This window comes from Nesterenkonia sp. K-15-9-6 (assembly GCF_052656005.1).
Map to the genome: position 1 here is coordinate 1 of NZ_JBQYEY010000007.1, position 55,812 is coordinate 55,812.

Here is a 55,812-nt window from a genome sequence, read left to right on the forward strand (position 1 = left end):
CCCACCCCCCAGACCACCCCGGGGACCTAAACCCTTTTCCCCACCCCCCCCCCCTCCCGATGTGGTGACCCCCCCGTGATGGCGTGTGGTGTTGTGGGTACTCGACTCGATCGAGGCGAGTACCCACAACTCCAGACCAACTCAGCGCGGGTGCCGGCGCAGACACCCTCGGTGGCGCAGGGTGTTCTCAGCATCGCCGCAGTTGCTACCGTGCCCTCATGCTCGATCTGTCAACCCTGCTGACCCTGGAGCACGACGGCTGGACCGCCCTGTGCGAGAACCGAGGCGGCGCGTTCTACGGCGAACTGATGACCCCCGAGGGGCGCATGGTCCTGGTCAACGGCATGGTGCTGGGCCGTGACGACGTCGTGCGCTCCCTCGATGCGGCGCCCGCCTGGGACACCTACGAGATCTCAGATGCGGACCTGATCCCGCTGGGCTCAGACTGTGCGGCCCTGGTGTACCGAGCCCGGGCCACCCGCACCGGCGAGCCCCCGTTCATCGCCCTGATGTCCAGCACATACCGCCTCATCGGCGACCACCCCCGGCTGGCGCTGTACCAGCAGACCACGATCACCCACTGACGTTTCCGCCCGAACGCACCAGCTCAACGCCAGGAGGCAGGACCGGCTCAGACGCGCACGGCGCTGCCCTGCCGGGAGACGCCGACCATCTCGTCGCGCTCCACGACCTTCACCCGCTCACGGGTCGTGCCGTCCGGCAGCTCCCCGAACTGCTCGCCCAGGGCACGCTCGTGCTCGTCGAGCTGCAGCCAGCCCTCCCAGGAGGTGGTCTGCACCCCGCGGGACTCCAGGAGCTCGACGACGTCGCCCGCCTCGGCCGCGCCGTCGGCAGCTCCGCGCCCCGGCAGAGAGGGCAGATCCTCCAGCAGGCAGCCCACCGTCTCGAGGGCGTCACCCTTGGTGTGGCCGATCAGCCCGACCGGCCCTCGCTTGATCCAGCCGGTGGTGTAGACCCCCGGCAGCGGCGTCCCGTCCTCTCCGAGGACACGCCCGGCATCATGCGGGATCACGCCGCGGTCGGCGTCGAAGGGGATGTCCGCCAGCGGGGAGCCGAAGTAGCCCACCGCACGGTAGACCGCCTGGACCGGGTACTCCAGGACCTCCCCGGTGCCGCGGACGTTGCCGGTGCCGTCCAGCTCCTGACGCTCCAACCGGATCGCGTCCACGTGCCCCTCACGCTCCCCCTCACCGGAGACGATCTCCACGGGGGAATGCAGGAAGTGCAGGTGCAGCCGACGGGAGGCCGGCTGCCGCTGCGGGTCCTCGTCGCGCTCCTCCTGCTCCACCAGCCAGTTGGTGAGCGTGTTGACCATGGTCTTGACCTGGTTGTTGGACTTGATCGCCTCGTCCGAGGCCTCGTCGAACTCGAAGTCCTCCGCGTGCAGCACGATGTCGACGTCACGGCTGTGGGCCAGCTCGCGCAGCTCCAGCGGGGTGAACTTCACCTGGGCGGGCCCACGACGTCCGAAGACGTGCACATCGGTCACCGGCGAGGCCGCCAGCCCCTGGTAGACGTTGTCCGGGATCTCGGTGGTCAGCAGGTCATCGGCGTGCTTGGACAGCACCCGGGCCACGTCCAGGGCCACGTTGCCGTTGCCGATGACGGCGATCTCCTTCGCCTCCAACGGCCACTCGCGGGGGTAGTCCGGGTGCCCGTCGTACCAGGAGACGAAGTCCGCGGCCCCGAAGGAGCCCTTGAGGTCGATGCCCTCGATGTTCAGGGCGGCGTCATCGATCGCGCCGGTGGAGAAGATGACGGCGTCGTAGTGCTGCTGCAGCTCGGCCAGGGTGATGTCCGTGCCGTAGTCCACGTTGCCGATGAAGCGGATCCCGCCGCGGTCCATGACCTTGTGCAGGGCCTTGATGATGCCCTTGATGCGCGGGTGGTCCGGGGCCACGCCGTAGCGGATCAGCCCGAAGGGCGCCGGGTACCGGTCGAAGAGGTCGATCGCGATGTGCTCGCCCTGCTCGGAGCGGGCGATGATGTCGGCGGCGTAGACCCCGGCGGGGCCGGCGCCGACCACGGCGATGCGATGCGTGATGTCAGTGCTCATAGTGGTGTCAGTCCTTCGATTCGTCAGAGGGAGGTCAGGGCCGCCGCGGCGGGGGCGGCGGGTGTGGCGGTGTCGAGCTGCTGCGGCCAGTCGTCGGCCAGCGTCACCACGGCGCCGACGACGATCACCGCCGGGTTGGCGACCTGGCGCCGGGCCGCCACGTCGGCGACGGCGTGCAGCCGGGACAGGGTCACCCGCTGGTCCTCCATGCCTCCGGATTCGATGATCGCCACCGGTGTGGAGGCGTCGTGCCCGTTGACCATCAGCTGCGTGGCGGTGCGCCGCAAGGTGGAGACGCCCATGAGGATGACGAGGGTGTGCTGCTCGGAGCGCGGGACGACGTCGAGGTCGTCGTGTCCGGTGATCACGGTGAAGCCGCGGGACAGACCCCGGTGCGTCAACGGGATCCCGGCCTCCGCCGGCACCCCCACCGCCGAGGTGATCCCGGGGACCACCTCCACGGTGATGCCGTGGCGTCGGCAGTGCTCGCGCTCCTCGGAGCCGCGGCCGAGCACATAGGGGTCGCCGCCCTTGAGCCGGGCCACGCGCAGTCCGCGGCTCGCCCGGTCCACGAGCAGGGCGTTGATCTCGTCCTGGGTGGCGGTGTGCCGCCCGGGCGTCTTGCCGACGTCGATCACCTCGACGTCCTCGCGCAGCTCGTCGAGCAGCCCACGGGGGCCGAGCCGGTCGGCCACCACGACGTCGGCGGCCATGAGCAGCTCGTGACCCCGGTGGGTGATCAGATCCGGCTGCGCGGGTCCTCCGCCGATGAGGGCGACGTGCCCGGTGCGCGGGGTGGTGTGCTCAGTCATGATTCCAACAGTCCTCTCGTCGTCAGCAGCCGGCGTTCGATGGGGGCGAAGACCAGCAGCTCCACGACCACCCCCACCAGCAGGATGATCAGCACCGCGGTCAGCACCACCGACATGTCGGCCAGCGCCCTCCCCTGGTCCAGCAGCGTGCCCAGCCCGAAGCCCATGGAGCCTCCGGTGGCGATGATCTCGGCGGCCATCAGCGAGCGCCAGGAGAACGCCCACCCCTGGCGAAGTCCGCCCACATAGGAGGGCAGGATGGCCGGCAGCAGGATGCGGGTGGTCATCTGCCAGCGGTTCGCCCCCAGCACCCGTCCCACCCGGTGGTGCTGCGGCGGGACCTGCCGGACACCGGCGATGAGGCCGTTGACCACCGAAGGGATGGCGCCCATGAAGATCACGAAGTACACCGTCGCGTCGGTCAGGCCGAACCAGATGACCGCCGCGGGCACCCAGGCCACCGAGGGCAGCACCTGCAGCCCGGAGATCAGCGGTCCGAAGGCCTGGCGCAGCATCCGCACCTGGGCGATGATCAGCCCGATGGGAGTCGCGATGAGGATGCTCAGCGCGAACCCCGCCAGACCGCGGCCCAGGGACGTGCTGACGGCCTCCCAGAACGCACCGGTCCGCCACAGCTCCCAGGCGGTCCCGGCGACGTCGATCGGCCCGGGCACCATGTCCGTGCGCCGGTGCCCCGTCATCACATAGAGCTGCCAGGCGATGACGACGACGGCGAGCGCGGCCACCGGCAGCAGCACCGACTGAGGATCGAGTCGCCGTCGGGGCGCTCCCCCGGCTGTCTCCAGTGCGTCGAGCCCGCGGGAGAGGTCGGCGACGTCGTCTCCCCGGCCACGGCCTGAGCCGGTCGAGGACGCGTGTCGGAGCAGCTCGACCTGCTCAGGAGCTTGGCGATCCGGGTCGGGGCGCGTGTGCTCCTCAGTGGGTGTCGCCACCATGGCGTCCCACCTCGTTCCGCAGCCGCTCGGTGATCTCGTCGACCAGCACGGCGCGACGGGCTCCCTCACGGTCCTCCTCGGCGACCTCCCATTCCCCGATGATCCGCCCGGGGCGGGAGGACAGCAGCAGCACGCGCTGGCCCAGGTGCACGGCCTCGTCCACCGAGTGGGTGACGAAGACGATGGTGCGCCCGGTGGTCCGCCAGATGCGCAGCAGCTCCTCATGGAGCAGCGACCGGGTGATGGCGTCCAGGGCGCCGAAGGGCTCGTCCATGAGCAGCACGGGCCGCTCCTGGGCCAGGGCTCGGGCGAGCGCCACGCGCTGCCGCATGCCCCCGGAGAGCTCGTGCGGGCGGCGGTGGGCGTGCTCGGAGAGCCGCACCAGATCCAGCAGCTCGGCGGCCCGCTGGCGGCGGACCTTGCGCTGGCGGATCTGGCAGCGCCCCTCGGCCAGTCGCAGGGCGAGCATGATGTTCTGCTCAGCGGTCAGCCACGGGAACAGGGAGGCGTCCTGGAACATGAAGGCCGCCCCGCCCTCCGTGACCTCGATGGCGCCGCCGGTGGGCCGCTCCAGCTGAGCGATCATGCTCAGCAGAGTGGACTTGCCGCACCCGGAGGCGCCCAGCAGGCAGACGAACTCGCCCTCAGCGATGTCGAAGCTGACCTCCGAGAGCACCTCGGGGCCCTCAGCGAAGGACTTGTCCACGGTGTCGAACACCACGGCCTCGTTCATCGGTCCTCCTGTCCGGCGCTCGGGACGCCGTCATCATCGGTCTGCGCGGAGTCATCACTCGGCTCAGAGTCATCACTCGGCTCAGAATCATCAGTCGGCTCAGGTGAGCCGGGCTCCACCGGCGCGGGGACCACGAGCCCGTCGAGGGCGACGTCGTGCCCGGTCCCGGCAGTCACGGAGTCCTCCACCAGCTGGGGGAAGGCCGAGGCCACCGGGTCGGTCGTGAACGTCACGTGGGCCAGTGCCCGGGTGAGCACCGGTTCAGGCAGCTCCAGGCCCACGTCCTCACTCAGCTGCGCATTGAGCGTGCTGTGGACCTCAGCCTCCTCGGAGGTCTGCAGCCAGGCCACCGCCGCGTCGGTGGCCGCGGCGAGGTCCTTGACCGTCTGCGGGTGGGCCTCGGCGTACTCGCGGTTGACCGCCAGCACCGTGGTGGGGAACTCTCCGTCGGGCCAGAGCTCGCGCTCGTCCACCAGCACCTGACCGCCGGCCTGCTCCACCAGCCGGGAGGCCCAGGGCTCGGGCACCCAGGCGGCGTCGACGCGACCCTGCTCGAAGAGCCGCAGCACCTGCGGGTTGTCCGTGGGGGTGATGTCCACCTCATCGGTGAGGCCCTGCTCGTGAAGCCACACACGGGCGGCCACATCCTGGGTGCCGCCCAGCTGCGGCGTCGCCAGCTCGCGTCCCACCAGGTCCTCCGGAGAGTCGATGCCCTCCCGGACGATCAGCTGCACTCCCCCGCTGGCGGCACCGGAGACCACGACCACACTCTCCCCGCCGGACTGCGCGTAGGAGTGGATGGCCGGGTTCGGACCGATGAAGGCGGCGTCCACCGCCCCCGCGGTGAGCGCCTCCAGCGCGGCCGGACCGGCGGTGAAGGTCTCTGCATGGAACGCCGTGCCGTGCAGGTGCTCGGCGAACAGGTCCTCCTGCAGCCCCACCAGGGCCGGTGCGTGGGTGACGTTGGGGAAGTAGCCCAGCCGCAGCTCCTCAGCCCGCTGGTCACCGGCGTAGAGCTCCTCGGCCGAGACTGCCTCGGGCTCATCGTCCTCCTGCGGCCAGGTGGTGGCCAGCACGGCCGTGCTGCCCACCAGCAGGGCCGTGCCGGCCCCGACGACGACGGCGAGCAGCCGGCGCGGGCCGGGGGCCCGGGTGAGCACCCGGCCGTCAGGGGCCGTGGTCTGCTCAGCGGTGATGCGGACGCGGCCCATGGCTCACTCCGCCAACCAGGCGTCGTCGTCCTGGGCCTCGGTGTCCGCAGCGGCGGGCAGGCGCACCATGCCCGCGGCGAGAGTGTCTCCGCTCTCCGGGTGGATCAGCAGCACCGCGCCGGTGCGCTTGGCCACGGCGTAGTCGTCCACAGGCAGGGCACGGGCCAGCCGCACGGTCACGGTGCCGATGTCGTTGAGCACCAGCTGGTCCGCGGGCCGGGAGGTCAGGCTGGCCAGGTCGAGCCGGTCGGTCACCTCGCTGACCAGTGCCTTGACCGTCTCGGTGCCGTGCTTGACCAGCACCCGGGCACCGTCGGTCAGCGCCCCGTCGCCCAGCCAGGCCAGGGACAGGGTCAGCTCGTCGCGCTCGACGGCGGGCGCCTCCGGCGCGGCCAGCAGGTGGCCGCGGGCGACGTCGAACTGGTCCTGGAGCTCCACCACCACGGACTCGGGCGCGGCGGCCCGGTCAGCAGCGTCCACGGTGCCCGTTCCCTCGGCGGCGGCCTCCTCACCGGCGGCACGCGCCTGCAGAGCCGTGCGGTGGACTGCGCTCACCGTGGTGCGGTGGCCGCCGGGCTGGATGAGCACCTCATCTCCGGCCGCCAGCGACCCGGAGACGATCTGCCCGGCGTAGCCGCGGAACTCCGAGTGCGGCCGGATGACGGTCTGCACGGGCAGCCGCAGCGGTTCGGTGCGGCGGCGGGCGTGGTCGGCGTCCGGCAGCTGCTCCAGGATGGGCAGCAGCGCCTCGCCGTCGTACCACGGGGTGTGGGCGGACGGGGCGACCACGTTGTCTCCGCGCAGGGCGGAGACCGGCACCACGATCGGTGCGGTGGCGCCGGAGCCTCCCCCGTCGTCGGCCTGCAGCTCGGCCGCGATGCGGGCGACGTCGGCCTCCACGGTCCGGAAGGCGTCCTCCCGGTAGTCCACCGCGTCGATCTTGTTGACCGCGATGATCACGTGCTCCACCCGCAGCAGGTGGGCGACCGCCAGATGGCGGCGGGTCTGCTCCACCACGCCGTGTCGGACGTCCACCAGCAGCACCACGGCATCCGCGGTGGAGGTGCCGGTGACGGTGTTGCGGGTGTACTGGACGTGCCCGGGGCAGTCGGCCAGCACGAAGCTGCGCCGATCGGTGGCGAAGTAGCGGTAGGCCACATCGATGGTGATCCCCTGCTCCCGTTCGGCGCGCAGGCCGTCGGTCAGCAGGGCGAGGTCGAGCTCCGCGCCGTCGTCGCCGAAGCCCCGTTCCTTGGAGGAGCGGGCGACGGCGTCGAGCTGGTCGGACAGGATGGCCTGGGCGTCGTGGAGGAGGCGGCCCACCAGAGTGGACTTGCCGTCGTCGACGCTGCCGGCGGTGGCCAGCCGGAACAGTGTGGCGGTCATCAGAAGTATCCGTCCTTCTTGCGGTCCTCCATGGCGGCCTCGGAGAGCCTGTCGTCGGCGCGGGTCGCGCCGCGTTCGGTGATGGTGGCGGCGGCCACCTCGTGGAGCACCGCGGTGTTGTCCGCGGCCTCAGAGAGCACCGCCCCGGTGCAGGACATGTCACCGACGGTGCGGTAGCGCACGCGCAGCACCTCGGTGGGCTCCGCCGCGGTGGGTCGGCTGTGCGGACCCACGGCCCGGATCATGCCGTCACGGTGGAAGACCTCGCGGTCGTGGGCGTAGTACAGCGGAGGCAGCTCGATGTCCTCGGCGGCGATGTAGCGCCACACGTCCAGCTCGGTCCAGTTGCTGATCGGAAAGGCCCGCACGTGCTGGCCCGGCCGGTGGCGTCCGTTGTAGAGGTTCCACAGCTCGGGGCGCTGGCTGCGCGGATCCCACTGGCCGAACTCGTCGCGCAGCGAGAGGATGCGTTCCTTGGCCCGGGCCCGGTCCTCGTCCCGCCGGGCGCCGCCGAAGACGGCGTCGAAGCGGCGCTGCGCGATGGTGCGCAGCAGCGGCACCGTCTGCAGCGGGTTGCGGGTGCCGTCGGCGCGTTCGGTGAGCTCGCCGGCGTCGATGAGCTCTTGGACGCTGCCGACCACCAGCTCCAGGCCGAGGCGCTCCACGGTGCGGTCACGGAAGTCCAGGACCTCCTCGAAGTTGTGACCGGTGTCGATGTGCACCACCGGGAAGGGGATCCTCCCGGGCCAGAACGCCTTGGCGGCCAGGTGCAGCATGACCACGGAGTCCTTGCCGCCGGAGAACAGCATGGCCGGCCGATCGAACTCGGCGACGACCTCCCGGATGATGTGGATGGACTCGGCCTCCAGGCGGGCCAGCGCGGACTGGCCGGCGAGGTCGACGACGTCGGCGGCCCGTGGGGCCGCGGCGGTGGCGGTGGTCATCTCAGGCTCCTGTGGCGGTGGTGGTGTGGATGCCGCATTCGACCTTGCCGCTGCCGGCCCAGCGTCCGGAGCGGGGGTCCTCCCCCGGGGCGACCTTCTGGGTGCAGGGTCGGCACCCGATGGACGGATAGCCGTTCTGCAGCAGCAGGTTGACCGGGAGGTCATGGCGGTTCGAGTGGTCGACCAGGTCGTCGAAGGTCCAGGGGGCGACCGGGTTGACCTTGATGAGTCCGTGGAGCTCGTCGAAGGTGACCAGCGGCGTGTCCACGCGGGTGGGCGCCTCATCCCGGCGCACTCCGGTGAACCAGAGCTTGTAGCCGCTCAGCGCCTCCCCGAGAGGCTCCATCTTGCGCATCCGGCAGCAGGCGGCCGGGTCCCTGCCGAACAGGTCCTTGCCGTACTCGGCGTCCTGCTCCGCCACGGTCAGCTTCGGAGTGACGTCGACGACGGTGACGTCGAGACGACGGGCGACCTCATTCCGGGCGGCCAGCGTCTCGGTGAAGTGATAGCCGGTCTCCAGGAACAGCACGTCCACACCGGGCAGCTGCTCCGCGACCAGCGCCGGCAGGACGGCGTCGGCCATGGAGCAGGCGACGGCGACGTCGGCGGTGTCCACATGCCGTGCCGCCCAGCCGATCACCTCCTCGGCGGGGGCGTCCCAGCCGAGCTCCTCGGCGCCGGCGGCGGCCAGGGCGCGCAGCTCCTGGGTGAGGGCGGTGTCGGTCGCGGCGCTCATACCAGCTCGACCTCTCTCTTCTGCAGCTCGGAATCGTCCACCCGGTGGCTCCACTGGGCGAAGGTCTCCCCCGTCTGTCGGCCGTCCAGGTACCGGCGGACCAGCAGCTCCACGTAGTCCACGAGCTCCTCCGCCGTGACCTTCAGCCCTCGCACAGTCCGGCCGAGACCGGCCTCATCGCGGTCCACGAAGGTGAGCCCGCCGCCCAGGTGGACCTGGAAGCCGGGGGTCTTCTCCCCGTCGGCGTCGGGCAGCAGCTGCCCCTTCAGCCCGATGTCCGCGGTCTGGATGCGGGCGCAGGAGTTGGGGCAGCCGTTGATGTGCAGGGTGAGCCGCTCCGGCATCTGCTCGGCGACGTCGGCCAGCCGCTCCTCCAAGGCATCGATGGTCCGGGCCGCCGTGGTCTTGGTCTCCACGATGGCCAGCTTGCAGAATTCGATGCCGGTGCACGCGATGGTGGAGCGCCGGAAGACGCTGGGCCGGGGATCCAGCCCCAGCTCGGCCAAGGCGGCACAGACCGTCTCGACGTCGTCTTCGGCGATGTCGAGGACCACGAGCTTCTGGTGCGGCGTGGTGCGCAGACGGTGGGAGCCGTGACGCTCCAGCAGGTCCGCCAGCTCGATCAGCAGCGTCCCGGAGACCCGACCCACGGTGGGGGTGACGCCGATGTAGCACCGGCCGTCCTTCTGCCGGTGCACGCCGACGTGGTCCCCGGGAGTGTCCGGGGCGGACGGGGCCGGCCCGTCGGTGAGCGTACGGCCCAGGTACTCGTCCTCGATGACCTGGCGGAACCTCTCCGGCCCCCATTCGGCCAGCAGGAACTTCAGCCGGGCCTTGTTGCGCAGGCGACGGAACCCGTAGTCGCGGAAGGTCTGGGTGACGGCATGCCAGACCTCGGCGGCCTCCTCCTGGCGGACGAAGACTCCCAGTCGCTCGGCCAGCCGGGCGTTGGTGGAGAGCCCGCCGCCGACCCACAGGTCGTAGCCGGGGCCATGCTCCGGGTGCACGACGCCCACCAGGGCGAAGTCGTTGATCTCGTGGACCACGTCCTGGCTGGGGTGTCCGGTGATCGCCGACTTGTACTTCCGCGGCAGGTTCGCGAGCTCGGGATCGCCGATGTAGAGCCGAGCGATCTCCTGGATGACAGGGGTGGGGTCGATGATCTCATCGGCGGCGATGCCGGCCACCGGGGAGCCCAGGATCACTCGGGGGGTGTCTCCGCAGGCCTCGGTGGTGCCCAGGCCGACTGCTTCGAGGCGGCGCCAGATCTCCGGGACGTCCTCCACGGCCACCCAGTGCAGCTGGATGTTCTGCCGGTCGGTCACATCGGCGGTGTCCCGGGCGAAGTCTCGGGAGATCTCCCCGATGACACGCAGCTGCTCGGTGGTGAGGGCGCCGCCGTCGATGCGGACCCGCAGCATGAAGAACTTGTCGTCCACCTCTTCGGGCGGCAGCGAGTTGTGGGCCCCGGCCGGCACGCCGGGGCGACGCTGGGTGTAGAGGCCCCACCAGCGAAAGCGGCCGCGGAGGTCGTCCGGGTCGATCGAGTCGAAGCCCTGCTTCGAGTAGATCGTCTCGATGCGCTCCCGGACGTTCAGCCCGTTGTCGGCCTGCTTGAACTCTTCATTGTGGTTCAGCGGCTCGGTGCCGTCGACCTTCCACTGCCCGTTCGGGCGCTTCTTCGGCCGGCGGGCGGACACGGCGGACACGTCAGTGCTCATGCTCCTCCATCGCTCCTGGCGTTAGCACCCGGCTCTCCCGGGTTGCTGCGGCGTCGTCGAGCCAGATCTCTCAGCCGCTCTGGATGGTTGCTGGTGTGAGCACCACGCTACTGGACGCCAGACGGAAAACGAAGATTCCACGTCATATGTCGTCATCTATGTTCATGTGTTCATATGAGTTGCGCGACGGAGTGAGACCTCCCGCAGACACGCGCCATCGACTCCCCGGCGAGGCCGGGCCCTGCTCCGCGGCTCAGGCCTCGTCGAGGCCCTTCTCCGCCAGCCAGTCGGCGGCGACGTCGGCGGCCGACGCCTGGTCGTCCACACTGACGGCGTTGAGCCCGTTGAGCTCCTCCTGCGTCAGTTCGGCCGTGACCTCCTCGATGAGCGCCGCGGCGTCGTCCCCCACAGAGTCGGAGACCAGCGGGAGGATGTTCTGCGGCAGCACCAGATCCTCCGGGTCCTCCAGCATGACGAGGCCGTTCTCCTCGATGGCTGGATCGGCGGAATAGATGTCGGCCACCTGAACGTCCCCGTCGAGCAGCGCCTGCACGGTCAGCGGCCCACCGGAGTCCTCCACCGGGACCAGGGTGACCTCCACCCCGTAGACCTCCTGCAGACCCTCAGGGCCGTAGGGACGAGTCTCGAACTCCGAGTTCGCCGCGATCCGCAGATCCTCATCCACGTTCGCAAGGTCACCGACGCTGCGCAGCTGATGCTCCTGTGCGAACTCCGCGGTCACCACGAAGCTGTCCTGATCGGTGGCCTCCGCCGGCTCCAGGGCGCTGATCCCCTCCGGGAGGCTCTGCTCCAGTCCGGCGAGGATCTCCTCCAGGTCGGAGGCCTCAGGCTCCGCGTCCACGTACTGCAGCAGGTTCCCGGCATATTCGGGGAACACGTCGATGTCCCCGGCCTCCAGCTCCGGCATGTAGACCTCGCGCTGGCCGATGTCGAACTGCCGGTCCACCTCGTGGCCGCCCGCCTCGAGCCGCTGGGCGTAGAGCTCCGCGATGATGGTGTTCGAGTAGTACTGCTGGGAGCCGACCACCAGCGCGCCGCCCTCGGCGCCGGCGTCGTCGTCTCCCCCGTCCGCCAAGGGATCCTCGGCCCCGCAGGCGCTGAGAGCCAGCGCGGCAAGTCCCAGCAGGGCGGCGGAGACGAGGGCAGGACGGCCGAGACGGCCGGGGGCGGGGCTCGAGCAGGACACGGGGACCATCCTCTCCTGGAGCTCAGTGGATCCCGGGGATCCTCCTGAGAATCCGTAGGGCTGCGATGAACAGGGCGTCGACGAGGATCGCCACGGCGATGACCACGAGGGACGCTCCCAGCATCATGGCATAGTCATGGTTGCGCAGGCCCAGGAACAGCGGCCGCCCCAGTCCCCCGGCCCCCACGTAGGCGGCCAGGGTGGCGGTGGCGATGACCTGCAGGGTTGCCAGACGCACCCCGCCCAGGATCAGCCGCAGCCCCAGCGGCACCTCCACGGTCACCAGCACCTGCCACGGGCTGAGCCCCTGGGCGCGCGCGGCGTCGACCACGCGGCGGTCCACCGCCTCCACCCCCGAATAGGCGCCGGCGATGATCGAGGGCACCGCCAGGACCACGAAGGCGATCATCGGGGCCTTCAGCCCGATCCCCACCGCGAGGCCGGCCAAGGTGATGATCCCCAGGGTCGGCAGAGCACGGGCGGCCCCGGTGGAGAGCACGGCCAGCGCCCGGCCCCGCCCGGTGTGGCCGATGACCAGCCCGGCAGGAAGGGCGATCGCCGTGGACAGCACCAGCGCCAGCAGGGTGTACCAGAGGTGCTCGGCCGTGCGGACTCCGAGACCACCCGGACCCGCCCAGGACTCGGCGCTGAGGACCCACTGCAGCGCCTCCATCAGATGGGTCATGAGCCGGCCCGCCTCGCCTGGGTACGCTGCCAGGGCATCGCCAGCCGGCCCAGGCCCACCAGCAGCAGGTCCACGACGACGGCGAGCAGCACGGTCATGATGATGCCGGCGGCGATGGACGGCACGATGCCACGCTGGAACCCGTCGGTGAACAGGGAGCCGAGGCTCGCCACACCCAGGACCGCGGAGACGCTGACCAGACTGATGGTGCTCACGGAGACCACCCGCAGCCCCGCCAGCAGCGCAGGCCCGGCCAGAGGCAGCTCCACTGTGAGGAAGGCGCCCCAGCGGGACTGCCCGACCGCGACCGCGGCCAGCCGGACGTCCTGGGAGACCGCGCCGAAGGCATCCGCGGCGGAACGGACCATCAGCGCCAGACCGAACAGCGTGAGCGCGACGATCACATTGAGAGCGTCCCGCACCCCGGTCCCGATGAGGATCGGCAGGACGATGAACAGCGGCAGCGACGGAATCGCATAGAGCAGACCCGCCGAGCCCAGGAGAGGCTCACGCAGGCGTCCGAGCCGATCGGCGACACGCCCCAACGGAAGGGCCAGCAGGAACGCCGCTGCGACGGCGGGAAGGCTGAGCAGCAGATGGTCGACCGTCAGGCTCAGGATGCGCGGCAGGTTCGCCAGGGCCCAGTCCATCAGCAACCTTCTGGCGACGGGGCCGCAGGCTCCGTGCCGTCCTCTCCCTCGATCAGCCCGACCGGTCTCCCGGTGTCGTCGACGACCGTCCAGCCGCCGCCGACCCGCGGGGAGGCATGCAGCCGCCGCCGTCCGTCCTGCAGCCCCAGGAATCGGGAGACGAAGGCGTCGGCGGGCTCCTCCACCAGCTCCCGGGGCGTGCCGATCTGGGCCACCTCCCCGCCGCTGCGCAGCACGACGATCTGATCCCCCAGGGCGAGTGCCTCGTCGATGTCATGGGTGACGAAGATGATGGTCTTGCGCAGCTGAACCTGCAGGCGCCTCAACTGGGACTGCAGCTCCACCCGGACCAGCGGGTCCACCGCGCCGAAGGGCTCGTCCATGAGCAGGATGTTGGGGTCGTCGGCCAGGGCGCGCGCCACGCCGACCCGCTGCTGCTGCCCTCCGGAGAGCTGGGCCGGGTATCGACGTGCCAGCTCGGGGGCCAGGTCCACCAACTCCATCAGGTCACGAGCCCGCTCCTGCGCGGCACCCCGGGAGACACCATTGAGACGCGGAACGGTGGCGATGTTGTCCACCACCCGGCGGTGCGGCATGAGCCCGGAGTGCTGCATGACATAGCCGATGCTGCGCCTCAGCTGCACCGGCGGTCGCGAGGACACCGTCTCCCCATCGATGCGGACCTCACCTGAGGTCGGCTCCACCATCCGATTGACCATTCGCAGCAGGGTGGTCTTGCCGCATCCGGAGGACCCCAGCAGCACCGTGGTGGTGTGGGAGGGGACCGTCAGGCTGAAGTCCCGGACCGCCGTCGTGCCGTCCGGGTAGGTCTTGGTGACATGGTCGAACTCGATCATGACGCAGCACCCTCACGCTGGCCCTCGATGTCAGCCGACGCAGCAGACGGAGGATCCGCCCGGTGGACCTCGGCGTGGTCGCCCAGACGCCGGGCCATGACGTCGACCGCCTGCGGTGAGGAGTCGATGCAGACGAACCGGCGGCCGGTCTCCGCAGCGGCGGCCCCCAGCGTGCCCGAGCCCGCAAAGAAGTCCAGCACCCAGTCGCCCGGTCGGGAGGAGGCCTGCACCATGCGGCGTACGAGCCCCACGGGCTTCTGCGTGGGATAGCCGGTCTTCTCCCGACCCGTGGGCGAGACGATGGTGTGCCACCAGACGTCGGTGGGCAGCTTGCCCCGGGCGGCCTTCTCCGGGGTCACCAGGCCCGGAGCCATGTACGGTTCGCGATCGACCTCGGCGGAGTCGAAGTGGTAGCGCTGAGGATCCTTGACATAGACCAGGATCGTCTCGTGCTTGGTCGGCCAGCGCTTCTTCGTCCGGGCACCATAGTCATAGGCCCAGACGATCTCATTGAGGAAGCAGTCGCGGCCGAAGATCGCATCGCACATGACCTTCGCGTAGTGCACCTCGCGATAGTCCAGGTGCAGGTACAGGGTCCCGGTGTCATCCAGCAGACGCCAGGCCTCGAGCAGTCGAGGCTCCAGAAAGTCCCAGTAGTCCGGGAAGGAGTCGTCGTAGGCGGCCAGCAGCTCACGGAAGGTGTCGTAGCTGCGACCGGCGAACCCCACCCGTCCGCCGCCGTCGTGCCGCCGGACGGAGGTCGTGCGGACCGACCGCTGGGCCCGCCCCGTGTTGAAGGGCGGGTCCAGGTAGATCATCGCGAAGGCCCCGTCGGGGAGCCGCCGCAGGTGCTCGAGGTTCTCGCCCTCGAGCACGAGCGACGGACCGTCCACGGCGAAGGTCGTCATCTCCAGGTCCGCACCGGCCCGCGGGAGCTCAGTCCGCGGAGCCTGCCGTCGAGCCGGAGCCCGACCCGGAGCGGCGGCGACGACGACGGCGACGCTGGCCGCCCGAGCCGCCCGAGCCGCCCTCGGCAGAGGAGGCACCGCCGGAGCTCTGCTGACTCTGCTGACTCTGCTGACTCTGCTGGTCCTGCCCGCCTGCGGAGTCCGATCGGCGACGCGACCGCGACCGACCGCCCCGAGAGCCGCCCTCGCCCCGCGAACCCCCCTCGCCCCGAGAGCCGGAGCGGGAGCCGCGACCCTCGCGGGAGCCACCCCGCTCCTTCTTCGCCGAGGGACCTCCGAGGTCCTCGAGACGCTCGTCGCCCAGGCCCGTCTTCGATCGCTTGTGCCGCGGCAGCCGCCCCTTGGTCCCCTTCGGGATGTCGAGGTCGGTGAACAGGTGCGGCGAGGAGGAGTAGGTCTCCACCGGCTCGTCGATGCCGAGGTCCAGCGCGCGGTTGATCAGCTTCCAGCGCGGGACGTCCTCCCAGTCCACGAAGGTCACCGCGGTGCCCTTCTGCCCGGCCCGGCCGGTCCGGCCGATCCGGTGGAGGTAGGTCTTCTCGTCGTCGGGAGCGTTGAGGTTGATGACATGGGTGACGTCGGTGACGTCGATGCCGCGGGCGGCGACATCGGTGGCGACGAGCACGTCGATCTTCTCGTTGCGGAACGCCCGCAGCGCCTGCTCCCGCGCACCCTGGCCCAGGTCACCGTGGATGGCGCCGGCTGCGAAGCCGCGGGCGATGAGCTCGGTGGAGAGCTTGTCGGCCTGCCGCTTGGTGCGGGTGAAGATGATCGTGCGTCCTCGGCCCTCGGCCTGCAGGATGCGGGCCACGACCTCGTCCTTGTCCAGGTGGTGGGCCCGGTAGACGACCTGACGGATGTCCTTCTTGGTGACCCCCTCGTCGGCAGGGTCGGCGGCGCTGATGTGCGTCGGCTTGGTCATGTAGCGCCGCGCCATGGCGACGACCGGACCCGGCATGGTCGCCGAGAACAGCATCGTCTGGCGCACGGCCGGCAGCGCGCCGAGGATCGTCTCCACGTCGGGCAGGAAACCCAGGTCGAGCATCTCGTCGGCCTCGTCCAGGACCACGATGTTGACGTTCTTCAGTTTCAGGTGGCGCTGCCGGTGCAGGTCGATGAGCCGCCCGGGGGTGCCGACGACGATCTCGACGCCGCGCTGCAGCTCCTCGATCTGCGGCTCATAGGCCCGTCCGCCGTAGATGGTGGCGACCCGCACGCCGCGCTTGGCGCCGGCGACCTTGATGTCTTCGGCCACCTGGACGGCGAGCTCACGGGTGGGGGCGACCACCAGCGCCTGCGGGGCGCCCGGGGAGGGCATCTCGTCGAAGCCGGGGTCGTGGGGCGCGGTCACGCGCTGGATGGCGGGTATGCCGAAGCCGAGGGTCTTGCCCGTTCCGGTCTTGGCCTGCCCGATGATGTCATAGCCGCCCAGGGCGATCGGCAGCGTCTCCGCCTGGATGGGGAACGGTGTGATGATCCCCTTCTCAGCGAGCGCCTCGACGATCTCGGGGCGGACGTTGAAGTCGGCGAAGGTCACCGTGGGCTCGGCGGTCTCGCCGCCGTCGACCTGCACGGTGCCTTCGGCCGATTCAGCTGTCTGTTCAGTCATAGATTCTTTCATTCGGCGACTGCGGCGAAGCCGACAGTCTGCTTGGTGTCGGAGCCGATCTCCACATACCCGATGCTGGCGACCGGCACCACGATCTTCTTCTCACGGCGGTCGGTGAGGGTCAGCAGCGGCTTGGCGTTCTCCACCGCGTCAGCCACCGTCTTCTCGACGTCCTCCGCTGAGGCGTCGGTCTCGATGACGATCTCGCGGGAGACGTTCTGGACTCCGATACGAACTTCCATGCCACTCCTTCGGCTCGGCGCGATCTGTGCCGCTCCGATACTACCTACTGTGCCGGCGTGCCGGCGTCGGGCTCCTTGGGGAAGCCCGAGATTCCGCGCCAAGCCAAACGGGACGTCAGCTGCGAGGAGACGTCCAGGTCCGGACGCTCCGAGAGCCGGCTCCAGTGACGGGCCGCCGAGGTGATCATGCCGATGAGCCCGTGCCCCAGCAGGGTGGCCTCCGCCATGGGCTGGCCCGTGTCGTCCGCGATGACCTCCGCGATGGCGGCGGCCACATTGTCATGGAAGCGTTCCATGCGGGTCTCGACGGCCTCATCGTTGTCCATCCCGGAGGTGAACAGCAGCCGATAGGCCTCGTCCTCCCGCGAGATGAACTCGTAGAAGGCCGTCATGGTGGCCGAGACGCGCTCCTTGTTGTCCTCGGTGGACCCCAGCGCCTCCGTGATCATCCGCTCCAGCTGCGCCAGGTGCGTGTCCAGCAGGTCCAGGAAGAGCTCGTGCTTGCCCGGGAAGTGCTGATAGAGCACCGGTTTGGAGACCTGGGCGACGTCGGCGATGTCATCCATCGACGCCGCGTGGTACCCCTTGGCCACGAAGACCTGCAGCGCACAGTCCAGCAGCTGGCGTCGACGCTGCTCGCGCGGCATCCGCTTGGCGCGCTGCGGAGTGCTCGGCTCGGAGGTGGTCGCGTCCTGTGTCATGGACACCCAGTGTACGGAACCGCGCCCTCCCCGCGTGACACCTGTGCCCGTCGACGCGGACGCCCCGCCCGCCCGGCGACGGCGCCGAGCTGAGGGCCGGGACTCACACGCCGGGAAGGCGTCCGTACGCCGGAGAGCCGGTGGCCAGGTCCAGCAGTTCCGCGACCGTGTCCAGGTCGGTGGAGTTCTCTCCGATGAGGTTCGGTTTTCCCGCGCCGTGATAGTCCGAGGAGCCGGTGGTCAGCAGGTCGTGCCGCCGCGCCAGGTCCAGCAGGATGCGTCGGCCGTCGGGCGGATTGTCCCGGTGCCAGACCTCCACGCCGGCCAGTCCGACCTCGATCATCTCCTCCAGCTGATCCATCGACACCGTCCGCCCCCGCGTCGAGGCCATCGAGTGGGCGATCACCGGGACTCCCCCGGCCTCCCGGACCAGCCGGATCGCCGTGGTCGGGTGCATGTTCTCCTGGCTGACGTAGTACGGGGATCCGCGGAACAGGAGCCGATCGAAGGCCTCCTGCCGGTCGGCCACCGCACCGATGGCCACGAGAGCGTCCGCCAGATGAGGCCGCCCCACCGTGGCGCCGTCGGCGACCTGCTCCAGCACATCATCCCAGCTCAAGGGGAAGTCGACGCTGAGGCGCTCGGCCATGCGTTGGGCCCGCGTCACCCGTCCGGTCCGGGCGTCGCGGATGGCCCGGGCGAGGCCTTCGTGGTGCGGATCGTGCAGATAGCTGAGCATGTGGACGCTGATGCGATCATCAGTCAGCGTGGTGATCTCCATGCCGGGGATCAACAGGATCCCGTGCTCCTGGGCGGCACGCATCGCCTCGGCCCAGCCGACCGTGGTGTCATGGTCGGTCAGCGCCAGCCCGTCGAGGCCTGCCCGCGCCGCGGTGGCCACGACGTCTGCCGGGGACTGTGTGCCGTCGGAGCAGTACGAATGCGTGTGGAGGTCGACGCCCATGGACTCACTGTATCCGCCACAGAGGGTGAGTGGCCTCGTCCACGGTGGGAGCGGCCGCCGTTAAGTGGAACACTGGTGTCCATGCTCAGTTCGCAGAATCATGCTTCTTCCACTCGGGCGCCCGGCGAGGCGCCGTCGACGACGGCGGACGAGTCCGCCGACCAGCCGCTCGAGGACCGGGGCTCCAACCGGTCCCAGCGCCCCACCTCCGACGCGTTCCGCGAGTTCATGGCGTCCTCCTGGGCGCCGGCCGAGGACGTCCGACACGACCGTGACGCCGTTGCCGACCACGCGGCACAGCGCCGACGTCGGGTCTCCGAAGCCTTCGCCGGGGAACGGCTGGTCCTTCCGGCGGGACCGCTGAAGGTCCGCTCCAACGACACCGACTACCGCTTCCGCCCGCATTCGGCCTTCGCCCACCTCACCGGGCTGGGGGTCGACCACGAGCCGGATGCGGTCCTGGTGTTCGAGCCCGTGGACGAGGGTGCCGGCGATGACGGCGGCCACCACGAGTGCACGCTGTACTTCAAGCCCATGGCCGGCCGGGACTCCGAGGAGTTCTACGCCGACGCCCGCCACGGCGAGTTCTGGATCGGCCCGCGCCCGGGGCTCGACGAGTTCCGCCAGCGCCTGGGCCTGCGCACCGCCGACCTCTCCGAACTGGAGGTGGCCGTGACCAAGAACGCCGGCGCCGTGGAGATCGGCGGCACCCGGATCCGGCTGCTGCGGGAGGTGGACCTCAACGTCGACGCCCTGGTGGACACCTCCCGCATCAACACCGGCGTGGACCTGGAGGCCTCCGACTCGCTGGACGCCGAGCTCGCCGAGCACCTCTCCGCACTGCGGCTGGTCAAGGACGACTGGGAGGTGGAGCAGCTGCGCACTTCGGTGGCCTCCACGATCGCCGGCTTCCACGACGTCGTCGCCGCACTGCCCCGCGCGGTGGGCCACAGCCGCGGCGAGCGCGTGGTGGAGGGGGCGTTCTTCGCCCGGGCCCGCCTGGAGGGCAACGACCTCGGCTATGACACGATCGCGGCCTCCGGCAACAACGCGACCGTGCTGCACTGGATCCGCAACACCGGCGAGGTGCGCGAGGGCGACCTTCTGCTGCTGGACGCCGGCGTGGAGGCCGACTCCCTCTACACCGCAGACATCACCCGCACCCTGCCGGTGAGCGGCAGCTTCAGCGAGGTGCAGCGGCGGGTCTACGAGGCCGTGCTGGCCGCCGCCGACGCCGCCTTCGAGGTGGTCCGGCCGGGCATCCGCTTCCGCGAGATCCACCAGACCGCCGTGCGCGTGCTCGCCGAGCACCTGGACTCCTGGGGACTGCTGCCGGTGAGTCTCGAGGAGGCCCTGTCCGAGGAGGGTCAGCACCACCGCCGGTGGATGCCGCACGGCACCTCCCACCATCTGGGACTGGACGTGCACGACTGCGCCCAGGCCAAGCGGGAGCTCTACCTGGACGGCGTCCTCGAAGAGGGCATGGTGTTCACCATCGAGCCCGGCCTGTACTTCAAGGCCGAGGACCTCGCGGTGCCCGAGGAGTACCGCGGCATCGGGGTACGGATCGAGGACGACGTGCTGGTCACCGCCGACGGTGCCGAGAACCTCTCGGCCGCGCTCCCCCGGACCGCCGAGGACGTGGAGGCGTGGATGCGCGGGATCTGGGAGCGCTGAGGCCCGCCCTCCGGCGGACACGGGCGGCGGACGATCCCCCCGGCCCCTGTCACGTGAACAGAGCCCCGGGTGCCATGATGAATCGGCACCCGGGGCTCTTATTCGCCCGGGACCGTCTACGCAGGGGCGGTGTCGGCGCGGTCCGTCATGGCCCGTCCGACCGATCCGGGCTGCCTGACTGATCCGGGGGTCATTCTCCGGCACGCACCGCGGCACTGACGCGCGTCACCCAGGGCCCGAGTCGCCGGAAAGTGACTCCTCGATCGAGGACACGAGCTCGCCATGGCTGTTCAGACGCCGTGGGCCGGTCCTATCCTGACGGCACGGACCAGACAGGTCCCGTCGACTTCCCTAGGAGGCTCCCATGAGCATCATCGGCTGGCTCGTCCTCGGTCTCATCGCGGGCGCCATCGCTCGTGCCATCCTGCCCGGCCAGCAGCCCGGAGGGTGGATCGCCGCACTCATCACCGGTGTGCTGGGCGCACTGGTCGGCGGATTCATCGCCTCCGCCATCTTCGGCGTCAACGTCAACGATGCCTTCTTCGACCTCGGCACCTGGCTGTTCGCCATCGGCGGCGGCGTGATCGTGGCGTTCCTCTGGCAGGCCATCACCGGGCGGCGCGGCGCTGAGGCCTGAGGCCCTGTTCGCCGATCACTGACGGTCTGACTCCTGGGGCCGGCCCTCCTGTGCCCCGTCAGCCGCAGAGCGGTCGTCGCCCGGCTGTTCCTGCGCCGGCTGTTCCTGCGCCGGCTGTTCCGGGGAACGCTGCTCCTGCACGGGCTGTTCCGGGGAACGCTGCTCCTGCACGGGCTGCTGGTCCACACGGACGCCGAACCGGGGCCTGCCGTCAGGAAGGTCGTCGTAGCCCGCGCGAGGCTGCGCCGCCGAGGCGCCGCCCTGCTGAGCAGGATCGCTGGTGCCCTCCGGAGCACCCGCGGCCGGGGACGCGACGTCGGCACCCGCCGACGGCTGCTGGCTCACCGGCTGCTGGTTCGGCGACTGCTGGTCCGGCGACTGCTGGTTCGGTGCCAAGGGCTGGGATGTGGGGTCGTCATAGGCGGTCACGCCGCGCACTCCCGCGCCGGGGACGAGCTGCCGCGCCCGGTGGGCCACGGAAAAGTCACAGACGACGTCGAAGGTGGTCGCCACCAGCTGCGACGACGAGGCGAAGTCCCGCCGCCCCTTGCGGATCGCGTAGCTGATCACCCCGACGATCATCCAGATCGCCATGCCCAGCAGGACCGCCAGCAGCAGGTCCGGAAGACCGGACTCCGGGCTGAACAGCACGATGAGCAGTCCGATGAACGCCCCGAACATGGCGCCCTGCGCCGCACCGGCGCCGGCCACCCGCGGATAGGACAGCCGGGTGCGGATGTGCTCGACGGTCCGCAGGTCGTTGCCCACGATGGAGAGCGCCTTGATGTCGAAGCCGTCGGCGGCGGCCAGGTGGTCCACCACCTTTTGGGCATCCTCATAGGACCGGTAACGGCCCAGGAGCTCACCGCGGGGCAGCCCGCTGTTCTGGGGGGATGTCATCGGAGCATTGGTCGCCATGCCACCATTCTGCCCCGTCCCGGACGCGGTCGGTCCTCGTCCGGCTGTGAGTTCGCACAGGGCGCACCTGTGCGGCGCTCAGCGCCCCAGCTGGTGGACGAGCCCGCGCGGGAGGTCATGCGGACCCCACAGCCGTCCCGGATCCCTCACTCCGCGGACGCGCTGCGGCGGATCGTCGGCAAACCACCAGCCGGGCGGTCTCGGCACGGCGTCGGCAGGGAAGTCCGCCGCCGCGGCCACATGGACGGTGATCTGGTCCACCAGTTGGACCATCGTGGCCAGGCATGCCCGCGCGGCACCGGCCTGGATCGTGGTCGTGCGCTCCGTGGCCGCATCCGAGAGGGGCACCAGGTGGTCGTCGTGGGCCATCTGCTGCGGCAGGCAATGGTGGGCGATCCCGTTGCGCGTGGTGCGCCACCGCCGCAGCTCCTCATCCAGGTCACCGGGCGAACCGTCGGCGCCCAGAGCACCCGTGACAAGCCTCGGGCCCTGCGGTGACCGACCTCGCCACCCGGAGAAGACCCTCACCCGCAGCTCCTCCGGCAGCCTCGACCGTGTCAGACCCGCCAGGATCGCGCGCCAGCCATCGTCGCCCTCCGCTGCGAACACCGATCGGCCGTGCGGGGTCCGCGCAGTGCCGGGCCCGTGCCACTGCCGGCCCCGGCCCAGGTGGTGCAGATCCACGAGCTGACGTTCCAGCGCGGAGAAGGCCAGCAGGACGATCATGGGGTTGAGCACGCGGCGAGGCTGATCTCCGCGGACCTCACGCTCATTGTGGATCAGCACCAGGTCCACCGCCTCGGAGAGGCGCTCGATCGCCGAGCGGCAGGACTCTTCGAAGGCCTGCTCCTGGTCACCGCGCAACGGATGCGCCCTGCTCTCCTCCATAGTCGCCCAGTATGCCCGCCCCGAGCCGCCGGGACCATCGGCACGCCTGACGCGACCCGGCCCGCGCCCCTAGACTGGGCGGGTGTCTGATTCCCCCGTCACCGAGCGCATCCGCACCCGACTCTCCGAGGTCCTGGACCCGGAGATCCGGCTGCCGATCACCCAGCTGGGCATGGTCGGCGACATCTCCGTGGACGGCGAAGGTGCCGCGCGGATCCACATCAAGCTGACCATCGAGGGCTGCCCGATGCGCAGCCGCATCGTGGACGACGTCACCGCCGCCGCGGTGCGCGCCGAGGGCGTGACCACGGCCTCCGTCGAGCTGGACGTGATGACCCCGCAGGAGCGCGCCGAGCTCAAGGAGCAGCTGCGCGGCGGCGAGTCCGGACGCATCAACCGGTTCGCCCAACCGGAGAGCCTCACCCGGGTCTACGCGGTGGCGTCGGGCAAAGGCGGGGTCGGCAAGTCCACGGTGACGGTGAACCTGGCCTGTGCCCTGGCCGACCAGGGTCTGAAGGTCGGGCTGATCGACGCCGACATCCACGGCTTCTCGGTGCCGGACCTGATGGGCATCACGGACAGGCCCACCCGCCTGGACGAGATGATCCTGCCACCGGTGGCGCACGGGGTGAAGACCATCTCCATCGGCATGTTCCTGGACGGCAACCAGGCGGTGGCCTGGCGGGGCCCCATGCTCCACCGCGCCGTGGAGCAGTTCCTCACCGACGTGCACTTCGGCGACCTGGACGTCCTGCTGCTGGACCTCCCGCCGGGCACCGGGGACATCGCGATCTCTGTGGCGCAGCTGCTGCCCGGCTCCGAGCTGCTGGTGGTGACCACCCCGCAGGCCGCCGCCTCCTCCATCGCCGAGCGGGCGGGGGCGCTCAGCACCCAGACCGAGCAGAAGGTCGCCGGCGTCGTGGAGAACATGGGACCCATGACGCTGCCGGACGGCAGCACCCTGGACCTGTTCGGCAGCGGCGGCGGGCAGATCGTCGCCGACCGGCTCTCCGACCAGCTGGGGCGAGAGATTCCGCTGCTGGGCAGCGTCCCCCTGGACACGGGCCTGCGCCAGGCCGGCGACGACGGCGCCCCCGCCGTCCTCTCCGCACCCGACTCCCCCGCCGGCACGGCGCTGCGCAGCATCGCCTCCGCGCTCGCCCAGCGGCCCCGGAGCCTGACGGAACGTCGACTGCCGTTCGGCCCGGCCTGAGCCGCCGCCTCCTTCCGCGCCGACAGCGTCGGCTCGTCATCCCTGCTCCGGTGACCCCTCTCGCCTAGGATGGTGCTGTGCATCACAGGACGTCGTGCTGCGCACCTGCACCAGCACCGTAGATCCACGAGGGAGAACACCATGACCCGCACCTATCCTCGAGCCCGGACGGCCGGCGCCGTCCTGGCGGCCTCCGCCCTGCTGCTCACCGCCTGCGGCGACGACGGCGACTCCGCGGCCGAGGGCGGCGAGGACGTCGGCAGCCAGGACGCCGACTTCCTGACGATCGCCACCGGAGGCTCCTCCGGGGTGTACTACCAGATCGGCGCCACGATGGCGGACCTGCTCGCGGACGAGCTCGGCGCCGACACCTCTGTGCAGGCCACCGGCGCCTCGGCGGAGAACATCAACCTGCTCACCGACGGCAACGCCGAGATCGCCTTCACCATGGGGGATGCCACCGTGCAGGCCCTCGAGGGCACCGGTCCGTTCGAGGACGACCCCCGCGATGGTCTGCTCGCGATCATGACGATGTACCCGAACACCGTGCAGCTCATCGCGCGGGACGGCGCGGGCATCGAGTCGGTGGAGGACCTCGCCGGTGCCAATGTGGCCGTCGGTGACGTCGGCTCGGGCGTGGAGCTGAACGCGCAGATGGTCCTGGGCGCCTACGACATGTCCTATGACGACATCAACGAGGACTACCTGTCCTACGCGGAGGCCACCGACCAGATGGCCAACGGACACATCGACGCCCTCTTCGCCACCTCGGGTCTGCCGAACCCGTCGCTGACCGAGCTCGCCACCAACACGGACTTCATCACCGTCCCGATCGACGGGGAAGGCCGGGAGAACCTGCTCAGCGAGTACGAGTTCTTCGGCGAGAGCGTCATCCCGGCGGGCACCTACCAGGACGAGGAGGACGTGGAGACCGTCAGCGTCACCAACCACCTGCTGGCGTCCTCGGAGCTGAGCGAGGAGGCGGTCTACGACATCACCGCCGCCCTGTTCGACAACATCGACCGCATCCACGCCTCCCACGCCGAGGCGGAGAACATCACGCTCGAGACCGCCACCGACGGCCTGGTCGTCCCGCTGCACCCCGGAGCCGCCCAGTACTTCGAGGAGCAGGGTGTGGACACCGGCGCCGAGGACGCGGAGGACGGCGACGCTGATGACGCTGACGACGCAGCTGAGGACGACGCTGAGGACGACGCTGAGGACGAGGGCGACGACGAGTGACCTCGGCTCGGCGCGAGGAGCTCGGTCCGCACCGGGCTCCGTCCGCGCCCCGGCCATGACTCGACGGCGGTTGCTCACCCGAGTCGGTGGGGCGGCCGCCGTCGTCATCGCCGCACCGAGCGTGCTGGCGGCGCTGACCGCCTGCGGCTCGGAGCGTCGGCTCATCTGCCGTCACCAGCGCACGCAGGAGGTCTACGCCTCCTGGCCGGTGGAGACCGGAGCGGTCGTCACCCACTCCTGGGTCCATTCCATCGAGCGCTCCCGGTGGACCGACAGCTATCGCGTCGAGGCCGACGGGCTGCTGCTGGTGCGCACCGAGTTCCAGGAGTACGGCGCCGGCATGCCCCTGGACGAAGGCGTGGTCACCCTGGAGGACGGCAGGGTGGTCATCACCGAGATCGACCGCCCCTTCGAGGCGATCCGCTGGATCCACTCGCACCGGGTGGACTACCGCATCGGCATCGACGAGGACACCGACCTCCTCGACCCCCTGCAGCTTCCCGACAATGAACCCGTAGAACTGAGGCCAGCATGATCAGGGAGAAGAAGACCTCCGACGACGGCGAGACAGGCCCGGAGCGTCCACCGGGCGGTGTCCGGCACGACTCCTCCGCCGACGCGACAGAGCTGCCGATCAGCGCGGACGGCACCCTGGAGGTCATCCCCGACTCGGAGGAGGAGCGCCGCGCCCGCGAGCAGGAGGCCGCGGAGGCCGCCGCGAAGTACGACGCCGAGTCCCGAGTCCGACAGACCCGCTGGCGTCCCCTGGCGCTGCTGATCAGCGCGGTGGCGATCTTCACCGCCGTCTACCACCTCTACACGGCCTACTTCGGCGCGCCGCCCACCCTGATCCACCGGTCGCTGCACGTCAGCCTGATCCTGTTCCTGGTCTTCATGCTCTACCCGCCCTCCCGGAAGGCCCAGGCCGCGTGGTGGCGGATCCCGGATGCCGCCCTGGCGCTGCTCTCGCTGGTGCCCGCCTGGTACATGTGGAGCAACTACGAGCAGATCGTGCTCCAGGCAGGACGGTTCACCACCAGTGACATCGTGGTGGCCACCCTGCTGGTGGTGCTGGTGCTGGAGGCCGCCCGCCGCGTGACCGGCTGGGCACTGCCCATCCTGGCGCTGCTGTTCGTGCTCTTCGGACTCTACGGGCGCGAGCTGCCCGGACTCCTGCGGCACCGCGGCTACGACTGGAACACCCTGGCCGACCAGTTCTACACCACCACCGAGGGGATCTTCGGCACCGCCATCGGCGTCTCCTCGACCTACATCTTCCTGTTCATCCTCTTCGGCGCCTTCCTGGCGAAGTCCGGGATGAGCCAGATGTTCAACGACCTCGCGCTAGCGATCGCCGGACAGGGCCGTGGCGGCCCCGCGAAGGTCGCCACCCTGGCCTCCGGGTTCATGGGCTCGATCAACGGCTCGGCCATCGCCAACGTAGTCTCCACCGGGGCGTTCACCATCCCGCTGATGAAGAAGATCGGCTACAGCCGCAACTTCGCCGGGGCTGTGGAGTCCAGCGCCTCCGTCGGCGGCCAGGTGCTCCCACCGATCATGGGTGCGGCGGCCTTCATCATGGCCGAGACCATCGGCGTCCCCTACACCACCGTGGCCCTGGCGGCCATCGTCCCGGCCCTGCTGTACTACGTCAGCCTGATCGCACAGATCCACCTGCGGGCCACCCGGATGGGGCTGCAGGGCATCGCCAAGGAGAACCTGCCGGATGTGCTGGGCGTCCTCAAGGACCGCGGCCACCTGCTGATCCCGCTGGCGTTCCTGCTCTACATGCTGTTCTTCTCCGGGCGCACCATCCTGTACTCGGCGTTCCTGACCATCCTGGTGACCATCGCCGTGGCCATGCTGCGGCGCACCAGCCGGATGAGTCTGCGGGACGTCCTCCAGGCGTTGGAGGACGGCACCCGGTCGGCCCTCGGCGTCGCGGTGGCCTGCGCCTCGGTGGGCGTGATCGTGGGCGTGGTGACGATCTCCGGATTCGGGGTGACGCTGGCCTCGGCGATCGTGCAACTCTCCGGCGGGGTGCTGTTCTGGACGTTGGTGATGACGATGCTGGCCTGCCTGGTCCTCGGCATGGGACTGCCCTCGATCCCGGCCTACATCGTCACCGCCACCATGGCAGCCCCTGCGCTGACGACGCTCGGGGTGGAGCCCCTGGTGGCCCACCTGTTCGTCTTCTACTTCGGCCTGTTCGCGAACATCACCCCACCGGTGGCGCTGGCGGCCTTCGCCGCCTCTGGCATCAGCGGGGGCAAGCCCATGGCCACCGGCGGGGCGGCCTTCAAGCTGGCCTCTGCCGGCTTCGTGATCCCCTACATGTTCGTCTACAACCCGGACCTGCTGCTGCGCGACGTCGACCTGCTCACCGGAGTGACGGTGGTCGCCTCCGCCCTGGTGGCGGTGCTGCTGCTGGGTGTCGCGCTGGAGGGCCACTTCATGGTGGTCATGGCCTGGTATCTGCGCCTCGTGCTGGCCGTCGGCGCGGTGATGATGCTCTCCGCCGACGTCCTCTACGACGTGATCGGCGTGGCCCTGGTGATCGCCGTGCTGGGGGTGCAGCTGCTCAGGGCCCGCAGCGCCGGCAAGCTGAGCCTGAAGGCCATCTGATCCGTCCGGCGCTCAGCCGGAGCGGCGACGACGCCGGGCGGCGAGGGCGGCCAGCAGGTCCTCCTCCGCCCGGGGCCCGGGCGTCACCCCGCCGGGCAGGCGGAGCATGAAGGTGATGCCCAGCAGCCACCACAGCCCGAACATGATCCAGGGCTGGGGCTCCAGGAACGCCGGCATGCCCGGCAGGTAGAGGATCAGCATCAGCGCGGAGGACGCGACGGCGGCCACGCCGACGGCCGTCCCTGCGGCCTGCGAGCCGCTGCCGACCTTCATGGGCCGAGGCATGTCCGGCTCGCGGCGGCGCAGCACCAGGAACACCAGGGCGACCAGCAGGTAGGTGATCACGATGCTCGGCGACCCGGAGTCCACCAGCCAGACGAGCATCACCTCACCGAAGAACGGGGCGATCACCGAGATCCCGCCGATGAACAGCAGCGCGTTGACCGGGGTGCCGTTGCGGCGGTGCAGCACGGCGAACCATGCAGGCAGCATGCCCGAGTTCGCCATGGCCCAGATGAGCCGGGAGGCGCCGATGAGGAACGCGTTCCAGGAGGTCAGCAGACCCGCGAGGCCTCCGGCCACCACCAGGTTCCCCCAGAACTGGGAGCCCATGAGCACCGCCATGGCGTCGGCGGTCGCGAGATCGAAATCGCCCATCTCAGTGGCCGGCAGCGCCACCGAGGTGGTCAGCACGATCAGGATGTAGAACGCGGCCGCGGCGAGCACCGAGACGACCACCAGGCGGCCGATCTTCCGGGCCGGAAGGTTGACCTCCTCCGCGGACTGCGGGATGACGTCGAAGCCGACGAAGAGGAAGGGCACCATCACCAGCACGGCGATGATGCCGGCCCCGCCCCCGGTGAACAGAGGCTCCGCATGGGAGGGCTCCCCGCCGAAGATCGCGGCGGCCAGCATGACCACGGCCACCACCACCACGAAGATGATCACCGAGGTCTGGAAGAGGCTGGCCGGCTTGATGCCGCGGATGTTCAGCCAGGTCAGCAGCACCGCGGTGCCGGATCCGATGAGCGCCCAAGTCAAGTGCACCTGGGAATCGGCGATCGTCCACAGCGGGATCTGATGCACCTGCGGGAAGATGTAGGCCACCGTACGAGGGATGGCCACCGCCTCGAAGGCGACGACGGTGATGTAGCCACCCACGATGCCCCAGGAGCCGAGCAGCGCCAACCGCGGGTCGAAGCCTCGCAGCAGGTAGTTGTGCTCCCCGCCGGCCAGGGGCATCGCCGAGACCAGCTCGGAATAGACCAGCCCGACCAGTGCCATGATGATCGCGCCGATGACGAAGGCGGTCACAGCGCCGAACGTGCCGGCGCTGTTCAGCCAATCTCCGGTCAGCACGATCCAGCCGAAGCCGATCATCGCGCCGAATCCGAGGAAGAACGTCTCCAGACTTCCCAGGGACTTGATGAATCGTCGTTCCGTCGTCGCCTCACCCATGTGGTCCTCCCGGCCTCGCCTCGTCCAGCGGTGTAACGCCCTCCGCTGAAGGTGTGGACCACACGATAGGCGCGTCAGAGGGACGTGTCCTCAGAGGTTTCGAGTCCGACCTGAGGGAGCGCCGGCGGACCCGGCACCGGCGGAGGGACCACCGGATGACGGACCGTGAGCTGACGGACCCGGCTCAGGTGGCGTCGACGTCGAAGGGCGCCGGCGTCGGGGGCGTGTCGGCCGATCCCGCACCGTCGCCGTCGTCGAGCGAGGCCGAGCCGGTGATTCCGGCGACGGAGGCACCGGCCAGCCCGGCCGCCAGTGCGCCCGAGCTCTTGGCGTCCTTCCCGGCCCCGAAGACCTCCCGGGGGTCTGCGGACTTCTGGTGGTGGGCGGCCCCAGCGGTGCCGGCACGGCGGGCGGCTCCGCCGTCGCGGCCAGACCCGGTCGTGCTGCGGGCTCCTGGCGTCGCGCCGCGGGCTCCTGCGCCGCTGCCCCCGGACCCGCTGCTGCGGGACCCGCTTGCACCGTTCCGGGGGCGCCGAGGCGGCTCCAGACGGGCCGCGTCCCGCACCTCCCCCACGGCGCGCCGGGTGGTGTCGACCTCCTCAGCCAGCGCCTCGCGGATGATCCGCCGGGGGTCGTACTGCCGGGGGTCGTACTTCTTCCAGTCGACGTCGTCGAAGTCGGTCCCGGTCTCCTCCTTGAACTGCTTCTTGGCATCCTCAGCCATGCCCCGGGCCTTGCGGACCCATTCAGCGAGCGTCTGGGCATACTGCGGCAGCCGTTCCGGGCCGAGGATGACCAGAGCGAGCACCACCAGGATGATGAGCTCGTAACCGTTGATACCAAGCACAGACCAAATCTACCGTGAACTCAGTCGTTCCATCGGAACAGCTCGTCCAGGCCCCGGGCCAGACGGTCCCGGGCGGAAGGGTCGGTGGGCAGCATCTGCACCCGAGCCCGGTCGGAGGCCATCACCCAGTCCGCCACCTGCTCCGCCGAGGACTCGGCCAGATTCGAGGTGATCACATACTGCGCGTCGTCCGTCTCCACCGCCGCAGTCCAGCGGTCCCCGGCCCGGGAGACGAAGAGGTCGCAGCCCTCCCCCGTGCCCAGGGTGACCCGATGGTGCTCCACCAGATCCTCGTCCAGGATGGGGGCCAGCTTCTCCCGCAGCGAGGTGAGACCGACGTCCTCTGACTCCGGGCGGGTCTCCGCCACGCTGATGCGGTCCGCTCCGTCGGCCAGCTGCAGCTCCACCGTGCGGACGCCGTCGACCACCCCGGTCTCCAGCCGCTGCGGCTCGAAGCCGAAGCCGAAGTCCACCAGGTGCCCCACGGTCCAGCCGAGCGGCTTGAGGTCGTCCAGGTGGTCCAGTCGCAGCTCGTGGACGGTGGTCGTGGTCAGGGCGCCGGGCAGCTGCGCGGTCCCGTCGGCCTGGACCAGCGGCTCGGAGGCACCGGCCGGGGCCGACGTGGCCGGGGAGCCGACGCCGCCGTCGGCGGGCGCCAGCGCCTCCACGGAGGCCGGGGCGGAGACGGCGCGGCCGCCGAGGACCCATGCCGCGGCGAACACCACGACGGCCCCCATGACGGCGACCATGAGGCACATCACCACCAGCCAGCCGGCTCGGGGCCTGGCTGACCGGTCGTCGCTGAGGTGACGGCGCGTGGCGGACGGGGACATCGGGGACCATTGTGAGAGCAGAGTCTGGGTGCACGCTGTGAATATCCTGAGAAGGCTCGCGGCTCTATAGGATGGGGACGAGCCCGGCGGCGACTCTCGCTCCGGCCCCGAGTCCGGGCCCGCCTCGGCGCTTCCCGCAGAGCCCGAGGTCAGCGCAGGAAGGATCTATGAAAGCCCTCAACAGTCCCCAGACGGCCAAGCACGCCAGCTGGGAGTACGCCGAACAGCATCATGCTGAGGATCACATCCTCGAGGCGGCCCGACGCCGGGGAGAGGACCTCGGCGTCACTCCTGTGAGCGAGGGCGTGGCCGCCACCCTGACGGTGCTCGCCGCCGCCATGGGCGCCCGAGGGCTCGTGGAGGTCGGCACCGGCGTCGGAGTCTCCGGACTGTCGCTGCTGCGCGGAGCCGCGCCGGACGCGGTGCTCACCAGCATCGATCCCGACGCCGATCATCTCCAGGCGGCGCGGACCACGTTCAAGGAATCAGGGGTGCCCTCGGCCCGCACCCGCCTGATCACCGGCCGCGCAGAGGAGGTGCTTCCCCGCCTGACCAGCGGCGGCTACTGCCTCGTGCACCTGGATGCGGACAGCCCGGGGCTCGACGAGTTCGTGGAGCAGGGGGTGCGCCTGCTGCGCCCGGGCGGGCTGCTGGCCGTCAACGACGCCCTCGACCACGACCGGCTGCCACGTCCCGCGGTCCGGGAAGAGTCCACCCGCCGGAGGCGCGCGGTGGAACGCTCAGTGCGCGACGACGAGCGCCTGGTCACCACGATGCTCGGCACCGGGACCGGGCTGCTCGTCGCCGTCAAGCGCTGAGCCGGAAGGCCCTGGACAGGGGGTTCACTCCCCCACGGCGTCGACCAGGCACTCCTTGAGGGCCTGTGCCTCCTCCTCGTTGATCTCCAGCACCAGGCGACCACCACCGTCGATGGGCACCCGCATGATGAGGCTGCGTCCTTCCTGAGCTACCTCCATAGGACCGTCGCCGGTACGCGGTTTCATTGCAGCCATCGAGTGCTTCCCTTCTGGTGTTCCTCTGTGCGGATGTGTGACACATCCGTCTCCATTATCCCCCACATGGGAGGAATGTCACCCGGACGGCCGGTGAACGTCCTGATCAGCGCGACATCTTCGCCTGTCACCCGGGTGTGTCTTCGCCCCTCTCCCTGGAGTCCTGCTCCAGCTGGGCGGTGAGAGCGTCCAGCAGGGCCTCCACCTGGTCCATGCGATATCCGCGCAACGCCGGGTCCAGGCGGAGTCCGCGCAGGTCGTCGGCGGTGAGCGGACGGCCCTCTCGCGCGGCGAGGAGAGACGTGACGTCGTCACCGGGCGGCAGATCGGCAGGCGGCTCCGCTCCTTCGACACGGCCTGTCAGCAGCACGACGACGGCGCCCAGCAGCGCGATCGCGAGCAGGTAGAGCCAGATCACGGGGACACCTCCTCGTCGACGGCGGTCGGCGCGTCGTCTGCAGCCGCGAGCTCGAGCGCGTCATCGTCCGGCTGGAGGATGAGGGTCACGATCGCCAGGAGGATCACGTACACCGCGAAGACCCGGAAGTGACCCCGATAGAGCATGCGCAGCACCAACCACAGGGCTCCGGCCCCGACGACGGCGGAGACCACGAAGGCAACGACATAGGCGTCGACGCCCACCCCGAGCGGGCCCCGATGGTCGAGCAGGCTGAGCGACTGGACGCCCGTGGCGGCGACGATGGTCGGGATGGCCACGAAGAAGCTGTACTGTGCGGCGATCTTGCGGTGCATGCCCAGGGCGAGCGCCATGGCGATGGTCAGCCCGGAGCGGCTCAGCCCGGGGAACAGTGCGGCGGCCTGGGCCAGGCCGATCAGCAGCGCGACCCAGATGGTCATCTGCGCCGCGCCGCGCCAGGTCTCACGCACCGAATCCGTCCACCACAGGATCGCCCCGGTGACCAGCAGCATCAGCGACACCGCCCACGGCGTGGCGAACACTCCGGTGCCGTATTCGCGGACCAGCAGTCCCAGCACGCCGGTCACCCCGGTGGTGACCACGCCGAAGAGCATGAGCTTCAGGTGGATCATGTGGCGCAGGGTGCGACGTCGCGCCCACCACCGCAGCTCCCGGAGGGTTCCGGAGAGCAGGCGCCCCAGAGGACGATGCATCACCACCACCACGGAGACCATCGTCCCCAGGTGGACCACCAGGTTGAACAGGAGCATCTCCGGGGTCTCCGGAGACGGCAGCGGCGAGCCGGTCGCCGCCATCCAGTGCTGGGTCAGCACCAGGTGGGAGGAGGAGCTCACCGGGATGAACATGAACAGCCCCTGGATCACGCCCAGGAGCACGGATTCCCACAGCGTCAACGCGTCACCTTCTGTCGAGAGGGATGCCGGCGGCGGCCAGCAGCCGGGGCAGGACCTCGCCGGAGCGGCCGCGGATCGCGAAGTCCATGACCTCCGTCAGCCCGGTCTCCTCCGGGTTGATCTCGATCAGCGGGACGCCACGCTCCAGGCCCAGCAGGGGCAGCGACGCCGCCGGCTGCACGATGCCGGAGGTGCCCACCACGATCACCAGGTCGCTGGCGCGGATGGCGGCGGTGGCGGCGTCGAAGGCCTCCGCCGGGAGCATCTCCGAGAACCAGACGACGTCGGGGCGCGCGAGCCCCTCCTGGCAGGCCGGACAGCGGGGAGGCTGCTCAGGCTCGGGCGGGACTGTGAACCCGTCGTAGGCCGGGGCGGGAACTTCGACGGGCTCTTGGCAGTCGGCGCAGCGATGGGTGGTGATGCTGCCATGCAGGTGGGCCAGGACGTCCGTGCCGGCACGTTCGTGGAGGTCGTCGACGTTCTGCGTGACCGCCGCCAGCCAACCGCCCTGGTCGGCGAGGTGGCGCTGCCAGGCCGCCAGCGCGCGATGCCCGGGGTTCGGCTCAACCGCGGCGATGAGTGCCTGCCGCCAGCGATACCAGGTCCACACCAGGGCCGGATCCGCCTCGAAGGCGTCCGGGGTGGCCAGCTCCTCGGCGGAGAACCGCTCCCAGAGACCGCGCTGGACCTCCCGAAAGGTGGGCACCCCGGATTCGGCGGACATTCCGGCTCCGCTGAGCGCCACCACCTGGCGCGCCTCACGGACCAGGGTGACGACGTCCTCCGGCACCGATTCGGTCACAGACAGCTCTCGCATGCTGACCACCGTATCCACTGAGCCGCCCGCGCACTAAGCTGAGCATCACCTGGACGCTCATCACGATGCGAGGAGGAGCCATGACACAGCCCCCGACTGGGCAGGGCCCTGAGCCCGTGGACCCGCAGGATGCCCACAACGCCCCGGGACAGCCCCACCCGGCAGACCCCGGACAGCCCGGGCCCGGACAGCCGCAGCAGTCCGCCTACGGCGGGGTGTCGGCCGGTCCTGTGCGGCCGCTCACCCCCGGTGAGGAGCAGGGTTGGGGCGTGGCCCTCCACCTCGGCGGCGTGTTCCTGTCCTGGCTGGTGCCGCTGGTGGTGTGGCTCGTCTTCCGCGAGCGCAGCCGGATGATCGACGACCACGGCAAGGAGGCCCTGAACTTCCAGATCACGCTGTTCATCGCCTATGTGGTCGGCGGCATCCTGACCGTCATCCTCATCGGCGCGCTGATCATCTTCATCGCCTGGGTCTGCGCGATCGTCTTCGGGATCATGGCGGCCATCGCCGCCTACAACAGGCGTCCCTACCGGTATCCGATCAGCATCCGCTTCATCAAATGAGCCGCGCCGGGCACACCCGGGCCGCTCAGCTCTTCCGGTTGTAGATGAGCATGGACAGCGGCCCGAAGACCACCACCAGCACCGCACAGTAGACCAGCACCATGGTCAGGCCGCCGACGTCGTAGGTGCCGTCCATGAGATCCCGGACCGCGGCGACCACGGTGGAGACCGGGTTGATCTCCGCGAAGGCCCGCACGGGGCCCGGCATGGTCTGCGGATCCGCAAAGATGTTCGACACGAAGGTCAGCGGCATCAGGATGAACATGGACACCCCCATGGCGGCCTGCTCGGTGCGCATCAGCAGCGCCACCGTGGTCCACACCCAGGACAGGCAGAAGCTGAAGACCAGCAGCAGCGCGAAGGCCGCGACCGCACCGGTCAGCCCACCGCCGGGGCGGAAGCCCATGATGACGCCCACCACCAGGATGATCACCCCCGCGATGGTGTAGCGCACCTGGTCGCCGAGCAGCGCGCCCACCAGCTGCGCGGGCCGCCAGGTGGGCAGGGAGCGGAAGCGGTCGAAGACGCCCTTGGAGATGTCCCGATTCAGGGTCAGCCCCGTGTACATGGTGATCATCACCAACGTCTGCACGAAGACCCCGGGGATCAGGAACTGCACGTAGGCGTCGACGGCGGACTGCGAGTCGCCTCCCGCCATCGCCTCACCGATGGCCCCGCCGAACACGTAGGTCATCATCACCGTCATCATGATCGGGAAGATCGTGACGTCGAAGAGCTGCTCGGGGACGTGCTTGATCTTCAGCAGCGCGCGCCAGCCATAGGTCATCGAGGCGCTGAAGGCACCGGCCCGCGCGGGGCGGTCCTCCGGGCTGACCAGGATGTGGCGGATCCGCTCGGACTCGTGCAGCGTGGTGGTCGCGTTGATGCTCATCGGATGGTCGCCTCCGCCTGGTCGTCTCGGCCGCCGTCGGTCTCGTCGGCGGCCGCCCCGTCCTCTTCGCCTTCGTGCTCGGCGCGATGCCCAGTCAGCGCCAGGAAGACCTCGTCCAGGCTGGGCTGGCCCAGGGCGAAGGTCTCGACGTCGATATGCGCCTCCTCCAGGGCGCTCAGGGCCGCTGCGGCCCGGGATCGCTCGTTGAGCCGCGCGGTCAGCGCCGTCGGATCAGGCTCCCTGGTGACCTCGGCCTCGATCGTGCGAGCCAGCAGCTCCGCCGCCTGCTCCCGGTCTGCGGGCTCGACCACCCGGACGGTCAGCGCACCGGAACCGACCTGCGCCTTGAGCTGGCCGGGCGTGCCTTCGGCGATCACCTGACCGTGGTCGATGACGGCCAGCCGGTCCGCCAGCTGGTCCGCCTCCTCCAGGTACTGGGTGGTCAGCAGCACAGTGGTGCCGGCCCCCACCAGGGTCCGGATGATGTCCCAGACCTGGTTCCGGGACCGTGGATCGATCCCGGTGGTGGGCTCGTCCAGGAAGATCAGCTCCGGGGTGACCAGCAGGGAGCCCGCGATGTCCAGGCGACGGCGCATGCCGCCGGAGTACTTCTTCACCTGGCGACCCGCCGCCTCGGCGAGCCCGAAGGCCTCCAGGAGCTCGTGGCCCCGGCGCCGCGCGGTCCGGCCGGGGAACCCGAGCAGACGGCCCAGCAGCACGAGGTTCTCGATGCCGGTGAGGTCTTCGTCCAGCGAGGCGAACTGACCCGTCAGGGCGATCTTCTCGCGGATGGTCGCGGGTTCAGCGAAGACGTCATGACCCAGCACGCGGGCTTCGCCGCCGTCGGGACGCAGCAGGGTGGCGAGCATCCGGATCACGGTGGTCTTGCCGGCGCCGTTGGGCCCCAGCACTCCGTAGATGCCCCCACGGGGGATGGAGAGATCGACGCCGTCCACGGCGGTGTTGTCGCCGAATCTCTTGACCAGGCCGCGGGTCTCGACGGCCGGATCCGCTGTCGGCACGCTCATGCGTGCTCCTTTCTCCAGCAGGGTGGTGAGGAGGACCCGGACAGCATACCGTACGCCGTACTCAGATTCCCAGTGCGTCCGGCGTCCCCGGCGCACCGCCCGCAGCCCTGGAGAGAGCTTCCGGCGCGGGATCAGCTGAGCTGCCGTTGGAGGAACCGGTAGATGAAGCTGTTGAGCCGGGCCTGCTGCTCAGGGCTGGCGGCGCCGCCGTGTCCTCCCTCAGTGTTCTCCCAGTACCTCACATCGGCCCCCAGGGATTCCAGAGCTGCCGTCATCTTGCGGGCATGCCCCGGGTGGACCCGGTCGTCCCGCGTGGAGGTGGTCAGCAGGACCGCCGGATATCGACGCCCCTCCTGCAGCAGGTGATAGGGAGAGAAGCCCCGGATGAACTCCCAGTCCTCAGTGTCCGGATCCCCATACTCGGCGCGCCAGGAGGCTCCGGCCAGCAGATGGGAGAATCGCTTCATGTCCAGCAGCGGCACCTGGATGACCACCGCTCCGAACAGCTCGGGATACTGCGTGAGCATATTCCCGGTGAGCAGGCCGCCGTTGGAGCCTCCGCGGCAGGCCAGCTGCGGCACCGTGGTGACGCCGGTGGCCACCAGGTCCTTCGCGACGGCGGCGAAGTCCTCATAGGCGAGATGCCTGTTCTCCCGCAGCGCAGCACGGTGCCAGTCCGGGCCGTACTCGCCGCCGCCGCGGATGTTGGCCACCGCGTAGACTCCGCCCGACTCCAGCCAGGTCTTGCCGACCACCCCCAGATAGCCCGGGGTCATCGAGATCTCGAAGCCGCCGTAGCCGTAGAGCATCGTGGGCCGCGGCGCCGCGCCGGAGCCTTCGGCCAGCAGCTCCTGCGGGCCGATCAGGAAGTAGGGCACCCGCGTGCCGTCATCGCTGGTGGCGAAACGCTGCACCGAGGTCAGGCCGGAGGCGTCGAAGCGTTCCGGAGCGGACTTCAGCGCCTCGTGCGTCTCCTGCCCGCCGTCGAGCAGCCCGGAGAGGTCCCCCAGGTGCAGAGTGGTGGGCTTGAGGTGGTCCTCGGAGGTGATCCAGACCTGCTCGGACTCCTCCGGGTCCACCGCCGCCACGGACAGGGTGCCGGTCAGGTCCTCGAAGACCGGCGACCGGCGCCAGTCGGTGGGGCTCTGCGAGGTGCGGACATGGGCCTCCAGCCGGTGCACCACGTCCTGCATGACGGTCAGCACCAGGCACTGCGGTGTGGCGGTGACGTCCTGCAGCGAGGTGGAGGCGTCCGGGGTGAACAGCGCGGTCAGCTCGGCTCGGCCGGCCATGAAGTCGTCGATGTCGGCGACCACCAGCGAACCGCCGGGGAAGGTCTGCCCCTGCAGGGTCGTCTCGGTGCGGGGCATGAACAGGAAGAGATCGCGATGGATGCTGACCCGCACATCGGTGGGGACCTCCACACGACGCAGGCCGCCGTCGTCGATCAGCAGGGTCTCCCGGTCATAGAAGCCCAGCACGCGCACCGCGATGTCGCGTTCGAACCCTGGGGTGCCGAGGTGTCCGGCAGCGGCCACCATGTGGTCGGGCTCCACGGAGACCACCGTCTCAGCCTCCTGAAGGGGCGTGCCGCGACGCCACCGGCGGCAGGCGCGCGGATACCCGGAGGTGGTGACGGCGTCCTCACCGTGATCGGTGCTGATGTAGACGGTGTCCGCGTCGATCCAGCTCACGGAGCCTTTGCCCTCGGGCTTGGCGAATCCGCCCTCCTCGGGATCCACGAATCGGCGCTCAACAAGGTCGAACTCTCGGGTGACGTCGGCGTCCGAGCCGCCCCGGGACAGCGAGACCAGAGCGTGCCGCCACGGCTCGCCGTCCTGCCGGGGCCGCAGCACGGTGGCGCCGTGCCACACCCAGGTCACGCCTTCGGCGGCGGAGAGCTCGTCGAGGTCGATCAACACGTCCCACTCGGGCTCGTCCGTGCGGTAGGACTCTTCGGTGGTGCGGCGCCAGATACCCTGGGGGTGCTCGGCGTCGGTCCAGAAGTTGTAGAGGTGCGCTCCGCGGCGGGACACCACGGGGATGCGGTCGCTCGCGTCGAGGATCTCGCGGATGTCGGACTGCAGAGCCTCGAAGGTGTCGTCGACCAGCTCCTCCTCGGCGCGGGCGTTGCGCGCCCGCACCCAGGCCAGGGCGTCGTCGCCGGTGACCTCCTCCAACCACAGATGCGGGTCGGCGTCAGGGGCGATGAGCGGCTGCACGGAACGGTTGCCAGAGGTAACTGTCATGGGGCCCATCTTACTCCCGACCACACCCAGCAGTCCCTGACTCACCCGTTCTCCGCGGCACGTGGCGGCAAGAGCACCTCGTCCTCGGTCAGAACCTCCACCGAGCCGACGGTCTCGTCGCGGTCGAGGTCGAAGACCTCCACCTCACCCTCGAGGCGGAGCAGGATCTCATCCGTGGCCGGAGGGATCGCCACGACGACCTCGGAGGTCCAGGCATCACGCCCCGGGTCCTCGACCTCCTCGGTCAGGAGCATGACGTGCTCCTCGCCGTCCACGGTGAGGAGCAGCTCGAGCTCGACGGCGGCGGCCTCGAATGCGCGCAAGGCCCACTCGGTGCCCTCCGGGTACAGGCCCAGGCCCATCTCGATGCTCAGCCAGGCCTCCCCCGGGTCCGCCCAGCCGTGCTCCGGGGTCCAGCCGTGCAGACCTGCCTCCGTGATCCACGGATCGACCACCAGCCGGTCCTCGAGGCCGTCCACATCCTGCTCTCCTGCGATGGCCTCGGGGTTCCAGATGAGGCTCTGGTGCGGATGCACCGGGTCCAGGCTGTACCAGCCCGCTGCAGGATCGTCCTCCGGCAGCTGACGCCGCCCGGTGCGGGCATCGACGCGCTGATCATGGCCCTCGAACTCGAGGACCAGGGCCGCCGGGGCCTCCTCCGGCACGGAGATCAGCAGGCCCTGTCCGCCCACCGTCGCGACGGCATCGTCCAGGGTCAGCACCTGGGTGCGTCGGCCGTCGACCTCCAGCCAGAGGATCGCAGGCTCGTCCAGACCCTCACCTCCCGGCCACTCCCACTCCTGTGCGAAGAGCTCCAGCAGGAGCAGCTCCTCCCCCACGGCGGGGAAGGAGGCCACGGCACGATCCTCGTCATCTCCCTGGTCCAGCATCTGCGCCGACGCGGCGGTGAGCTCTCCGACCCTCTCGACCACCAGTCCTGCCCCTGGGGTGAAGAGGGTCCCCTCCTCACCCGGGTGGTCGGCTTCAGCCGACGGCCCAGGGGGTTCAGTCAGCTGCACCAGGCCGGGCTCCAGACGGCGGTACAGAGAGTCCCCCGGACCGGCAGGGTCGATGGACGCGCCCTCCACGAGGATCTCGTCATCGCTGAGGTAGGTCACCTCCAGCACCGAGCTGCCGGACGGCTGCCCGACCGACAGGCCGTCCACGAAGCAGGTGAACTCCGTGGTGACGTCCACTGACGCGTCCCCGCAGTTCACCTCACCGTCGATGAAGTCCTCGTCGGTCAGCACCGCGGCGATGTCGGTGCCGTCGGAGATCCCGCAGCCGCTCAGCACCAGCACCGCCCCCGCACCGAGGGCCGATGCCCTGAGAGCCGTTGCCCCGATCCGTCCCATCCGACCCCTCCTCCGCTCCCCAGCCGCTCCGGAGCGGACCGCAGCGGCCGACGGCACGAGTCTGCCACAGGGGGTTCGCGCACTGCTCCCCTCGACGGCGGCTCACGGGGCAGCTCGAGGCGGCGAAGGCCGGACGGACCCGGCGGATCAGCCGGTGTTCTGCAGGCCGGCGGCCACACCCTTGAGCGTGATGAGCAGAAGGTTCCGGGGGTCATCGACGTCGGCGCCGTCGTGGTCCTGGGTCCGCAGCGCCTGCAGCGCGCGCAGCTGCAGCAGGGAGAGCGCATCCACATACGGGTTCCGCAGCTCCACGGCACGCCCGAGCACGCGGTGGTCCTCCAGCAGGCGGGACTGGTCGGTGATGGCCAGCACCCACTTGGTGGTCAGATCCAGCTCCTCGAGGACGAGCTCCGCGAGATCCTGACGGTCGCCGAGCCGCAGGTACCGCTCAGCGATGCGCCGGTCCGTCTTGGCCAGCGACATCTCGATGTTGTCGATCAGCGCCCGGAACAGCGGCCAGTCGGCATAGGCGGAGCGCAGCTGATCCAGGTCGCCCACCGCCTCCAGGGCCGAGCCCAGCCCGTACCAGCCGGTGAGGTTGATGCGCGCCTGCGCCCAGGCGAAGTTCCACGGGATGGCCCGCAGGTCCTCCAGAGACTCCACCGAGAGCCCCCGCTTGGCCGGACGCGAGCCGATGGCCAGCAGGCCGACCTCGTCCTGCGGGGTCACCTGCGCGAACCACGGGGCGAAGCCCTCGGCGTCGACCAGGCCGTGGAACCGCTCCCGGGAGACCGCGTCCATCTGCTGGGCCAGCGGCGCGAAGCGACGGGCGGCCTCCGCGTTGCGCCGCTCCGTGGACGGCGCGGAGGCCATCAGCGTGGCGGCGGCGACCTGCTCGATGTGGCGCAGCGCGATCTCCGGGTTGCCGTAGCGGGCGGAGATCACCTCGCCCTGCTCGGTGACCTTGAAGCGCAGGTCCACCGAATGCGGCGGCTGGGCGAGGATCGCACGATTGGCAGGGCCACCGCCGCGGCCCAGCGCCCCACCGCGGCCGTGGAACTGGGTCAGCGTGATGCCGTTCTCCACCGCCCAGGCCGCGATCTTCTCCTGCGCCTCGTACAGCGCCAGGGTGGCCGCGACCGGCCCCACGTCCTTGGCGGAGTCGGAATAGCCGAGCATGACCTCCAGGCGACGCCCGGTCTGCTCCAGGCGGCGCTGCACGGCCGGGTTCTGCAGCATCTCCTGAAGGATCCTCGGCGCGTTCTGCAGGTCCTCGTAGGTCTCGAACAGCGGGATGACGTCCAGCACCGGTGCGTGCTCCGCTCCACCCAGGGCCTTCTCCGCCAAGGTGTACACGTCGGCGAGGTTCTGCGCGGACTGGGTGAAGGAGACGATGTACCGGCGGCAGGCGTCGACGCCGAAGCGCTGCTGCACCGAGGCGATCGCCCGGAAGGTCTCGATGACCTCCTCCCCGGGCACCGCCGTCTTCTCGACTCCCTCCGGGTCCTGAAGCCAGGCCAGCGTCTGCGAATGCACCTTGGAGTGCTGGCGCACCTCCAGCTCGGCCAGGTGGAAGCCGAAGGTCTCCACCTGCCAGATCAGCTCCTGCAGATCGCCGTAGGCCGCACGCTTGGCCCCACCGGCTGCCAGAGAATCCTGCACCACCTTCAGGTCGGCGACCAGCTCCTGCGGCGACTCATAGGACAGGTCGGCATCGCGGGCTCGGGTGGCGGCCAGCCGCCCGGCGACCGCGAGCAGCACCTGACGGTGCGGCTCTCGCGGGGAGTGCTGGACGGCCTGGTCGGTGAGCTCCTCGGAGAGCTGCCGCTGGCGACCCCACAGGGCGGTCAGACCGTCGCTGGGCGGGGTGTAGCGGTCGTCGAGGGTCAGGGCGAGCCCGACGGTGCGGGCCCGGGCCTCCAAGTCGCCCAGGACACGGTCGGCGGCCTGGGCGACGGCGGCGCGGGTGATCGAGGCAGTCACATTGGGGTTGCCGTCCCGATCCCCGCCGATCCAGGAGCCCAGGCGGATGAACGCAGGAGCCTTCGGCGCCTCCGTGCCGCCGGCCTCACCCTGCAGCCAGTCGTCCATCCGGCGGTACGCCTGGGTGAAGACCTTCGAGAACGAGGAGTCGAAGACGGACAGGGCGGTGCGGACTTCGTCCAGCGGAGACGGGCTGGAGACCCGCAGCTGGGCGGTGCGCCACATGTTGTCGATCTCCTCGAGCAGCTCGCGGCGGTTCTGGGCCAGAGCGCCGGTGCCCATGCGGGGGTCGTCCCGGTCGTCCAGCAACTGGCCGACGCGGCGCACGGAGGCGGCGATGGCATTGCGCCGCGCCTCCGTGGGGTGCGCGGTCAGCACCGGGTGGAAGCGCAGCTCCTTCAGGCGCCGCTCCGCCTCCTCCTGGCCGACCTCGTCCCGGAGGTGGGCGAAGGCCGCGGCGACGGAGTCCGCCGGCTGCTGGTCCTGCAGGGGGATCTCACCGTCGCGAGCACGCAGCGTGCGGATCCGGTGCTGCTCCTCGGCGAGGTTCGCCAGCAGGAAGTAGCAGGTGAAGGCCCGGGCGACCTCCTTGGCGCGGTCCGCGGAGAAGGACGCCACGAGTTCCTCGGCCTGGGCGAGGATGGCGCCGTCGGGGTCCTCCAGGGCGGCGATGGTCAGCTCGCGCAGCGCCTCGACGTCCTCCAGAAGTCCTGCGGAGCCGTACTCGGTGAGGACCTGCCCCAGCAACTCGCCGAGCAGGCCGACGTCCCGGCGCATGGCCTCGGGGATCTCATGCGTGGCGGCGATGCGGGCGTGCGCAGGCGCGATGGACTGATGGGGCATGCGAATCTCCTCTGTCTGGCCGCGGAGAGGCTCCGCGAGGGGTACATGGTGGAGGTCCGCGCGACCCCGTCGTCACGCAGAAACGTCCTCCACGTTACCAAGAGGGCATGACTCGATGAGATCTGGAGCACGGGATTGGTCACATGCCGAGACGTCGACGACGCCTCCAGGCCCCTCATCGGGCGCCCGACCGCCGCACCCCTGTGGCGGCCGAGCGCCCGTCGGCGTCGGGCCAGCGCACAGGAGTGATCGCCGGCCGGACGCGGAGGCGGAGACCGGAGGCTCCCCCGAAGGGCCCAGAGTCGGCGCCACCGCAGAGACGCCGTCCGGAGTCGGGAGTCCGATCGCCTGTCCGCTCTGCCTCGGACGGATCCGACTCTGCCAGACCGCCCTCACATCTCGCTCACATCGACCTCGAGAGCCCTCACTCCTCAGCGCGCAGAGCCCTCACTCCTCAGCGCGCAGAGCACGACGACGCCGCTCCAGCTCCATGACCTCCCGGTTCAGCCGCTGGTACTCCTCGGGGTCGTCCGTCGGGTCCATCCGCTGGAGCCGGCCCAGCAGGTCGGCCTTCTGGTGCGTGATCTGCAGCTCCACCAGACGGTTGAGGATCGACTGGCAGTAGACCTCCACATCATCCTCGGTGCGAGCCGGGAGCTGAGCCACGGCCAGTTCCCCCACCAGCGAGCGCAGCGGCTGCGGCACCTCGTCGCTGACCGCGCTGACCCAGTTGCGGGGGTCGGTGGCGGAGGCGGCCGCACTGCGGATCCCCGCATGGACGGCCGCGTGGGCCGGCGCGGTGAACCGGACGGTGAAGATCTCCTCCCACTGCTCCGCGGTCAGACGCGTGGGGTGCTGCAGGATCACTTCGAGAGCCTGCCGCTCCATCATGACCGCCGGGTCTCGGGTGTCCGGGCGGGGGAAGTGCTGGCCCTGCGGCTCAGAGCCCTGCCCGGCCACGGCGCCACCGTGGCCCTCGGGACCGAAGGCTTCGGGCGGGGGGCCATCCACGTAGACGTCCTCAGGTACGTCCCACGAGGTCTCGGGCCCGCCCTCCGGGGGGCCCTGCTGTCGGGATGCCGTACGATGCGGCTCGGCCCGACTCACGCCCGGCCGACGCGCATCCGGCCGGCGCACTCGCTCGCCACCGCCGTCGTCGGGTCTCTGCTGCCGACGCCGTGGTCCCCCGCCCATCTGGGGCGCCTGGCCGTGGGACCGGCTCACCGCCCGGGAGACCTCGTCCATGTCCATGCCGAGCCACCCCGCCAGCTCGCGGGTGTAGGCGGGACGCAGGGCCGAGTCCTTGATGCTGGCCACCACGGGGGCCGCATAGCGCAGCGCCCCCACCCGCCCCTCCACCGTGGAGAGGTCGTAGTCCTTCATGCCCGCGCGAATGGCGAACTCGAACAGTGGACGGCGGGAGCGGATGAGCTCCTCCACCGCTTCGTCGCCGCGATGCTGGCGCACGTCGCAGGGGTCCATGCCCTCGGGCCCGACGGCGATGAAGGTGCGCGCCAGGAACATGTGGTCCTCTTTGAAGGCCTTCAGCGCCGCCGCCTGCCCGGCCTCGTCGCCGTCGAAGGTGAAGATGACCTCTCCCCCACCGCCGTCGTCGGAGAGCAGCCGCCGGGAGATCTTCACGTGCCCCTCCCCGAAGGCGGTGCCGCAGGTGGCCACCGCGGTGTCCACGCCGGCCACATGGCAGGCCATGACATCCGTATAGCCCTCCACGACGACCAGCTCGCGCTTCTTGGCGATGTTCCGCTTGGCCATCTCGATGCCGTAGAGCACCTGGGACTTCTTGTAGATCTGGGTCTCCGGGGAGTTCAGGTACTTGGGCCCCTTGTCGTCCTCGAAGAGCCGACGCCCGCCGAACCCCACGGTGTTGCCGGTCATGTCCCGGATGGGCCAGATCAGTCGGCCCCGGAAACGGTCGTAGAGGCCCCGGTTGCCTTCGGAGAACAAGCCGGTGAGGCGCAGCTCCTCGTCATCGCGGAAGCCCTTGGAGCGCAGGTGTTTCAGCAGCGCGTCCCAGCTCTTCGGCGCGAATCCCACGCTGAACTGCTCAGCATGCTCCCGGGTGAAGCCACGCCCGGTGAGGAAGTCACGCCCGATCTGCGCCTCCGGGCTCTGCAGCTGGGCCTGGAAGAACTCGTCGGCGATCTTGTGGGCGTCCAGCAGCCGCTGCCGCCGGCCGATCTCCTGCTTGGTGGGGCCCGTCCCGCCGTCCTCATAGCGCAGCGTGATGCCGGCCTTATGGGCGAGCCGCTCCACCGTCTCCTGGAAGGAGGTGTGCTCCATGGCCATCAGGAAGGCGATGACGTCGCCGGACTCCCCGCAGCCGAAGCAGTGGTAGGTGCCCACGTGCGGGCGGATGTGGAAGCTCGGCGTGCGCTCGTCGTGGAACGGACACAGGCCCTTCCAGGAGCCGATGCCGGCTCCCTTGAGGGTCACGTACTGCTCGACGACCTCACGCAGGTCGACACGCTCGCGCACGGCGTCGATGTCTTCACGCTTGATCAGTCCGGCCACACGTCAACTCTAGCCAGTTCGAGCAAATCCTGGATTGGGCCTTCCACAGGCGGACTGCGGGGACCCGGCGGCGCGCAGCTCGCGCGAGCAGCCCAGATCCCACGACAGACCGAGGGTTCCCTGTCGCCCCAGGCCAGGCTAGGGTCGGCCCTCATGACTGGTACTGAGACGCAGAGCTCGCAGGACCCCGCCGTCGGGGCCTCCCCGCCTCCCGTCAACGGGCTGGACCTGACCTTCGGCTCCCCCATGAGCGTGGCCCGATCCGAGCAGCTCATCGCTGAGCTCACCGAGGTATCGCCGCGCACCGTGCTCGACGTCGGCTGCGGCTGGGCCGAGCAGCTGCTCCGCACCGTGATGGCGCTGCCAGGCAGCCACGGCATCGGCGTGGACCTTGAGGAGATGGACATCGTCCGCGGGCAGGAGCGTGCCCGGCAGCTGGGCGTGCAGGACCGCGTGGAGCTGCGCGTCCAGGACGCCGGCGAGCTCACGGAGGAGCTCACCGACCCGACCGAGGCCGTGATCTGCCTCGGGGCCTGGCATGCGCTGGGCGGTTCACCGGCGGAGGCGCTCCAGCGGCTGCGGGCGCTGACCGTCCACGGCGGCCGTCTGCTCTTCGGCGTAGACCACTGGACCCAGGTGCCCAGCCAGGACCGCTTCGACCACATGTGGGAGGGCGCCTCTGCGGCTGACAGCCAGCTGCTGCCCGACGTCGTCGAAGCCGCTGCCGGAGCGGGCTGGCGCCTGCTGGACCTGCATGAGGCCACCGACGACGAGTGGAACCACTTCGAATGCGGCATGACGCGCAACCAGGAGCTGTGGCTGCTGGAGAACCCGGACCACCCGCAGGCCGGTGAGCTGCGCGACAGGCTCGACGCCGGCCGACGTGCCTGGCTTCGCGGGCACCACGGCCACATGGGCTTCGCAACTCTGGTGCTGGCCGCCGCCTGATCCCTCGACCCCGGGAATCCCCTCGCGTCCGGCCGGGTTGATCAGACCATGGAGAAGACCACCGATCAGCCCGGCCCCCGCCTGCCGGCCCTCGACGCCGCCGTCGGGCTCTCCGCAGCCGAGCGTACCTCCGTGGACAGGCTGCTCGCCGACGCCGAGGCCCACGGGGTGGACGTCGAGCTCGTGTCCCGCGGACCGGCACAGTCCCTGGAGGAGGCCGCGGCGACCATCGGGGTCGAACCACGTCAGATCGTCAAGACCCTGGTGGCCAGGGCCAAGGTCACCCAGACTGCCCGCGACCACACCTATGTGCTGGCGCTGATCCCCGGAGACCGCCAGGTCGACTGGGCGAGGCTGCGTCGGCTCGCCGGGATGAAGAAGATGTCCATGACCGCCCCCGAGGAGGCGGTGGAGGCCACGGGGTACCGCCCGGGCACCATCACGCCCTTCGGAGCGGCGGCCGCAGACGGCACGCGCTGGCCGATCTATGCCGACGAATCCATCAGCGGGCGCATCGCCATGGGCGCGGGTGCACCGGGGCTGAGCCTCTTCGTGGACTCCGCGACGCTGTTCGCCGCCTACGACGTCGTCACAGCAGACATCACTCGGTCTCCCCAGCGCGCCTGAAGGGTGCCGCCAGGTCCGATCGATCAGGCGGATCAGGCGGGTCAGGCGGGAGCGCCGACCGCCTCGATCTCCTGCAGCACGTCCTCGATCCGGACGGGCCCCTGCGGACTCTGGTTCCAGGGCATCCGGGCGAGCGCCTTCGCCATCCCGCAGGTGTTGGTGGCCGCCGAGAAGACGAGCCCTGAGGCGATGGCGCCGGAGACCACCCGAGCCTTGGGGCTCAGCAGACGGCCGCCGAGCAGGCCCGCCAGCACCAGCGAACCGGCCGCCATCCGCACCTGCCGCTCCATCGCCCAGGGGCCCTCGCCGACCTCGACGGCGTCGTCTCCGACCGTCGCCCGGTAGGCGTTCAGTCCGCCGGAGAGAACCCGAGAGTCCGTCAGCCCGGCCGCGCTCAGCGCCTGCTGCGCCTGCTGGGACCGAGGCCCGGCCTGACAGAGCAGCACCACGGGGCGGTCGACGGCGGCGAGCGCGTCGGCCAACCGCTGGGCCTCGCGGCTCACCAGCTCGTCAGGCACCAGCAGGGACCCAAGGAGGTGTGCGCTGCGATGCTCCGCCGGCGTGCGCACGTCGATCAGCACAGGGTCGGCGCCGTCGTCGATCATGCGGCGCAGCTCCTCGGCGCTGAGCAGGGTCAGGGTGTTCTGGTCGGCCATCGGGTCTCCACCATGACGTATCGGGGACGTGCGGGCATCATAGGCGGGCGCCATGTGCGGCACCCCGCGCAGCTTCCGAGTCTACCGACCTTCCCCCGCTCGCGTGCGGGCCCTAGCCTGCCTCCATGACCTGTTTCGTCTCCCACACCACGTTCTCCTGCACAGACGCCTACGCGCTCTCCGAATGGTGGAAACGGCTGCTGGACTACACCGACGTCCCCGGGGACCCCAACAAGCCGGGCCACGACCACTGCATGATCGTCGACCCCGTCACCGGGCACCGTCTGCTGTTCCTCGAGGTCGACGAGGTCGACGCTTCCCGAACCCCGCGGGCCCATCTGGACCTGCGTCCGCGTCAGGGCGGACGCGACGCGGAGATCGAGAGGGTCCGCGCGTTGGGCGCGGTGGAGGTGGCGGACCGTCGCGGGATCCATGGCCCAGGCTCCGGCTGGGTGGTCTTCGCCGATCCGGAGGGCCATCAGTTCTGCGTGCTGCGCTCCGAAGAGGAGGCCGCGGCCCCCTGAACCGGCCCGTTCAGCCGAAGAGCCGGTTGGTGAACGGCTTGCCCTGCACCAGGGCGTAGTACCACTCCAGGGCGGCCCCGTCGGTCAGGGAGGCGATCTGGTCGACGATCACGCGTCGGCGGGCCGTGTCGTCGGCGGCTTCCCGCCAGTCCTGCTTGAACATGGGCTCCAGGTAGCGGTCCTCAGTCTCGGAGAGCAGACCCACCAGCCCTTCGAGCACCTCGCGCTGCCGCAGATAGACCGGCTTCTGCTGCTCGGAGGTCATGATGTAGGCCGCAGCCAGGCCCTTCATGGCGGAGATCTCCACCAGGGTCTCCTCGGGCACCACCAGATCCGCCTCGTGGCGGACCAGCGGGTGGTCCCCGTGAGCCTCACGAGTGGCGGAGTAGATGGCACCGCAGAACCGCCCGATCAGCTCGCTGGTCATGTTCTTCAGCGCGGCCAGGGAGCGCCGTGAGCCGTCCGACTCCCGCACCCAGCCCTCCGTGGCGGCGAGGCGGTCGAAGGCCTCCTCGATCCGATCCTCCTCGGTCTGCGGCAGGTACCACTCCTTGGTCACCTGCACCACGCGCTTGCGCTGCAGCGGCACCTCCAGGAAGCGCAGCTGGAACTGGCCGGAGAAGATGCCGTCCTCCACATCATGGACGGAGTAGGCGATGTCATCGGCGGCGTCCATCACCTGGGCCTCCATGGACTGTCGTCGGCCCTCCACCCCCTGGCGGATCCACCGGAAGACGTCGACGTCATCCTCATAGGCGCCGAACTTCTGGCTGCGTGTCCCATCCGGCTTCAGGGGCGCCTCGTGCTGGCGCCACGGGTACTTCACTGCGGCGTCGAGGGAGGCCCGTGTCAGGTTCAATCCTGCGGAGCGGCCGTCCGGGTGGAACCGTTTGGTCTCCAGCCGGGTCAGCAGCCGCAGCGTCTGGGCGTTGCCCTCGAAACCGCCGGCGTCCCCCATGAGCTCGTTGAGCACGTTCTCGCCGTTGTGCCCGAACGGTGGGTGGCCCAAGTCGTGCGACAGGCAGGCGGCGTCGACGACGTCGGGATCGCAGCCCAGCATCCGACCAAGGTCACGACCCACCTGGGCGACCTCCAGGGAGTGGGTCAGCCGGGTGCGTGCGAAGTCGTCGGCGTCGGGCGAGACCACCTGGGTCTTCGCGCCGAGGCGCCGTAGCGCCGAAGAGTGCAGCAGCCGGGCCCGGTCCCGTTCGAAGGAGGACCGGTAGACGGATTTGCCGTGCTCCGGGACCCACCTGGCCTCATCGGCGGGGAGGTAGCCCGGACGCAGGGCGGCATAGCCCGCCTCGACCCGTTCGACGTTCTGCACAGACATGCCTTCCAGCTTAGAGCAGGCTCGCCGGGCGGGCGCCACATCAGGACGCCCGCCATCCACGGGCCAGCAGGTCGTCCGCCGCTTCGACGGCCAGCCGGCTGGAGGCTCTGACGTGGAGCACCGGCAGCCCCGCGCCGCCGTGCCCTTCCGGCGGCGGCGCCCCGAGGTCCACCACCGCGGCCCGATCCGGACCGACCGTCGCGGCGAGGTCCTGCAGCAGCGCCCTCTGCTCCGGACTGCTGAGCCGGTCCACCAGGATCACCACCGGCGCGCCGTCCGGGATGGATCCGCACCCGTCTCCCGGGCGCACAGGTGAGGCGACGACGACGGCGGCACGATCCGCCGCCCGCACGTCTCCCCCGCGGGCCAGAAGGTCACCAGCCTGCGGCGCCGACCGGCCGGCTGCCCGGTTGGCCGCACCCCGCCCGTCGAGCACCAGACGCGGCCCGGGCATCGGCGCACATGTGCCGGTGCGCGTCGTGGCCGCCACGGCGTGCGCGAGCGCCGAGCCGGGGACGGCGGCTGGGGACGCGGCGATCTCCGAGGGCCCGCCCACCTGCTGCGCCAGGTCGGTCACCCGGCCCGCCGCCTCCTCGAGGCGCCGACTCGGCAACGTGCCGTCGGCCAGTGCAGCCAGGACGGCATCCTCGGCCGCGAGCAGGTCTGCCTCGGCATCGCCGGAGGAGCCCGGGTTCGCCGGGTTGCCCAGGCACAACAGGTCACAGCCCGCGGCGAGAGCGACCACCGGAGCCTGGCCGCCGAAGCTCGCCCGCATCGCACCCATGTCCAGGGCGTCACTGACGATGGCCCCGGCGAAGCCCATGTCCCGCAGTTGGGCGAGCACGTCCGGGGACGCGGTGGCCGGCTGTCGGCTCCAGCCGGGGACCACCAGATGGGCCGTCATGATCATGCGGGCCCCGGCCGCGACCGCTGCGGCGAACGGCGCCAGATGCACCTCCGCCTGGTCGGCGAGCGCGGCACGGGAGACCGTCAGTCCCACATGGGTGTCAGTGTCGGTGTCCCCATGGCCGGGGAAATGTTTGGGCGCACAGGCCGCGCCGACGTCGTGGATCCCTCTGACGGCGGCGGCCACATGCCGGCTGACCAGCTGCGGCTCCGCCCCGAAGGAGCGGGTGCCGATCACCGGATTGCGCGGGTCGGTGTTCACGTCGGCCACCGGTCCCAGCACCACGTTCGCGCCGACCCCGGCGGAGCGCACGGCCAGCCTGCGCGCGATGGCGCGGGTCAGCTCGACGTCGTCGAGGGAGCCCAGCTGGGCCGCGCCCAGCTCTCGGGACCCTCGCGCCGCGTCCAGGCGGGTCACCGTCCCGCCCTCCTCATCGATCCCCACCAGGCACCCCTCGGGCAGGTCCAGAGCATCCCCTCCGAGTTCCTCACCGAGGTTCCCCGCGAAGAGCACGACGCCGGCCAGTCCGTCCTCGCAGCGGCGCCGCACCCAGTCCGGGGTGCCGGTGCCCAGGAATCCCGGCCAGAGCACGGAGTCCACCAGTCGGCGCAGTCCGGGATCACTCACCCTTTCACCGCCCCGGAGACCAGCCCGCCGGAGATCCGTCCCTGCACCAGGATGAAGAAGATCATCACCGGCACCGTCATCACCGTGGAGGCGGCCATGATCGCGCCCCATTCGTTGGAGTGCTCGCCGAAGAACTGCCGCAGCCCGATGGAGACCGTGTACTGGTCCGTGGCTCCGCCCAGCAGCGTCATGGCCAGCAGGAACTCGTTCCACGCGATGATGAAGGAGAAGATGCTGGTGGCCACGAGTCCGGGCAGGGTCAGCGGCAGCAGGACCGAACGGAACATACGTCCCCAGCTGGCGCCGTCGAGGTAGGCCGCCTCCTCCAGCTCCACCGGGATGGCGGCCACGAACCCGCGCAGCATCCAGATGCCGAACGGCACGGACAGCGCCACATAGACCACGATCAGCCCCAGCATCATATTGAGCAGCCCGAGATCCCGGACCTGCACGAACAGCGGGATGACCAAGGCCTCCAGCGGCACCATCTGCACGATCAGGATCATCATCAGCAGCTGGGTGCGCAGCCGGAACCGGAACCGCGCCACCGCGACCGAGGCCAGCAGCGCCAGCACCGCGCTGATCAGCACCGTGGCCAGCGCCACCAGCATGGAGTTTCGGAGGAACAGGCTGAAGCCGCCGTCGGAGAGCACATAGGCGAAGTGGTCCAGGGTGAACTCTTCGATCAGCAGACTGGTCCGCCGCGCCGGGCTGGATTCGAAGGCGCTGGAGACCATCCACCACACCGGGAACAGCGTGAAGGTCAGCAGCACCACCACCAGGGACGCCTTGAGCGCGGCGGCCCCGACCCGCCGAGACAGCCGGGGCCTCACAGCTCGTCCTCCCGCATCAGCGCCCTCACATAGATGACCGTGATGACGATCAGCACCAGCGTGAGCACGACGGCGATGGCCGCCCCGAATCCGTAGCGGTTCTGTCCGAAGGACTCCACATAGGACCACACCCCCAGGTTGAGGACCTCCCGGTTGGACCCGGATCCCCCGGGCATCAGATAGATCTGGGCGAAGACCTTGAAGTCCCAGATGGTGGAGAGGATGATCACCACCGTGAAGACCTGTCGCAGGGTGGGCACGATGATCAGCCAGAACCGCCGCCACGCGCCGGCGCCGTCGATCTCGGCGGCCTCGAGCATCTCGCGTGGGACCCCGAGCAGCGCGGCGAGGACGGTCACGGCGACGAACGGAAAGCCGGAGTGCACGATGTTCAGCAGCGCGATCGCATAGAAGGACACCCGGCCGGTGAACCAGTTCACTGGGCCTTCCAGCAGGCCCAGGCTGATCAGCACACTGTTGAAGATGCCGCGGTCGGCGTCGAAGATCCAGACCCACACATAGGTGCCGGAGACGGCCGGCATGGCCCAGGCCACCATGATCGCCGAGCCCACCACCAGCCGCCAGAACCGGCCGAGTCGGCTCATGAGCACCGCCACCGCAGTGCCCAGGGCGACGGTCAGCGTCACGGCCAGCACCGCGAAGATCAGCGTGTTGGGCAGCACGATGCGCCAGAGCCGCTGCGAGGAGAACAGCTCCGTGTAGTTGCCCAGGCCGGTCCAGTTCGGCTCCCCGGAGACGATCTGCGGCAGCCCGTAGTCCTGCAGCGAGAACAGCACCACCCGGATCAGGGGCCACAGCAGCAGGCCCGCCAGGACCACCAGCGCAGGGGCGAGCAGCAGCCAGGGGCGGGCCGCCCGGCGCACCCGCGCACGGCGGGCAGCCCCTCGGACCGGGCTGGGGAACGCCGCGACGCCGCCCCATCGCCCCGGGGTCCGTCCGGCCCCGCGCCCCTGGTGGGGATCCGCGGCGCGGGGCGGCGTCGGGGTGACAGGTGCGGTCATGGAGGCGGTCTACTCCTGGTTGAGCAGGTCGGTCATCTCCTCCGCGGCGGCCTCCATGGCCTCCGCCGCGTCCGCATTCCCGGCCAGGATGGACTGGATGGCCGCATTGGTGGTCTCCTGCGCCTGCACCGCGCCGAACCGCGGAGTCACCGGCAGGGTTCCTCCTCCCTCGACGAACTGGGTGGCGAAGGGGGCGACGAGCTCGTCCTCGGACTCCATGACGGCGTCGAGCAGGGAGACCTGTCCGGGGAAGTACCCGCTGGCCTCGCCCCACTGCTCGGCGAACTCTCCAGTGGTCATCATCTCGATGAACGTCCAGGCCAGGTCCTTGTCCTCGGCGGTTTCGAACATGGACAGGTGCGAACCGCCCAGGACGCTGTCGGCGATGCCGCCGTCGCGACCCGGGATCGGGGCGGCGGCGATGGCGCCCTCCAGGTCCGGTTCTTGCTCCAGGATGGTGGCCGGAGTCCAGGACCCCATCACGCCCATGACGGTCTCTCCGGCCACGAAGCTGTCGAGCAGGTCCACCTCGGTCCAGGTGGTCGCCCCTTCAGAGGAGAAGCCGTGCTCGGTCTGCAGGCCGGTGAGGAACTCGATCCCCTCGATCGACTCGGGGCTGTCCATGTGCGAGGTCCACTCCTCGCCCTCGAGGGTGGCGACCTCTCCGCCCGCACCCCAGATCCAGGGGTAGACGGTCATCTCCGCGTTCCCGGGCACCCCGAACGCGTTCATCTCGGGATGCTCCACCTGCACCGCCTCGGCCACCTCTACGACCTCCTCCCAGGTGGTGGGGGCCTCCAGGTCCAGCTCCTCGAAGATGTCCGCCCGGTAGAGGATCGAACGGACCCCCGCATACCAGGGCATGCCATGCAGCGAGTCCTCGTAGGTGCCGGCCTCCACCAGTCCTTCGACGAGGTCGTCTGCAAGCCCGGCGTCGGCCACGTAGTCGTCCAGCGGGGCCAGTGCGCCGGCGTCGGCGAACTCCGCGGTCCAGGTGGTGCCGGTCTCGGCGACGTCGGGCGTGGTCCCGCCGGCGATCGAGGTGACGAATCGGTCGTGGGCGTCGGCCCACTGCACGAACTCGACGTTGAGCTCGGCTCCGGTCTCCTCCTCGAAGGCCTCGGAGACCTCCTCGAAGAAGGACTCGGCGTCCGGGTTTGTCCCCTGCATGATCCAGACGTCGAGGCTTCCGGCGGTCTCACCGTCTCCCTCCGCGTCTCCCCCGCCGCAGGCGGAGACGGCGACCACCGACGTCCCCAGCACGGCGGCCATCACTGTTCGCGCACGCATAGCAGCTCCATCATCAGGTGTGACACCGGCCACATCGCCGGTTCGGAAACTATAACCACGTCCACGGAGCTGAATGCAATGTCTTTTCACCCGCGATCGGCCATCAGTCTGGTCACGATCGGATCGGGCGCCCGCGCGGGGCCGGATCCCTGTGTCCGCGCACCACCTCGAAGGTCCGCTCCAGCCGTTCGCGCCCGGCGTCGTAGTCGCCCTGCAGGAGCCGGACCACCAGGAAGTCCACGACGGCCAGCTGTGCGCTGCGGCTGGACATGGCCCCCGCGCGGAATGCGGACTCCCGCACGGTGGTGGCCAGGACATGCTCGGCGGCCTCCGCCACCGAGGACGCCGGAGCATTGGTGACCGCCACCGTCGTCGCGCCCCGCTCGCCTGCGGCGCGGATCATCTCCACCGTCTCGTGGGTCTGGCCCGCATGGGAGAAGCCGATGACGACGTCGCCCGGCTCGCACTGGACGGCGAAGGCCAGCCCCAGATGCACATCCTCGAATGACCAGACCGGCCGCCCCAGTCGCTGCAGCTTCATCTGCAGGTCTCGAGCCGCCAGTCCGCTGGCCCCGACGCCGCACACGATGATGCGCGGCGCACCCCGCAGCACGTCGACGACCCGGTCCAGCACGACGGTGTCGAGATGGCGGGCCGTCTCCTCGACGGCGCGCGCCTCCTGATAGGCGACCTTGGTGACGACGTCGGCTGCGGAGTCGTCGTCGCGGATCTCGATGTCGTCCACGCGGAACAGGTCCCGCGCTGCCTCGTCACGACTGACCGACGAGGCCACCGCCAGCCGGAACTCCGGATACCCGCCGAACCCCACGGACCGGCAGAAGCGGGCGACGGTGGCCGCCGACGTGCCGCAGTGCCGACCCAGCTGCGTGATGGTGGACCCGATCACGATCTGCGGCTCGGCGATGACGACCTCCGCGATCCGCCGTTCGGTCTTCGAGAGCCCCGGCACGCTGCGCCGCAGCTGCACGAACAGATCTTCTCCCGCCATCATCCGCCTCCTTCGGCCTGCCCCCGCGCCCCACCGGGCCTGAAAGTCATTCTCGCGATGTGACCAGCCTCAGTAAACTCTTCACGCACCGGCGGCTGAGCTGGGCCGAGGGCCTGCCCCCTCACCAGCCGCCCGGCCGCTCCTTCACGCTCTGTCACGCTCCGCGATGCGACATCTCCTGCAACAGGCGGTCCCCCATGGTCTACACTGCACGTGCGCCAGGTTTTGAACAGTGTTCAAATGACAGGAGAGCCATGCCGCACACCACCTCAGCCCCCACCGACCCGCTGCCGCAGGAGCAGTGCGCAGCGGCATACCCAGAGCTCCTCGCCGAGCGCCTCCTCGGCGGAGGCCGCCTCACCGACCACGAGTGCCTGGAGCTGCTCCGCACCCCCGACGACGCCACCTTCCGCCTGGTGGCCGCCGCCTCTCGACTCCGCCGGCAGCACTTCGGCGCCACGGTGAAGGTCAACTACCTGGTCAGCCTCAGGACGGGCCTGTGCCCCGAGGACTGCACCTACTGCTCCCAGCGGCTCGGCACCGGTGCGGAGATCCTCAAGTACACGTGGCTCAAGCCCGAGGAGGCCGTGGCCCAGGCCTCACACGGAATCGCCGCCGGCGCACGCCGCGTG

Annotated in this window: 53 protein-coding genes and 1 riboswitch (1 of these 54 only partly in view); of the genes, 13 read left to right on the top strand and 40 right to left on the bottom strand. The window is 70.2% G+C overall.

What is annotated here, in order from left to right:
• Nucleotides 1-218 precede the first annotated feature (218 nt).
• A complete protein-coding gene (locus SD455_RS06040; RefSeq protein ID WP_070158365.1) occupies nt 219-584 on the top strand; it encodes a nuclear transport factor 2 family protein in 366 nt (121 codons plus the stop codon).
• Between the two features lie 47 nt (nt 585-631).
• Here the strand turns inward: SD455_RS06040 and SD455_RS06045 are convergent, their stop codons facing one another.
• The 18 genes from SD455_RS06045 to SD455_RS06130 all read right to left on the bottom strand — a co-directional run bounded on the left by SD455_RS06045 (nt 632) and on the right by SD455_RS06130 (nt 18,459).
• Nucleotides 632-2,077, bottom strand: coding sequence for an FAD-dependent oxidoreductase (locus tag SD455_RS06045; protein ID WP_445507547.1), 1,446 nt, complete (start codon nt 2,075-2,077; stop codon nt 632-634).
• Between the two features lie 23 nt (nt 2,078-2,100).
• Nucleotides 2,101-2,889, bottom strand: coding sequence for a uroporphyrinogen-III C-methyltransferase (gene cobA, locus SD455_RS06050; protein ID WP_070158367.1), 789 nt, complete (start codon nt 2,887-2,889; stop codon nt 2,101-2,103).
• Nucleotides 2,886-3,845 (bottom strand): ABC transporter permease, encoded by a 960-nt coding sequence (locus SD455_RS06055; RefSeq protein ID WP_311025718.1) that lies wholly within the window; start codon nt 3,843-3,845, stop codon nt 2,886-2,888. The genes cobA and SD455_RS06055 overlap by 4 nt, the downstream gene beginning before the upstream one ends.
• A complete protein-coding gene (locus SD455_RS06060; protein WP_085437697.1) occupies nt 3,826-4,578 on the bottom strand; it encodes an ABC transporter ATP-binding protein in 753 nt (250 codons plus the stop codon). The genes SD455_RS06055 and SD455_RS06060 overlap by 20 nt, the downstream gene beginning before the upstream one ends.
• Nucleotides 4,575-5,789 (bottom strand): ABC transporter substrate-binding protein, encoded by a 1,215-nt coding sequence (locus SD455_RS06065; RefSeq protein WP_085437698.1) that lies wholly within the window; start codon nt 5,787-5,789, stop codon nt 4,575-4,577. The genes SD455_RS06060 and SD455_RS06065 overlap by 4 nt, the downstream gene beginning before the upstream one ends.
• Before the next feature lie 3 nt (nt 5,790-5,792).
• The gene (locus tag SD455_RS06070) at nt 5,793-7,175 is read right to left on the bottom strand and encodes a GTP-binding protein (protein ID WP_070160747.1); all 1,383 of its coding nucleotides are present in this window, start codon (nt 7,173-7,175) and stop codon (nt 5,793-5,795) included.
• On the bottom strand, nt 7,175-8,119 hold the full coding sequence (gene cysD / locus SD455_RS06075; protein WP_311025715.1) for a sulfate adenylyltransferase subunit CysD: 945 nt from the start codon (nt 8,117-8,119) through the stop codon (nt 7,175-7,177). Before cysD ends, SD455_RS06070 begins: the two co-directional genes overlap by 1 nt.
• Before the next feature lies 1 nt (nt 8,120).
• Nucleotides 8,121-8,855 (bottom strand): phosphoadenylyl-sulfate reductase, encoded by a 735-nt coding sequence (locus SD455_RS06080; protein ID WP_070160749.1) that lies wholly within the window; start codon nt 8,853-8,855, stop codon nt 8,121-8,123.
• Nucleotides 8,852-10,576, bottom strand: a complete 1,725-nt coding sequence (locus SD455_RS06085) for a nitrite/sulfite reductase (protein ID WP_070160751.1) — start codon at nt 10,574-10,576, stop codon at nt 8,852-8,854. Before SD455_RS06085 ends, SD455_RS06080 begins: the two co-directional genes overlap by 4 nt.
• A gap of 3 nt (nt 10,577-10,579) precedes the next feature.
• Nucleotides 10,580-10,666, bottom strand: a riboswitch (SAM riboswitch).
• A 163-nt stretch (nt 10,667-10,829) separates the two neighbouring features.
• The gene (locus tag SD455_RS06090) at nt 10,830-11,792 is read right to left on the bottom strand and encodes an ABC transporter substrate-binding protein (protein WP_445507548.1); all 963 of its coding nucleotides are present in this window, start codon (nt 11,790-11,792) and stop codon (nt 10,830-10,832) included.
• Between the two features lie 13 nt (nt 11,793-11,805).
• Nucleotides 11,806-12,468 carry an ABC transporter permease gene (locus SD455_RS06095; protein ID WP_070160754.1) on the bottom strand — a complete coding sequence of 221 codons (663 nt, stop codon included), beginning with the start codon at nt 12,466-12,468 and terminating at the stop codon, nt 11,806-11,808.
• Nucleotides 12,465-13,118, bottom strand: a complete 654-nt coding sequence (locus SD455_RS06100; RefSeq protein ID WP_070160756.1) for an ABC transporter permease — start codon at nt 13,116-13,118, stop codon at nt 12,465-12,467. The genes SD455_RS06095 and SD455_RS06100 overlap by 4 nt, the downstream gene beginning before the upstream one ends.
• Nucleotides 13,118-13,975 (bottom strand): ABC transporter ATP-binding protein, encoded by an 858-nt coding sequence (locus SD455_RS06105; RefSeq protein WP_085437700.1) that lies wholly within the window; start codon nt 13,973-13,975, stop codon nt 13,118-13,120. The genes SD455_RS06100 and SD455_RS06105 overlap by 1 nt, the downstream gene beginning before the upstream one ends.
• The gene (locus SD455_RS06110; RefSeq protein WP_070160776.1) at nt 13,972-14,883 is read right to left on the bottom strand and encodes a DNA-methyltransferase; all 912 of its coding nucleotides are present in this window, start codon (nt 14,881-14,883) and stop codon (nt 13,972-13,974) included. Before SD455_RS06110 ends, SD455_RS06105 begins: the two co-directional genes overlap by 4 nt.
• Nucleotides 14,884-14,911: 28 nt before the next feature.
• Nucleotides 14,912-16,552 (bottom strand): DEAD/DEAH box helicase, encoded by a 1,641-nt coding sequence (locus SD455_RS06115; protein ID WP_070160759.1) that lies wholly within the window; start codon nt 16,550-16,552, stop codon nt 14,912-14,914.
• Nucleotides 16,553-16,560: 8 nt separating this feature from the next.
• On the bottom strand, nt 16,561-16,794 hold the full coding sequence (locus SD455_RS06120; RefSeq protein ID WP_070160761.1) for a DUF3107 domain-containing protein: 234 nt from the start codon (nt 16,792-16,794) through the stop codon (nt 16,561-16,563).
• A 44-nt stretch (nt 16,795-16,838) separates the two neighbouring features.
• A complete protein-coding gene (locus SD455_RS06125; RefSeq protein WP_070160779.1) occupies nt 16,839-17,495 on the bottom strand; it encodes a TetR/AcrR family transcriptional regulator in 657 nt (218 codons plus the stop codon).
• A gap of 103 nt (nt 17,496-17,598) precedes the next feature.
• Nucleotides 17,599-18,459 (bottom strand): PHP domain-containing protein, encoded by an 861-nt coding sequence (locus SD455_RS06130; RefSeq protein WP_070160762.1) that lies wholly within the window; start codon nt 18,457-18,459, stop codon nt 17,599-17,601.
• 81 nt (nt 18,460-18,540) lie between these two features.
• Here SD455_RS06130 and SD455_RS06135 point away from each other — a divergent pair, with 81 nt between their 5' ends.
• Together SD455_RS06135 and SD455_RS06140 are read left to right on the top strand one after the other, a co-directional pair.
• A complete protein-coding gene (locus SD455_RS06135) occupies nt 18,541-20,136 on the top strand; it encodes an aminopeptidase P family protein (RefSeq protein WP_085437702.1) in 1,596 nt (531 codons plus the stop codon).
• A gap of 364 nt (nt 20,137-20,500) precedes the next feature.
• On the top strand, nt 20,501-20,773 hold the full coding sequence (locus SD455_RS06140) for a GlsB/YeaQ/YmgE family stress response membrane protein (RefSeq protein ID WP_070160764.1): 273 nt from the start codon (nt 20,501-20,503) through the stop codon (nt 20,771-20,773).
• 15 nt (nt 20,774-20,788) lie between these two features.
• On the opposite strand, the gene SD455_RS06145 is transcribed toward SD455_RS06140, so the two are convergent.
• Nucleotides 20,789-21,673: a general stress protein gene (locus SD455_RS06145; RefSeq protein ID WP_139827754.1), complete on the bottom strand. Its 885-nt coding sequence runs from the start codon at nt 21,671-21,673 to the stop codon at nt 20,789-20,791.
• Between the two features lie 96 nt (nt 21,674-21,769).
• Nucleotides 21,770-22,579: a hypothetical protein gene (locus SD455_RS06150; RefSeq protein WP_139827755.1), complete on the bottom strand. Its 810-nt coding sequence runs from the start codon at nt 22,577-22,579 to the stop codon at nt 21,770-21,772.
• Nucleotides 22,580-22,661: 82 nt separating this feature from the next.
• On the opposite strand from SD455_RS06150, the gene SD455_RS06155 reads away from it, so the two are divergent.
• The 4 genes from SD455_RS06155 to SD455_RS06170 all read left to right on the top strand — a co-directional run bounded on the left by SD455_RS06155 (nt 22,662) and on the right by SD455_RS06170 (nt 27,659).
• Nucleotides 22,662-23,792, top strand: coding sequence for an Mrp/NBP35 family ATP-binding protein (locus SD455_RS06155; RefSeq protein ID WP_070160769.1), 1,131 nt, complete (start codon nt 22,662-22,664; stop codon nt 23,790-23,792).
• Nucleotides 23,793-23,933: 141 nt separating this feature from the next.
• Nucleotides 23,934-25,034 carry a TAXI family TRAP transporter solute-binding subunit gene (locus tag SD455_RS06160; RefSeq protein WP_445507549.1) on the top strand — a complete coding sequence of 367 codons (1,101 nt, stop codon included), beginning with the start codon at nt 23,934-23,936 and terminating at the stop codon, nt 25,032-25,034.
• Between the two features lie 70 nt (nt 25,035-25,104).
• A complete protein-coding gene (locus tag SD455_RS06165; protein WP_445507550.1) occupies nt 25,105-25,569 on the top strand; it encodes a DUF1850 domain-containing protein in 465 nt (154 codons plus the stop codon).
• On the top strand, nt 25,566-27,659 hold the full coding sequence (locus SD455_RS06170; RefSeq protein ID WP_083277576.1) for a TRAP transporter permease: 2,094 nt from the start codon (nt 25,566-25,568) through the stop codon (nt 27,657-27,659). Before SD455_RS06165 ends, SD455_RS06170 begins: the two co-directional genes overlap by 4 nt.
• Nucleotides 27,660-27,671: 12 nt before the next feature.
• On the opposite strand, the gene SD455_RS06175 is transcribed toward SD455_RS06170, so the two are convergent.
• The 3 genes from SD455_RS06175 to SD455_RS06185 all read right to left on the bottom strand — a co-directional run bounded on the left by SD455_RS06175 (nt 27,672) and on the right by SD455_RS06185 (nt 30,797).
• Nucleotides 27,672-29,117: an APC family permease gene (locus SD455_RS06175; protein ID WP_311025700.1), complete on the bottom strand. Its 1,446-nt coding sequence runs from the start codon at nt 29,115-29,117 to the stop codon at nt 27,672-27,674.
• Nucleotides 29,118-29,301: 184 nt separating this feature from the next.
• Nucleotides 29,302-29,964 carry a Sec-independent protein translocase TatB gene (locus SD455_RS06180; RefSeq protein ID WP_311025699.1) on the bottom strand — a complete coding sequence of 221 codons (663 nt, stop codon included), beginning with the start codon at nt 29,962-29,964 and terminating at the stop codon, nt 29,302-29,304.
• A 20-nt stretch (nt 29,965-29,984) separates the two neighbouring features.
• On the bottom strand, nt 29,985-30,797 hold the full coding sequence (locus SD455_RS06185; protein ID WP_445507551.1) for a hypothetical protein: 813 nt from the start codon (nt 30,795-30,797) through the stop codon (nt 29,985-29,987).
• A 167-nt stretch (nt 30,798-30,964) separates the two neighbouring features.
• Between SD455_RS06185 and SD455_RS06190 the strand changes: the two genes are divergently transcribed.
• The gene (locus tag SD455_RS06190) at nt 30,965-31,615 is read left to right on the top strand and encodes an O-methyltransferase (protein WP_070161661.1); all 651 of its coding nucleotides are present in this window, start codon (nt 30,965-30,967) and stop codon (nt 31,613-31,615) included.
• 24 nt (nt 31,616-31,639) lie between these two features.
• Here SD455_RS06190 and SD455_RS06195 read toward each other — a convergent pair whose 3' ends face one another.
• The 4 genes from SD455_RS06195 to SD455_RS06210 all read right to left on the bottom strand — a co-directional run bounded on the left by SD455_RS06195 (nt 31,640) and on the right by SD455_RS06210 (nt 33,959).
• Nucleotides 31,640-31,810, bottom strand: a complete 171-nt coding sequence (locus SD455_RS06195; protein ID WP_070161663.1) for a DUF3117 domain-containing protein — start codon at nt 31,808-31,810, stop codon at nt 31,640-31,642.
• Between the two features lie 127 nt (nt 31,811-31,937).
• Nucleotides 31,938-32,228, bottom strand: coding sequence for a DivIVA domain-containing protein (locus SD455_RS06200; protein ID WP_083277700.1), 291 nt, complete (start codon nt 32,226-32,228; stop codon nt 31,938-31,940).
• Nucleotides 32,225-33,142 carry an undecaprenyl-diphosphate phosphatase gene (locus tag SD455_RS06205; RefSeq protein ID WP_070161665.1) on the bottom strand — a complete coding sequence of 306 codons (918 nt, stop codon included), beginning with the start codon at nt 33,140-33,142 and terminating at the stop codon, nt 32,225-32,227. Before SD455_RS06205 ends, SD455_RS06200 begins: the two co-directional genes overlap by 4 nt.
• A 4-nt stretch (nt 33,143-33,146) precedes the next feature.
• Entirely contained in the window at nt 33,147-33,959 is an 813-nt protein-coding gene (locus SD455_RS06210) for an SIR2 family NAD-dependent protein deacylase (RefSeq protein WP_070161688.1), read from the bottom strand.
• Between the two features lie 80 nt (nt 33,960-34,039).
• Between SD455_RS06210 and SD455_RS06215 the strand changes: the two genes are divergently transcribed.
• Nucleotides 34,040-34,522 carry a DUF4870 domain-containing protein gene (locus tag SD455_RS06215; RefSeq protein WP_445507552.1) on the top strand — a complete coding sequence of 161 codons (483 nt, stop codon included), beginning with the start codon at nt 34,040-34,042 and terminating at the stop codon, nt 34,520-34,522.
• 25 nt (nt 34,523-34,547) lie between these two features.
• On the opposite strand, the gene SD455_RS06220 is transcribed toward SD455_RS06215, so the two are convergent.
• The 6 genes from SD455_RS06220 to dnaG all read right to left on the bottom strand — a co-directional run bounded on the left by SD455_RS06220 (nt 34,548) and on the right by dnaG (nt 45,404).
• Nucleotides 34,548-35,414 (bottom strand): ABC transporter permease, encoded by an 867-nt coding sequence (locus SD455_RS06220; RefSeq protein ID WP_445507553.1) that lies wholly within the window; start codon nt 35,412-35,414, stop codon nt 34,548-34,550.
• Entirely contained in the window at nt 35,411-36,442 is a 1,032-nt protein-coding gene (locus tag SD455_RS06225; RefSeq protein WP_445507554.1) for an ATP-binding cassette domain-containing protein, read from the bottom strand. The genes SD455_RS06220 and SD455_RS06225 overlap by 4 nt, the downstream gene beginning before the upstream one ends.
• A gap of 131 nt (nt 36,443-36,573) precedes the next feature.
• Entirely contained in the window at nt 36,574-38,691 is a 2,118-nt protein-coding gene (locus tag SD455_RS06230) for a prolyl oligopeptidase family serine peptidase (protein WP_445507555.1), read from the bottom strand.
• Nucleotides 38,692-38,732: 41 nt separating this feature from the next.
• Nucleotides 38,733-40,046 (bottom strand): hypothetical protein, encoded by a 1,314-nt coding sequence (locus SD455_RS06235; RefSeq protein ID WP_445507556.1) that lies wholly within the window; start codon nt 40,044-40,046, stop codon nt 38,733-38,735.
• A 147-nt stretch (nt 40,047-40,193) separates the two neighbouring features.
• Nucleotides 40,194-42,872: a phosphoenolpyruvate carboxylase gene (locus tag SD455_RS06240; RefSeq protein ID WP_445507557.1), complete on the bottom strand. Its 2,679-nt coding sequence runs from the start codon at nt 42,870-42,872 to the stop codon at nt 40,194-40,196.
• A 447-nt stretch (nt 42,873-43,319) separates the two neighbouring features.
• The gene (dnaG, locus tag SD455_RS06245; RefSeq protein WP_445507558.1) at nt 43,320-45,404 is read right to left on the bottom strand and encodes a DNA primase; all 2,085 of its coding nucleotides are present in this window, start codon (nt 45,402-45,404) and stop codon (nt 43,320-43,322) included.
• Nucleotides 45,405-45,557: 153 nt separating this feature from the next.
• Between dnaG and SD455_RS06250 the strand changes: the two genes are divergently transcribed.
• Together SD455_RS06250 and SD455_RS06255 are read left to right on the top strand one after the other, a co-directional pair.
• On the top strand, nt 45,558-46,352 hold the full coding sequence (locus SD455_RS06250; RefSeq protein ID WP_085437854.1) for an SAM-dependent methyltransferase: 795 nt from the start codon (nt 45,558-45,560) through the stop codon (nt 46,350-46,352).
• 48 nt (nt 46,353-46,400) lie between these two features.
• On the top strand, nt 46,401-46,979 hold the full coding sequence (locus SD455_RS06255) for an aminoacyl-tRNA deacylase (RefSeq protein WP_445507559.1): 579 nt from the start codon (nt 46,401-46,403) through the stop codon (nt 46,977-46,979).
• A gap of 41 nt (nt 46,980-47,020) precedes the next feature.
• Here SD455_RS06255 and SD455_RS06260 read toward each other — a convergent pair whose 3' ends face one another.
• Complete coding sequence (locus SD455_RS06260) at nt 47,021-47,635, bottom strand: rhodanese-like domain-containing protein (RefSeq protein WP_070161677.1); 615 nt, start codon at nt 47,633-47,635, stop codon at nt 47,021-47,023.
• A gap of 125 nt (nt 47,636-47,760) precedes the next feature.
• Between SD455_RS06260 and SD455_RS06265 the strand changes: the two genes are divergently transcribed.
• The gene (locus SD455_RS06265; RefSeq protein WP_070161679.1) at nt 47,761-48,159 is read left to right on the top strand and encodes a VOC family protein; all 399 of its coding nucleotides are present in this window, start codon (nt 47,761-47,763) and stop codon (nt 48,157-48,159) included.
• A 10-nt stretch (nt 48,160-48,169) separates the two neighbouring features.
• On the opposite strand, the gene SD455_RS06270 is transcribed toward SD455_RS06265, so the two are convergent.
• The 6 genes from SD455_RS06270 to SD455_RS06295 all read right to left on the bottom strand — a co-directional run bounded on the left by SD455_RS06270 (nt 48,170) and on the right by SD455_RS06295 (nt 55,183).
• A complete protein-coding gene (locus SD455_RS06270; protein ID WP_070161681.1) occupies nt 48,170-49,492 on the bottom strand; it encodes a deoxyguanosinetriphosphate triphosphohydrolase in 1,323 nt (440 codons plus the stop codon).
• A gap of 40 nt (nt 49,493-49,532) precedes the next feature.
• Nucleotides 49,533-51,026: a glycoside hydrolase family 3 N-terminal domain-containing protein gene (locus SD455_RS06275; protein ID WP_445507560.1), complete on the bottom strand. Its 1,494-nt coding sequence runs from the start codon at nt 51,024-51,026 to the stop codon at nt 49,533-49,535.
• Nucleotides 51,023-51,859: a carbohydrate ABC transporter permease gene (locus SD455_RS06280; RefSeq protein WP_070159178.1), complete on the bottom strand. Its 837-nt coding sequence runs from the start codon at nt 51,857-51,859 to the stop codon at nt 51,023-51,025. Before SD455_RS06280 ends, SD455_RS06275 begins: the two co-directional genes overlap by 4 nt.
• Entirely contained in the window at nt 51,856-52,881 is a 1,026-nt protein-coding gene (locus SD455_RS06285) for a carbohydrate ABC transporter permease (RefSeq protein WP_445507561.1), read from the bottom strand. Before SD455_RS06285 ends, SD455_RS06280 begins: the two co-directional genes overlap by 4 nt.
• A 9-nt stretch (nt 52,882-52,890) precedes the next feature.
• Nucleotides 52,891-54,171 carry an extracellular solute-binding protein gene (locus SD455_RS06290; protein ID WP_085437807.1) on the bottom strand — a complete coding sequence of 427 codons (1,281 nt, stop codon included), beginning with the start codon at nt 54,169-54,171 and terminating at the stop codon, nt 52,891-52,893.
• Nucleotides 54,172-54,283: 112 nt separating this feature from the next.
• Nucleotides 54,284-55,183, bottom strand: coding sequence for a MurR/RpiR family transcriptional regulator (locus tag SD455_RS06295; protein WP_445507562.1), 900 nt, complete (start codon nt 55,181-55,183; stop codon nt 54,284-54,286).
• 251 nt (nt 55,184-55,434) lie between these two features.
• On the opposite strand from SD455_RS06295, the gene bioB reads away from it, so the two are divergent.
• Nucleotides 55,435-55,812, top strand: partial view of a biotin synthase BioB gene (gene bioB, locus SD455_RS06300; RefSeq protein ID WP_445507563.1) — the beginning only. 870 nt of this gene lie beyond the right edge of the window; only the first 378 of its 1,248 coding nucleotides appear in the window; the start codon lies at nt 55,435-55,437; its stop codon lies off the right edge, out of view.

What these genes read in the sequence shown, in the direction of transcription:
- SD455_RS06040 (WP_070158365.1), top strand. Translation starts at nt 219, where the DNA reads ATGCTCGATCTGTCAACCCTGCTGACCCTGGAGCACGACGGCTGGACC.
- SD455_RS06045 (WP_445507547.1), bottom strand. Translation starts at nt 2,077, where the DNA reads ATGAGCACTGACATCACGCATCGCATCGCCGTGGTCGGCGCCGGCCCC.
- cobA (WP_070158367.1), bottom strand. Translation starts at nt 2,889, where the DNA reads ATGACTGAGCACACCACCCCGCGCACCGGGCACGTCGCCCTCATCGGC.
- SD455_RS06055 (WP_311025718.1), bottom strand. Translation starts at nt 3,845, where the DNA reads ATGGTGGCGACACCCACTGAGGAGCACACGCGCCCCGACCCGGATCGC.
- SD455_RS06060 (WP_085437697.1), bottom strand. Translation starts at nt 4,578, where the DNA reads ATGAACGAGGCCGTGGTGTTCGACACCGTGGACAAGTCCTTCGCTGAG.
- SD455_RS06065 (WP_085437698.1), bottom strand. Translation starts at nt 5,789, where the DNA reads ATGGGCCGCGTCCGCATCACCGCTGAGCAGACCACGGCCCCTGACGGC.
- SD455_RS06070 (WP_070160747.1), bottom strand. Translation starts at nt 7,175, where the DNA reads ATGACCGCCACACTGTTCCGGCTGGCCACCGCCGGCAGCGTCGACGAC.
- cysD (WP_311025715.1), bottom strand. Translation starts at nt 8,119, where the DNA reads ATGACCACCGCCACCGCCGCGGCCCCACGGGCCGCCGACGTCGTCGAC.
- SD455_RS06080 (WP_070160749.1), bottom strand. Translation starts at nt 8,855, where the DNA reads ATGAGCGCCGCGACCGACACCGCCCTCACCCAGGAGCTGCGCGCCCTG.
- SD455_RS06085 (WP_070160751.1), bottom strand. Translation starts at nt 10,576, where the DNA reads ATGAGCACTGACGTGTCCGCCGTGTCCGCCCGCCGGCCGAAGAAGCGC.
- SD455_RS06090 (WP_445507548.1), bottom strand. Translation starts at nt 11,792, where the DNA reads ATGGTCCCCGTGTCCTGCTCGAGCCCCGCCCCCGGCCGTCTCGGCCGT.
- SD455_RS06095 (WP_070160754.1), bottom strand. Translation starts at nt 12,468, where the DNA reads ATGACCCATCTGATGGAGGCGCTGCAGTGGGTCCTCAGCGCCGAGTCC.
- SD455_RS06100 (WP_070160756.1), bottom strand. Translation starts at nt 13,118, where the DNA reads ATGGACTGGGCCCTGGCGAACCTGCCGCGCATCCTGAGCCTGACGGTC.
- SD455_RS06105 (WP_085437700.1), bottom strand. Translation starts at nt 13,975, where the DNA reads ATGATCGAGTTCGACCATGTCACCAAGACCTACCCGGACGGCACGACG.
- SD455_RS06110 (WP_070160776.1), bottom strand. Translation starts at nt 14,883, where the DNA reads ATGACGACCTTCGCCGTGGACGGTCCGTCGCTCGTGCTCGAGGGCGAG.
- SD455_RS06115 (WP_070160759.1), bottom strand. Translation starts at nt 16,552, where the DNA reads ATGACTGAACAGACAGCTGAATCGGCCGAAGGCACCGTGCAGGTCGAC.
- SD455_RS06120 (WP_070160761.1), bottom strand. Translation starts at nt 16,794, where the DNA reads ATGGAAGTTCGTATCGGAGTCCAGAACGTCTCCCGCGAGATCGTCATC.
- SD455_RS06125 (WP_070160779.1), bottom strand. Translation starts at nt 17,495, where the DNA reads ATGACACAGGACGCGACCACCTCCGAGCCGAGCACTCCGCAGCGCGCC.
- SD455_RS06130 (WP_070160762.1), bottom strand. Translation starts at nt 18,459, where the DNA reads ATGGGCGTCGACCTCCACACGCATTCGTACTGCTCCGACGGCACACAG.
- SD455_RS06135 (WP_085437702.1), top strand. Translation starts at nt 18,541, where the DNA reads ATGCTCAGTTCGCAGAATCATGCTTCTTCCACTCGGGCGCCCGGCGAG.
- SD455_RS06140 (WP_070160764.1), top strand. Translation starts at nt 20,501, where the DNA reads ATGAGCATCATCGGCTGGCTCGTCCTCGGTCTCATCGCGGGCGCCATC.
- SD455_RS06145 (WP_139827754.1), bottom strand. Translation starts at nt 21,673, where the DNA reads ATGACATCCCCCCAGAACAGCGGGCTGCCCCGCGGTGAGCTCCTGGGC.
- SD455_RS06150 (WP_139827755.1), bottom strand. Translation starts at nt 22,579, where the DNA reads ATGGAGGAGAGCAGGGCGCATCCGTTGCGCGGTGACCAGGAGCAGGCC.
- SD455_RS06160 (WP_445507549.1), top strand. Translation starts at nt 23,934, where the DNA reads ATGACCCGCACCTATCCTCGAGCCCGGACGGCCGGCGCCGTCCTGGCG.
- SD455_RS06170 (WP_083277576.1), top strand. Translation starts at nt 25,566, where the DNA reads ATGATCAGGGAGAAGAAGACCTCCGACGACGGCGAGACAGGCCCGGAG.
- SD455_RS06175 (WP_311025700.1), bottom strand. Translation starts at nt 29,117, where the DNA reads ATGGGTGAGGCGACGACGGAACGACGATTCATCAAGTCCCTGGGAAGT.
- SD455_RS06185 (WP_445507551.1), bottom strand. Translation starts at nt 30,797, where the DNA reads ATGTCCCCGTCCGCCACGCGCCGTCACCTCAGCGACGACCGGTCAGCC.
- SD455_RS06190 (WP_070161661.1), top strand. Translation starts at nt 30,965, where the DNA reads ATGAAAGCCCTCAACAGTCCCCAGACGGCCAAGCACGCCAGCTGGGAG.
- SD455_RS06195 (WP_070161663.1), bottom strand. Translation starts at nt 31,810, where the DNA reads ATGGCTGCAATGAAACCGCGTACCGGCGACGGTCCTATGGAGGTAGCT.
- SD455_RS06210 (WP_070161688.1), bottom strand. Translation starts at nt 33,959, where the DNA reads ATGCGAGAGCTGTCTGTGACCGAATCGGTGCCGGAGGACGTCGTCACC.
- SD455_RS06215 (WP_445507552.1), top strand. Translation starts at nt 34,040, where the DNA reads ATGACACAGCCCCCGACTGGGCAGGGCCCTGAGCCCGTGGACCCGCAG.
- SD455_RS06220 (WP_445507553.1), bottom strand. Translation starts at nt 35,414, where the DNA reads ATGAGCATCAACGCGACCACCACGCTGCACGAGTCCGAGCGGATCCGC.
- SD455_RS06225 (WP_445507554.1), bottom strand. Translation starts at nt 36,442, where the DNA reads ATGAGCGTGCCGACAGCGGATCCGGCCGTCGAGACCCGCGGCCTGGTC.
- SD455_RS06230 (WP_445507555.1), bottom strand. Translation starts at nt 38,691, where the DNA reads ATGACAGTTACCTCTGGCAACCGTTCCGTGCAGCCGCTCATCGCCCCT.
- SD455_RS06235 (WP_445507556.1), bottom strand. Translation starts at nt 40,046, where the DNA reads ATGGGACGGATCGGGGCAACGGCTCTCAGGGCATCGGCCCTCGGTGCG.
- SD455_RS06240 (WP_445507557.1), bottom strand. Translation starts at nt 42,872, where the DNA reads ATGCCCCATCAGTCCATCGCGCCTGCGCACGCCCGCATCGCCGCCACG.
- SD455_RS06250 (WP_085437854.1), top strand. Translation starts at nt 45,558, where the DNA reads ATGACTGGTACTGAGACGCAGAGCTCGCAGGACCCCGCCGTCGGGGCC.
- SD455_RS06255 (WP_445507559.1), top strand. Translation starts at nt 46,401, where the DNA reads ATGGAGAAGACCACCGATCAGCCCGGCCCCCGCCTGCCGGCCCTCGAC.
- SD455_RS06260 (WP_070161677.1), bottom strand. Translation starts at nt 47,635, where the DNA reads ATGGCCGACCAGAACACCCTGACCCTGCTCAGCGCCGAGGAGCTGCGC.
- SD455_RS06265 (WP_070161679.1), top strand. Translation starts at nt 47,761, where the DNA reads ATGACCTGTTTCGTCTCCCACACCACGTTCTCCTGCACAGACGCCTAC.
- SD455_RS06270 (WP_070161681.1), bottom strand. Translation starts at nt 49,492, where the DNA reads ATGTCTGTGCAGAACGTCGAACGGGTCGAGGCGGGCTATGCCGCCCTG.
- SD455_RS06285 (WP_445507561.1), bottom strand. Translation starts at nt 52,881, where the DNA reads ATGACCGCACCTGTCACCCCGACGCCGCCCCGCGCCGCGGATCCCCAC.
- SD455_RS06290 (WP_085437807.1), bottom strand. Translation starts at nt 54,171, where the DNA reads ATGCGTGCGCGAACAGTGATGGCCGCCGTGCTGGGGACGTCGGTGGTC.
- SD455_RS06295 (WP_445507562.1), bottom strand. Translation starts at nt 55,183, where the DNA reads ATGATGGCGGGAGAAGATCTGTTCGTGCAGCTGCGGCGCAGCGTGCCG.